The sequence below is a fragment of the Collinsella intestinalis genome (genome assembly GCF_902501455.1).
GTDB classification, from domain to species: Bacteria; Actinomycetota; Coriobacteriia; order Coriobacteriales; family Coriobacteriaceae; genus Collinsella; species Collinsella intestinalis.
On sequence record NZ_CABWIC010000030.1, the window covers coordinates 1 to 57,671 of the forward strand.

Annotated in this window: 48 protein-coding genes and 1 tRNA gene (1 of these 49 running past the window's edge); 21 read left to right on the top strand and 28 right to left on the bottom strand. The window is 62.1% G+C overall.

The window, feature by feature from the left end; all coding sequences use genetic code 11:
- Window positions 1-546 precede the first annotated feature (546 nt).
- From rplT to recJ, 8 genes are all read right to left on the bottom strand, one after another.
- Window positions 547-906 (bottom strand): 50S ribosomal protein L20, encoded by a 360-nt coding sequence (gene rplT, locus AOBCEHNH_RS07085; protein WP_006720998.1) that lies wholly within the window; start codon window positions 904-906, stop codon window positions 547-549.
- A 42-nt stretch (window positions 907-948) separates the two neighbouring features.
- A complete protein-coding gene (gene rpmI / locus AOBCEHNH_RS07090; protein ID WP_006723875.1) occupies window positions 949-1,146 on the bottom strand; it encodes a 50S ribosomal protein L35 in 198 nt (65 codons plus the stop codon).
- Between the two features lie 30 nt (window positions 1,147-1,176).
- Entirely contained in the window at window positions 1,177-1,764 is a 588-nt protein-coding gene (gene infC, locus AOBCEHNH_RS07095; RefSeq protein WP_006723876.1) for a translation initiation factor IF-3, read from the bottom strand.
- Between the two features lie 256 nt (window positions 1,765-2,020).
- Window positions 2,021-2,106, bottom strand: a tRNA-Leu gene (locus AOBCEHNH_RS07100).
- Window positions 2,107-2,171: 65 nt separating this feature from the next.
- Complete coding sequence (fba, locus tag AOBCEHNH_RS07105; protein WP_039910719.1) at window positions 2,172-3,038, bottom strand: class II fructose-1,6-bisphosphate aldolase; 867 nt, start codon at window positions 3,036-3,038, stop codon at window positions 2,172-2,174.
- A 115-nt stretch (window positions 3,039-3,153) separates the two neighbouring features.
- On the bottom strand, window positions 3,154-3,852 hold the full coding sequence (locus tag AOBCEHNH_RS07110) for an MBL fold metallo-hydrolase (RefSeq protein ID WP_152063723.1): 699 nt from the start codon (window positions 3,850-3,852) through the stop codon (window positions 3,154-3,156).
- A 268-nt stretch (window positions 3,853-4,120) separates the two neighbouring features.
- Complete coding sequence (locus AOBCEHNH_RS07115; protein ID WP_152063845.1) at window positions 4,121-6,472, bottom strand: RelA/SpoT family protein; 2,352 nt, start codon at window positions 6,470-6,472, stop codon at window positions 4,121-4,123.
- A gap of 34 nt (window positions 6,473-6,506) precedes the next feature.
- On the bottom strand, window positions 6,507-9,851 hold the full coding sequence (gene recJ / locus AOBCEHNH_RS07120; protein WP_152063724.1) for a single-stranded-DNA-specific exonuclease RecJ: 3,345 nt from the start codon (window positions 9,849-9,851) through the stop codon (window positions 6,507-6,509).
- A 188-nt stretch (window positions 9,852-10,039) separates the two neighbouring features.
- Between recJ and AOBCEHNH_RS07125 the strand changes: the two genes are divergently transcribed.
- Window positions 10,040-11,032, top strand: coding sequence for a bile acid:sodium symporter family protein (locus AOBCEHNH_RS07125; protein ID WP_226803346.1), 993 nt, complete (start codon window positions 10,040-10,042; stop codon window positions 11,030-11,032).
- Here AOBCEHNH_RS07125 and AOBCEHNH_RS07130 read toward each other — a convergent pair.
- From AOBCEHNH_RS07130 to AOBCEHNH_RS07155, 6 genes are all read right to left on the bottom strand, one after another.
- The gene (locus AOBCEHNH_RS07130; RefSeq protein ID WP_118271943.1) at window positions 11,029-11,706 is read right to left on the bottom strand and encodes a copper homeostasis protein CutC; all 678 of its coding nucleotides are present in this window, start codon (window positions 11,704-11,706) and stop codon (window positions 11,029-11,031) included. The genes AOBCEHNH_RS07125 and AOBCEHNH_RS07130 overlap by 4 nt on opposite strands.
- Before the next feature lie 234 nt (window positions 11,707-11,940).
- Window positions 11,941-12,654, bottom strand: coding sequence for an ABC transporter ATP-binding protein (locus tag AOBCEHNH_RS07135; protein WP_193221221.1), 714 nt, complete (start codon window positions 12,652-12,654; stop codon window positions 11,941-11,943).
- Window positions 12,655-12,659: 5 nt separating this feature from the next.
- A complete protein-coding gene (locus AOBCEHNH_RS07140) occupies window positions 12,660-13,511 on the bottom strand; it encodes an ABC transporter ATP-binding protein (RefSeq protein WP_152063726.1) in 852 nt (283 codons plus the stop codon).
- On the bottom strand, window positions 13,504-14,586 hold the full coding sequence (locus AOBCEHNH_RS07145) for a branched-chain amino acid ABC transporter permease (RefSeq protein ID WP_193221231.1): 1,083 nt from the start codon (window positions 14,584-14,586) through the stop codon (window positions 13,504-13,506). The genes AOBCEHNH_RS07140 and AOBCEHNH_RS07145 overlap by 8 nt, the downstream gene beginning before the upstream one ends.
- A 9-nt stretch (window positions 14,587-14,595) precedes the next feature.
- Window positions 14,596-15,477, bottom strand: a complete 882-nt coding sequence (locus AOBCEHNH_RS07150; protein WP_118271942.1) for a branched-chain amino acid ABC transporter permease — start codon at window positions 15,475-15,477, stop codon at window positions 14,596-14,598.
- 126 nt (window positions 15,478-15,603) lie between these two features.
- Window positions 15,604-16,788: an ABC transporter substrate-binding protein gene (locus AOBCEHNH_RS07155; RefSeq protein ID WP_152063727.1), complete on the bottom strand. Its 1,185-nt coding sequence runs from the start codon at window positions 16,786-16,788 to the stop codon at window positions 15,604-15,606.
- A 326-nt stretch (window positions 16,789-17,114) separates the two neighbouring features.
- Here AOBCEHNH_RS07155 and AOBCEHNH_RS07160 point away from each other — a divergent pair, with 326 nt between their 5' ends.
- From AOBCEHNH_RS07160 to AOBCEHNH_RS07170, 3 genes are all read left to right on the top strand, one after another.
- Complete coding sequence (locus AOBCEHNH_RS07160) at window positions 17,115-18,437, top strand: homoserine dehydrogenase (protein ID WP_152063728.1); 1,323 nt, start codon at window positions 17,115-17,117, stop codon at window positions 18,435-18,437.
- A 285-nt stretch (window positions 18,438-18,722) separates the two neighbouring features.
- Window positions 18,723-19,715, top strand: a complete 993-nt coding sequence (locus AOBCEHNH_RS07165; protein WP_152063729.1) for a calcium/sodium antiporter — start codon at window positions 18,723-18,725, stop codon at window positions 19,713-19,715.
- 207 nt (window positions 19,716-19,922) lie between these two features.
- On the top strand, window positions 19,923-22,439 hold the full coding sequence (locus AOBCEHNH_RS07170) for a DEAD/DEAH box helicase (RefSeq protein WP_152063730.1): 2,517 nt from the start codon (window positions 19,923-19,925) through the stop codon (window positions 22,437-22,439).
- Window positions 22,440-22,497: 58 nt separating this feature from the next.
- On the opposite strand, the gene AOBCEHNH_RS07175 is transcribed toward AOBCEHNH_RS07170, so the two are convergent.
- Genes AOBCEHNH_RS07175 through AOBCEHNH_RS07185 form a run of 3 tightly spaced genes read right to left on the bottom strand, consistent with a single transcriptional unit; the run spans window position 22,498 to window position 26,682 of the window.
- On the bottom strand, window positions 22,498-23,874 hold the full coding sequence (locus AOBCEHNH_RS07175) for a CapA family protein (protein ID WP_193221222.1): 1,377 nt from the start codon (window positions 23,872-23,874) through the stop codon (window positions 22,498-22,500).
- Window positions 23,867-24,757, bottom strand: coding sequence for a spermidine synthase (locus AOBCEHNH_RS07180; protein WP_152063732.1), 891 nt, complete (start codon window positions 24,755-24,757; stop codon window positions 23,867-23,869). Before AOBCEHNH_RS07180 ends, AOBCEHNH_RS07175 begins: the two co-directional genes overlap by 8 nt.
- Window positions 24,754-26,682 carry a tRNA uridine(34) 5-carboxymethylaminomethyl modification radical SAM/GNAT enzyme Elp3 gene (locus AOBCEHNH_RS07185; RefSeq protein ID WP_152063733.1) on the bottom strand — a complete coding sequence of 643 codons (1,929 nt, stop codon included), beginning with the start codon at window positions 26,680-26,682 and terminating at the stop codon, window positions 24,754-24,756. Before AOBCEHNH_RS07185 ends, AOBCEHNH_RS07180 begins: the two co-directional genes overlap by 4 nt.
- A 123-nt stretch (window positions 26,683-26,805) precedes the next feature.
- Between AOBCEHNH_RS07185 and AOBCEHNH_RS07190 the strand changes: the two genes are divergently transcribed.
- From AOBCEHNH_RS07190 to AOBCEHNH_RS07205, 4 genes are all read left to right on the top strand, one after another.
- Complete coding sequence (locus AOBCEHNH_RS07190) at window positions 26,806-27,639, top strand: class I SAM-dependent methyltransferase (RefSeq protein WP_152063734.1); 834 nt, start codon at window positions 26,806-26,808, stop codon at window positions 27,637-27,639.
- Between the two features lie 46 nt (window positions 27,640-27,685).
- Window positions 27,686-28,522 carry a tRNA (guanosine(46)-N7)-methyltransferase TrmB gene (trmB, locus tag AOBCEHNH_RS07195; RefSeq protein ID WP_226803347.1) on the top strand — a complete coding sequence of 279 codons (837 nt, stop codon included), beginning with the start codon at window positions 27,686-27,688 and terminating at the stop codon, window positions 28,520-28,522.
- Window positions 28,523-28,964: 442 nt separating this feature from the next.
- The gene (locus tag AOBCEHNH_RS07200) at window positions 28,965-31,748 is read left to right on the top strand and encodes a DEAD/DEAH box helicase (protein WP_152063736.1); all 2,784 of its coding nucleotides are present in this window, start codon (window positions 28,965-28,967) and stop codon (window positions 31,746-31,748) included.
- A gap of 391 nt (window positions 31,749-32,139) precedes the next feature.
- On the top strand, window positions 32,140-32,778 hold the full coding sequence (locus AOBCEHNH_RS07205) for a C39 family peptidase (protein WP_226803348.1): 639 nt from the start codon (window positions 32,140-32,142) through the stop codon (window positions 32,776-32,778).
- Here the strand turns inward: AOBCEHNH_RS07205 and AOBCEHNH_RS07210 are convergent.
- The 3 genes from AOBCEHNH_RS07210 to AOBCEHNH_RS07220 all read right to left on the bottom strand — a co-directional run bounded on the left by AOBCEHNH_RS07210 (window position 32,775) and on the right by AOBCEHNH_RS07220 (window position 35,640).
- Window positions 32,775-34,199, bottom strand: coding sequence for a serine/threonine protein kinase (locus AOBCEHNH_RS07210; protein WP_193221223.1), 1,425 nt, complete (start codon window positions 34,197-34,199; stop codon window positions 32,775-32,777). The two genes, AOBCEHNH_RS07205 and AOBCEHNH_RS07210, sit on opposite strands and share 4 nt — an antisense overlap.
- A 93-nt stretch (window positions 34,200-34,292) precedes the next feature.
- Window positions 34,293-34,712: a helix-turn-helix domain-containing protein gene (locus AOBCEHNH_RS07215; RefSeq protein WP_152063738.1), complete on the bottom strand. Its 420-nt coding sequence runs from the start codon at window positions 34,710-34,712 to the stop codon at window positions 34,293-34,295.
- Window positions 34,713-34,902: 190 nt separating this feature from the next.
- Entirely contained in the window at window positions 34,903-35,640 is a 738-nt protein-coding gene (locus tag AOBCEHNH_RS07220; RefSeq protein WP_226803349.1) for a DUF4190 domain-containing protein, read from the bottom strand.
- Window positions 35,641-35,832: 192 nt separating this feature from the next.
- Between AOBCEHNH_RS07220 and AOBCEHNH_RS07225 the strand changes: the two genes are divergently transcribed.
- Together AOBCEHNH_RS07225 and AOBCEHNH_RS07230 are read left to right on the top strand one after the other, a co-directional pair.
- Entirely contained in the window at window positions 35,833-36,195 is a 363-nt protein-coding gene (locus tag AOBCEHNH_RS07225; RefSeq protein WP_152063739.1) for a NifB/NifX family molybdenum-iron cluster-binding protein, read from the top strand.
- 73 nt (window positions 36,196-36,268) lie between these two features.
- The gene (locus tag AOBCEHNH_RS07230; RefSeq protein ID WP_152063740.1) at window positions 36,269-36,562 is read left to right on the top strand and encodes a hypothetical protein; all 294 of its coding nucleotides are present in this window, start codon (window positions 36,269-36,271) and stop codon (window positions 36,560-36,562) included.
- Between the two features lie 73 nt (window positions 36,563-36,635).
- Here the strand turns inward: AOBCEHNH_RS07230 and AOBCEHNH_RS07235 are convergent, their stop codons facing one another.
- Window positions 36,636-37,199 carry a DUF5714 domain-containing protein gene (locus tag AOBCEHNH_RS07235; protein ID WP_152063741.1) on the bottom strand — a complete coding sequence of 188 codons (564 nt, stop codon included), beginning with the start codon at window positions 37,197-37,199 and terminating at the stop codon, window positions 36,636-36,638.
- A 103-nt stretch (window positions 37,200-37,302) separates the two neighbouring features.
- Between AOBCEHNH_RS07235 and AOBCEHNH_RS07240 the strand changes: the two genes are divergently transcribed.
- From AOBCEHNH_RS07240 to AOBCEHNH_RS07255, 4 genes are all read left to right on the top strand, one after another.
- Window positions 37,303-38,001, top strand: a complete 699-nt coding sequence (locus AOBCEHNH_RS07240; protein WP_152063742.1) for a metalloregulator ArsR/SmtB family transcription factor — start codon at window positions 37,303-37,305, stop codon at window positions 37,999-38,001.
- A gap of 253 nt (window positions 38,002-38,254) precedes the next feature.
- Entirely contained in the window at window positions 38,255-39,775 is a 1,521-nt protein-coding gene (locus AOBCEHNH_RS07245; RefSeq protein ID WP_152063743.1) for an ATP-binding cassette domain-containing protein, read from the top strand.
- Between the two features lie 180 nt (window positions 39,776-39,955).
- Window positions 39,956-40,309 carry a type II toxin-antitoxin system RelE/ParE family toxin gene (locus AOBCEHNH_RS07250; RefSeq protein ID WP_152063744.1) on the top strand — a complete coding sequence of 118 codons (354 nt, stop codon included), beginning with the start codon at window positions 39,956-39,958 and terminating at the stop codon, window positions 40,307-40,309.
- Between the two features lie 76 nt (window positions 40,310-40,385).
- Window positions 40,386-40,568 (top strand): helix-turn-helix domain-containing protein, encoded by a 183-nt coding sequence (locus AOBCEHNH_RS07255; RefSeq protein ID WP_226803350.1) that lies wholly within the window; start codon window positions 40,386-40,388, stop codon window positions 40,566-40,568.
- 392 nt (window positions 40,569-40,960) lie between these two features.
- Here AOBCEHNH_RS07255 and guaA read toward each other — a convergent pair whose 3' ends face one another.
- Window positions 40,961-41,944 carry a glutamine-hydrolyzing GMP synthase gene (gene guaA / locus AOBCEHNH_RS07260; protein ID WP_152063745.1) on the bottom strand — a complete coding sequence of 328 codons (984 nt, stop codon included), beginning with the start codon at window positions 41,942-41,944 and terminating at the stop codon, window positions 40,961-40,963.
- 160 nt (window positions 41,945-42,104) lie between these two features.
- Between guaA and modD the strand changes: the two genes are divergently transcribed.
- On the top strand, window positions 42,105-43,004 hold the full coding sequence (gene modD, locus AOBCEHNH_RS07265; protein WP_152063746.1) for a ModD protein: 900 nt from the start codon (window positions 42,105-42,107) through the stop codon (window positions 43,002-43,004).
- A gap of 6 nt (window positions 43,005-43,010) precedes the next feature.
- Window positions 43,011-44,399: an APC family permease gene (locus AOBCEHNH_RS07270; RefSeq protein WP_152063747.1), complete on the top strand. Its 1,389-nt coding sequence runs from the start codon at window positions 43,011-43,013 to the stop codon at window positions 44,397-44,399.
- Between the two features lie 146 nt (window positions 44,400-44,545).
- Here AOBCEHNH_RS07270 and AOBCEHNH_RS07275 read toward each other — a convergent pair whose 3' ends face one another.
- The 4 genes from AOBCEHNH_RS07275 to AOBCEHNH_RS07290 all read right to left on the bottom strand — a co-directional run bounded on the left by AOBCEHNH_RS07275 (window position 44,546) and on the right by AOBCEHNH_RS07290 (window position 49,693).
- Window positions 44,546-45,001 (bottom strand): nitrous oxide-stimulated promoter family protein, encoded by a 456-nt coding sequence (locus tag AOBCEHNH_RS07275; protein WP_152063748.1) that lies wholly within the window; start codon window positions 44,999-45,001, stop codon window positions 44,546-44,548.
- Between the two features lie 6 nt (window positions 45,002-45,007).
- On the bottom strand, window positions 45,008-46,690 hold the full coding sequence (locus AOBCEHNH_RS07280; RefSeq protein ID WP_152063749.1) for a DUF2130 domain-containing protein: 1,683 nt from the start codon (window positions 46,688-46,690) through the stop codon (window positions 45,008-45,010).
- A 224-nt stretch (window positions 46,691-46,914) separates the two neighbouring features.
- Window positions 46,915-49,038 carry a dipeptidase gene (locus tag AOBCEHNH_RS07285; protein ID WP_152063750.1) on the bottom strand — a complete coding sequence of 708 codons (2,124 nt, stop codon included), beginning with the start codon at window positions 49,036-49,038 and terminating at the stop codon, window positions 46,915-46,917.
- Between the two features lie 328 nt (window positions 49,039-49,366).
- On the bottom strand, window positions 49,367-49,693 hold the full coding sequence (locus AOBCEHNH_RS07290; RefSeq protein ID WP_152063751.1) for an HIRAN domain-containing protein: 327 nt from the start codon (window positions 49,691-49,693) through the stop codon (window positions 49,367-49,369).
- 129 nt (window positions 49,694-49,822) lie between these two features.
- Between AOBCEHNH_RS07290 and AOBCEHNH_RS07295 the strand changes: the two genes are divergently transcribed.
- Window positions 49,823-50,245 carry a (deoxy)nucleoside triphosphate pyrophosphohydrolase gene (locus AOBCEHNH_RS07295; RefSeq protein ID WP_226803351.1) on the top strand — a complete coding sequence of 141 codons (423 nt, stop codon included), beginning with the start codon at window positions 49,823-49,825 and terminating at the stop codon, window positions 50,243-50,245.
- An 11-nt stretch (window positions 50,246-50,256) separates the two neighbouring features.
- Here the strand turns inward: AOBCEHNH_RS07295 and AOBCEHNH_RS07300 are convergent, their stop codons facing one another.
- A complete protein-coding gene (locus AOBCEHNH_RS07300; protein ID WP_152063752.1) occupies window positions 50,257-53,211 on the bottom strand; it encodes a DEAD/DEAH box helicase in 2,955 nt (984 codons plus the stop codon).
- Window positions 53,212-53,329: 118 nt separating this feature from the next.
- Here AOBCEHNH_RS07300 and AOBCEHNH_RS07305 point away from each other — a divergent pair, with 118 nt between their 5' ends.
- Window positions 53,330-53,860 carry a cysteine hydrolase family protein gene (locus tag AOBCEHNH_RS07305; protein ID WP_152063753.1) on the top strand — a complete coding sequence of 177 codons (531 nt, stop codon included), beginning with the start codon at window positions 53,330-53,332 and terminating at the stop codon, window positions 53,858-53,860.
- A 137-nt stretch (window positions 53,861-53,997) separates the two neighbouring features.
- Here the strand turns inward: AOBCEHNH_RS07305 and AOBCEHNH_RS07310 are convergent, their stop codons facing one another.
- Complete coding sequence (locus AOBCEHNH_RS07310; protein ID WP_226803352.1) at window positions 53,998-55,083, bottom strand: putative endonuclease domain-containing protein; 1,086 nt, start codon at window positions 55,081-55,083, stop codon at window positions 53,998-54,000.
- Between the two features lie 523 nt (window positions 55,084-55,606).
- Between AOBCEHNH_RS07310 and AOBCEHNH_RS07315 the strand changes: the two genes are divergently transcribed.
- The 3 genes from AOBCEHNH_RS07315 to AOBCEHNH_RS07325 form a co-directional block, all read left to right on the top strand.
- Entirely contained in the window at window positions 55,607-56,167 is a 561-nt protein-coding gene (locus AOBCEHNH_RS07315) for a ferritin family protein (RefSeq protein WP_039910730.1), read from the top strand.
- Between the two features lie 225 nt (window positions 56,168-56,392).
- Complete coding sequence (locus tag AOBCEHNH_RS07320; RefSeq protein ID WP_152063754.1) at window positions 56,393-56,965, top strand: HD domain-containing protein; 573 nt, start codon at window positions 56,393-56,395, stop codon at window positions 56,963-56,965.
- Window positions 56,965-57,671, top strand: the 5' portion of a protein-coding gene (locus tag AOBCEHNH_RS07325) for a putative ABC transporter permease (protein WP_226803353.1). 280 nt of this gene lie beyond the right edge of the window; 707 of the gene's 987 nt are visible here — the first part of the coding sequence; the start codon lies at window positions 56,965-56,967; its stop codon lies off the right edge, out of view. The genes AOBCEHNH_RS07320 and AOBCEHNH_RS07325 overlap by 1 nt, the downstream gene beginning before the upstream one ends.

Genomic DNA, 57,671 nt, shown 5'->3' on the forward strand with positions numbered 1-57,671 from the left:
GGCCTGACTAAGTCAGACCTTACACAACTGTTCTTGAAAAGTACATCACTGCTGACACCTTCTAAATGGTGTCTCCACTTGTTCCGTCTCTTCGCGGTATCCGGTTCTCAAGGTACCCGCCGCGGGTTCCCGGCCTCGTCTTCACTCGGCCACCCGCGCGGCGAAGAGATATATTGCCAGAGTCCAAGACGCTGTGCAGTGAGAATCAGCACTTCACATTTCCTCCATAGATGGCATATTCGACCCTTTATGCAAAGGAAGGCGCTTCAGGCGATCTCTCACCTCATATGGATGACGACCATTCGGTTCTCGTACATATGTGCGGCGGTCATCTGTATGGAACACACACCCTGTTCCGGCCGGGCAACGCCGCGCCCCCGCCTCCCCACGCCGATCCGCCTGGACGCTCGGCAACTTCGCACGAACCCAAGGGAAGAAGGGGCCCGAACTCGGCCTTTCCGGAGGGCTCCGAACCGGCCCGGGGATCGCGAGCGCATATAGGAAAACGGGACGCCCCCCTGCAGGGGCATCCCGTTTGAAGGCGCATTAGGCCTCGAGGGCCTTCTTGGCGATGGCGGCGAGCTCGTTGAAGGACTCGATGTCCTCATAAGCCATCTGAGCGAGGACCTTGCGGTCGAGCTCGATGCCGGCGAGCTTCAGGCCGTGCATGAACTGGGAGTAGGAAATGTCGTTCATGCGAGCAGCAGCGTTGATACGAGTGATCCACAGGGAGCGAATCTCACGCTTCTTGTTGCGACGATCGCGGTACTGGTACTGGAGGGAGTGCTGCACCTGCTCCTTGGCGTACTTATAGGAACGAGATGCCTGACCGTAATAACCCTTTGCACGGTTAAGGACGGTACGACGCTTCTTCTTGGCGTTCACAGCGCGCTTCACACGAGCCATATCTAATCAACTCCTAAATGAGATTACAGCGGTAAATACGGATTAACGGCCGGCGAGGCGGGCGTTGATGACCTTGGCGTCAGCGGCGGCCAGCTCGGCCTCCTGGCGGAAGCCACGCTTGCGCTTGGTGGACTTCTTGGTCAGGATGTGGCTCTTGTAAGCCTTGGCACGCATGATCTTGCCAGTGCCGCTGCGGCGGAAACGCTTCTTGCTGCCGCTGTGGGTCTTCATCTTAGGCATGGAAAACTCCTTCTAATACCTGGTGGTTAACTACTTATCGCTCGGCTCGGCGTCGCCCTCGTTGTCGAAGGCTCCCTTGATCGGGGCGAGCAGCATGAGCATGTTACGGCCTTCCAGCTTGGGCTGGGACTCGACCGTAGCGAACGGTTTGAGGTCCTCTGCGAGGCGCTCGAGCACGTTCAGACCCTGCTCCGGGTGGGCCATCTCGCGGCCGCGGAACATGATGGTGATCTTGACGCGCGCGCCCTTCTTGAGGAAGCGCAGGACGTGACCCTTCTTGGTCTCGTAATCGCCCACATCGATCTTCGGTCGGAACTTCATTTCCTTGACCTCGACCTTGGACTGGTTCTTACGAGCCTGCTTGGCCTTCATGGCCTGCTGGTACTTGAACTTGCCGTAGTCCATGACCTTGCACACGGGAGGCTCGGCGTTGGGCGCGATCTCCACCAAGTCAAGGTTCTGGTCGTCGGCGATGCGCTGCGCATCACGAGTGTCGAACAGACCCAGCTGCGATCCATCGACGCCGATGAGACGGACACGCGGGGCGCGGATCTCATCGTTGATGCGGGTGTCATCAGACTTAGCTATCTCAATACCTCCTTCTTGCAACTCGAACAAAAAACCCGGCCACCTCAACGGTATCCGGGTCTACAGATCTTGGGAGATGTACGCACCGAGGTGCGGACATACATCTTGATTTGTACGACCAGACAGCTACCGATATGGCGCCGAAAGGTGGGGACCCGCAGGTCCCTCTTTCCTGCTGGAAAACCAGCGACTTGTGAATGATAGCACGGAGGTCATTTGCTCCATGGTTTCATCACGAGAATACCGCCTCCCTCGATCTTGCATCAAAGGGATGCGAACGCGCATATGGTGCCCGAGGTGAGAGTCGAACTCACACGCCCTCGCGGGCGGAGGATTTTGAGTCCCCTGCGTCTGCCATTCCGCCACTCGGGCATAAAAAAATGCGCTGGGCTATGGTACCACAGCCCAGCGCGCGCATCAAAGCTGAAATGAATCAGTTACGCCTTGTTGACGGAGCCGAACTCCTCCATGAGCTCCTTGGTGCGAGCCACGATGGCCTCGCGACCGGGCTTGAGCACCTTGCGGGGGTCGAAGCCCTTGCCCTCGAGGTCCTTGCCGGCCTCGATGTACTCACGGGTAGCAGCAGCGAAGACGAGCTGCAGGTCGGTGTTCACGTTGATCTTGGAAACGCCGAGGGAGATGGCCTTCTGAATCTGGTCCACCGGGATGCCAGTGCCGCCGTGGAGAACCAGCGGCAGGTCGCCCACGGCCTCCTTGATGGCAGCAAGAGCGTCGAAGGACAGACCGGCCCAATCCTCGGGGTACACGCCGTGGATGTTGCCGATGCCGCAGGCGAGGAAGTCGACACCGAGAGCGGCGATCTGCTTGCACTGATCGGGGTCGGCGATCTCGCCCTGACCCACGATGCCGTCCTCGACGCCACCGATGCCGCCGACCTCGGCCTCGACGGAGATGCCCTTCTCGTGGGCGATCTTCACGATCTCAGCGGTGCGGTCGAGGTTGATCTGGAAGGTCTCCTCGTGGGAGCCGTCGTACATGACGGAGGTGAAGCCGGCCTCGATGCACTCAAGGCAGTTCTCGTAGGTGCCGTGATCGAGGTGCAGGGCGACCGGGACGGTCACGCCGGTGGCCTCGACGGCGGCCTTCACCATGTCGGCGCAGACCTTGAAGCCGCCCATCCACTTGGCGGCGCCGGCGGAGCACTGGATAATCAGCGGGGACTTGGCCTCCTCGGCGGCCTGGAGGATGGCGAGCGTCCACTCCAGGTTGTTGGTGTTAAACGCGCCGAGGGCGTAGTGACCGGCCTCGGCATCCTTCAGCATCTGAGCTGCATTGACGAGCATATTGGACCTCCCATTGTCCATACTCTGAACGGTAAACGTTTGCATTTTACCACGCGAACGGAGGCGCGGCGTGTTCAAACGAGGTGTAAACCCACCTAAACCGCGGAGATGAGCGCTATCGGTAATGACGCAGACCGCGACGCATGAAGAGATTGCTCTCGAGCTCGCGCTCGATGGTGGTCGTGTCATTGTGGCCGATCAGGCACAGGGTATCCGCGGGCAGGAGCGCTCCGATCTTGCCGAGTGAATCGATAATCTGCTTCTCCGAACCGCCCTCCAGGTCGGTGCGGCCGTGCGCACCGGGGAACAGCGTATCCCCCACAAAGGCAACATTGCCGGTGGCGGCGGCGCAGAAAAGCACAATGCCGCCCGGCGTGTGCCCCGGCGTTGCCACGACCTGCAACTCCACATCGCCAAAGGCAACGACATCTCCCTCGCTAAGCAGGCGATCGGGCACGGGCGGCAGCTCGTGGTCGAAGCCCCACATCTCGCGCATGTCCTCGATGGCACGCCCCATGATCTCCGAATCGGCTTCGGAGATGAGGAACGGGACGTCGCTGCCGAGTGCGCGACGCATGCCGGCGACGCCACCGATATGGTCAGCGTGCCCGTGTGTACAGATAATGGCAGCGACCCGCTTGCCGGGACAGCGATCGGCCAGCACCTCAGCGAGCCTCTCCCCCTCCCAGGCGGGGTCGATGACGACGACCTCATCGTCGCTCACGGCAAAATACGTATTGGTTTGGATGGGACCGTTCGTCACGCAATGGATGGCGAGGCTCCCCTTCCTGTTCATATCAAGCGTCATGTCCATACCGCGCTCTCGTTCACGTCTAATACTCAACAGGGCTCAATTTTACCCATGGCAACTCCGATATTACCTATGGTCACTCGGAGATCGCTTATGGTTTTCCACCATTTGAACCGCTCAAACGGCGAAAACCCATAGGCAATTCATCGCTTCGCATGGCGTTCGGCTGAGGCCGGCGTGACTCAATTTATACCTGACTCAATTTGTACCTGGCCCCATTTGAGACGTGGAGACGGCGCTTCTTTGAGGCACCTGACCCCATTTGAGTCGGTTAGCGGCGGCGCTTCATCGTCTTGCTGCCCTCGCCCGGCATGAGGCGGCGAGCATCGTAGACGCTCTCGACGGCGCCAATTGCGCCGAGGAGCGGGTCGAGGCGGCTCGCGTCGGAGATCTCGATGAGGAAGCGCAGAGTCGCGATTCCCTCGCGATTGGTGGACGTGGCGGCGGAAAGAATGTTGCCGCCGGCGTCGCCGATCGCGATGGTGACGTCCTTGAGCAGGCCCATGCGGTCGATGCACTCGACAACTATCTCGACCTGGAAGAGGGCGTCGGCGCCGTTATCCCAGCTCACGCCAATCATCCGCTCGGGATGCTCCATGAGCCCCTTGACGTTGGGGCAGGTGGCGCGATGGACGGAGACGCCGCGGCCGCGGGTGATGAATCCCACGATGTCATCGCCCGTCACGGGGTTGCAGCAATGCGCGAGGCGCACGAGCATGCTATCGCCCTCCGCCCCCTCGACGAGCACGCCGCTGTTGCCCTTGGAACGCTTGCCCTTGCCGCTACCGCCCGTGCGCGGCGGCTGATGCACCACGCTCGCGATGGCCTCCGCCTTGGCATCGGCGGCGCTCTGGGGCCTGGGGTCGAGAATCGCCTGGACCTTGTTTCCCACGGCTCGCGGCTGGACCTTGCCGGCACCCACCGCTGCAAACAGATCCTCGAGGGACTTGTAATTCATATCGGTGGCGACCGCGTTCAGCGCGCGGGTGGAGCGGGGAGTGGAGATGCCGTAGCCGCGCTTACGCAAATCGCGGGAGAGCATCTCTCGACCAGCCGCGGCATCCTCGTCCTTGGTAGCCGCCGCGAAATACCGACGGATCTTGGACTTGGCGCTCGGCGTCTTGACGATGTTCAGCCAGTCGCGCGAGGGCTTGGCATTCTTGTTGGTGAGGATTTCAACACGGTCGCCCATCGACAGCTCGTGGGTGAGCGGGGCCACGGCGCCGTTGATGATCGCGCCCACGCAATGGTTGCCAACCTCGGTATGGACCGCATAGGCGAAATCGAGCGGAGTGGACCCCACGCGGAGGTTGAGTACCTCGCCCTTGGGGGTGAAGACGTAGATCTCCTGGTCGTACAGCTCGACCTTGAGAGAATGCAGAAACTCCTTCGGATCCTCGATCTCGTCGCTCGCGGCCCAATCGAGACTGCGCTTGAAGGCGTTGATCTGGTCATCCAAGCTCTGGGCGCCGGCGTCCTTGCGAGCGCTCGAACCGCCCGAACGCTTGTAGAGCCAATGCGCGGCGATGCCATATTCGGCCTGCTCGTGCATCTCGTACGTGCGAATCTGAATCTCGAGCGGACGGGCCGTGGGACCGATGACCGTGGTGTGCAGGCTCTGGTAGTTGTTGGCCTTGGGCATGTTGATGTAATCCTTGAAGCGCCCGGGCACGGGCGTCCACAGGGAGTGCGCGGCGCCGAGCGTGGAATAGCAATCGACGACGCTCTTGGTGATCACGCGCAGAGCGACCAGGTCGTAGATCTCGGAGAACTCCTTGCCTTTGCGCTTCATCTTCTGATAGATCGACCAATAGTGCTTGGAGCGGCCCGTGATCTGATAGCCCTCGATACCGGCGCGCTTCAGCTCATCGTCGAGCGCCTTGATGGTCTCGGCCAAGAAGCGCTCGCGGGCCTCACGACTCTCGCTCACCATACGGGCGATGCGCTGGTACGCCTCGGGCTCGAGGTAGAAGAAAGACAGGTCCTCGAGCTCCCACTTGATGGAGCTCATGCCCAAGCGGTCGGCGAGCGGCGCGTAAACGTCCATGGTCTCGCGCGCCTTGAACAAGCGGCGATCGGCGGGCAGCGCCGCCAGGGTACGCATGTTGTGCAGTCGGTCGGCGAGCTTGACGATAACCACGCGGATGTCGCGGCTCATCGCGAGGAACATCTTGCGCAGGTTGAGCGCCTGCTTGCCGTCCATGGTATCGACATCGATGTTGGTGAGCTTGGTCACGCCGTCCACAAGATCGGCGACAGTCGCGCCGAAGAACGCCGTGACGTCCGCGAGCGAGGTGGTGGTGTCCTCGACCGTGTCGTGCAGCAGTGCCGCGCAAGCTACGTCGCAGTCCATCTTGAGCTCGGACAAGATGATGGCCACCTCTACCGGATGGTTGATGTAGGCCTCGCCGCTACGGCGCTTCTGCGCGCAATGCTTCTCGGCGGCGAAACAGTACGCCTGCTCGACGAGGGCGCAATCCTGCTCCCCCATGTACTTGCGCACCAATGAGGCCAGTCGATCGTAGTTGTCCGCCTGGAACTCGGTGGGCAGGTCGTCTGCATGCGCGTAGTGCACCATCTCGGCGCTCGGGCGCAGAGATTCGGCACCCGCCTTGTACTCCATGGCCTTGTCCGGATGGGTCCCTGTGGCCGTCTGCTTATCCATTGACGGCACCCCCCTCGTGTACCTGCGGTGTTATGGGACGGTTGATGCGTGTCAGCATATCATGCGCGGACGCGGAAAGCGCCCAATCGCGGAAGGCGGAGAACTCTCGGCGGGCGTGAAGGCCCTCGAGATACAAAATCGATCGATTCAGGTCGACATGACCGGGGTTCTCGACCATCTCGATGGCCCAGGCATCGTCATCTCCGGTCACACGAGCGAAACCGAGCTCCTCGAAAATGGCCAGGCCGCTGGGCACCGCACGTTCGTCGACGGGCGTGCGGGCGTCGACTGCCAAGCACATCTGCGCGATGTCGAGATCGCTCGCGGGCAGCGGGCCCGTGGGCGCACCACCGCGATGGCGGCGCCACATGGTCTGCAGCGCGCGATACAGCGTCACCAACTCGCGACGATCGGGGGCCGCGGCGTCCAAAAGCCGCTCGTTGATGCGCGCGTCGCGGCCGGAATAGAGCAGGTGGATGCTAGCGGGCGCCCCATCGCGCCCCGCGCGGCCGCTCATCTGATTGAACTCGATATCGCCAAAGGGCATATGGTAGAGGACCACATGGCGGATGTCGGGGATGTTCACTCCCTCGCCAAAGGCGGAGGTGGATACGATGCATGCGAGTTCACCGTCGCGGAAAGCGGCCTCGACGGAGGCGCGCTCGGGCCGTGTGAGCCCCGCATGGTAAAACGCGATGCGAGCGCCCAGCTCGGGCACTCGCCGCCGCAACGTACGGCACAGCGCCTGGGCCTGATCGCGCGAGTTCACGTACACCACGCTCTTCTGCCCCGTGGCAACGATCGACACCAGCCTGTTCTCGCGGCTGGAAAGATCGCGACCATCGTCGAGCTCCAGATTCTCGCGCACGGCGGCGTCCACGACCTGGGCGTCGATGGGCAAAAGACGGCGGATCTCTGCCGCGACCTCGGCCGAGGCGGTCGCAGTCACCGCAAGCACAGTCGGCTCGAGCAGGTCGTGCAGGATCTGGGGCATGTCGAGGTAAGCCGTACGGTCGCCGCCCTTGGCGCCCGCCACATGATGGGCCTCGTCCACAACGACGAACCCGATGCGACGTAACGCGGCGAAGCGCGCGCGATGGATGGAAAGGAACTCGGGCGTGGTGAGGACGATGTCAAGCTTCCCGGCCCCCAATAGGGAGAACGCACGGTCGCGCGCAGCCGTGGGCGTGTCACCCGTGAGGACGCCCACGCGGATTCCGAGGGAGGCGAGCGTCTCCTGCAGGTGATAGGCCTGATCGGTCACAAGCGCGCGGAGCGGGTAGACGAATATGCTCGCGGAGCCGTTGAGTATCGCCTCTCGAACCGCATGGACGTGGAAGATGAGGGACTTACCGCGGCCCGTGCCCATCACGGCGAGCACACCGCGACGCTCTTTGAGAGCGTCGAGCGCGTCCATCTGCGCGCGATGGGGCTCGGCCGGGCCGATGAACGTATGAATGAGGCTGCGCGTGAGCTGCTCGTAGGGAAGACGCGCCAACGCGACGCGGCGATCGACGTCGACCGAAGTCGCGCACGGGCAGGCGCACGCGGGCTTCGAAGCGCGATCCCCCTCCCCCGCCCGCTCTCCGACTCGGACAAGGGCCTCGTCCGCCGAGACGGGCTCCTCACACGAGCGGCACAGGATGTCCTTGACCATGAGCTTGGGCTTCACGCGCCCTTGCCAGCACTCGGCGACCGCCTCGAACACAAGGTCAACCACCGTATCGCAATTCACCAACTGCTCGACCTCGGGCGCCCGGAACATGATCGCCGGCACGCTCGCAGCTCCATCCGTGGCGATGAAGCGCATATGGTCGCCGGTCTTGCCCACGGCAGCGCGGTCGCACATCGTCACACCGCGGGCGGCCAGCAGAGGAACGCGATTTCCCTGGCCGAATGGCTCGAGCATCCCGATCTGGCGGATGGTCTCGATGTCGAGCTCGTCGAGCCCCACCGTGGCGGCAATCTCGCCCCGGTCCTCGAAATCCTCAGCTGGAAGATCGGCCAGCACCGCGTTCAAGCGGTCGCGCAGGGCGTCGAGGTTCTCGACCGCGCAGGTGACGCCCACGGCGCCGGCATGGCCCCCGAAGCGAATGAGCAGGTCGGAGCACTTCTCCACCGCCTCGAACAGGTTGACGCTACCCACCGAGCGGCCCGATCCGCGGGCAACGCCGTCCTCGATGGAGAACAGCAGCGCCGGCACGTGATAACGGTTGACCAGACGGCTCGCGACGATGCCCTTCACACCTTCGTGCCAGCCCTCCCCGCCCACAACGATGGCGCGGCCACCGTCGTACGTGCGCTCGGCGAGCTCCTCGGCCTGGCCGGTGAGCTCGGCCTCGATTGCACGGCGTTGCTGGTTTATCTCCTCGAGCGCAGCGGCGAGGCGGCCGGCCTCCACGGCGTCGCGGGCGAGCAGCAAGTCGAGGGCGAGCGTCGGGTCCGCCATGCGACCGGCTGCATTCAAGCGCGGGATGAGGGAGAAGGACAGCGCATCGGCCGTGATGGTGGACAGGTCGGTCCTGGTGACCGCCGCCAGGGCGATGTAACCGGGACGGGCGGTCGCGCGCATATGCGCGATACCGTCGGCCACGAGGGCGCGATTCTCGGGCGTGAGGCACATCATGTCGCTTACCGTGCCGAGCGCGGCGACCTCCGTATAGGAACGCCAGAGCTGCGGCTGCCCCAGTCGCTCGCCCAGGATCTGGACGAGCTTGAGGGCCACTCCGGCGCCCGCGAGCTCGCGGCTGGGGCTCTCGTCGACCATCTTGGGGTCGGTCACCGGAATGCCCACGGGAACAAGATCGGACGGCTCGTGATGGTCGGTCACCACGATGTCGATCCCGCGGCCGGCAAGCGCCACCACCTCATCACGTGCGGCGATTCCATTGTCCACCGTGATGACGAGGGAAGGCTCACACGCCTCGACCACGCGGTCGAGCGCCTGGGCCGTGAGGCCGTACCCTTCCTCGAAGCGGTGGGGAATGAAGGGGTGCACACATGCGCCGAGCTGGCGCAGGGCCTCGGTCAGCAGGCAAGTCGAGGTGATGCCGTCCACGTCGAAATCGCCGAACACCGCAATGGCCTCGCCGTCGCGCACGGCGCGCTCCACACGGGCGGCCACCTCTGCCATACCGGGGATGATGAGCGGATCGGCCCAATCACGTTCGAGGGAAGGGGTGAGGAAGAGCCTGCCCTCCTCGACGCCGCCGATCCCATGCGCGACCATGATGCGCGCGACCAAAGGCGCGACGCCGAGAGCGGAGGCGAGCCGCTCCTCGAGTTCGGGGTTGTTAGGGGCAATGCACCAGCGGTGCGTGGTGGAAAGCGAAGCCATGCGATCAAATCCTTTGTCGCCCGCTACGGCGGGCATGCACGTTGAACGAATCAAAGTATACACGTGCGTTCCGACAAGAATCTCACCCGCTCGGCGAACGCGCCGCAGCGGCCGGCGCGGAACCCGTAACGAAACGGCAATGCGCGCGGGGTATGCTGGGTGCCCAAAGACCAAATGAGGAGGTCGGCATGGAAGCATGGAAGCAGCTTGGAGGATTCATCGGGGCGAACATGCCCGTCATCGTCGTGGGATGCGTCGCCACGGGCGTGCTGTTCCCACGCGAGCTTGCCTGGCTCAAACCGCTCGTCCCGGCTCTCTTCGCCTTCATGACGTTTCAAGGATCCCTCGGCAACACCTTGGGTCAACTCGGCGAGGTACTCCGCCATCCGGCGCCACTGCTCGCCATCCTCGGCGTGTCCCTCGTCGCCATGCCCGCCCTCGCGTTCCTCCTGTCGAGCGCGATCTTCGCCGGCAACACCAACATCGTCACCGGGATTTTGATCGAGTACAGCGTTCCCATAGGAATCGTCAGCTTCATGTGGGTGGGCATGTTCTCGGGCAACACCGCCCTCGCTCTGACGGCGATCCTCGTCTCCACCCTGGTGTCGCCAATCACCATCCCGCTCACGCTTAAGCTGCTCATGGGAGCAAGCATCGATGTCGATGCGCCGGCCATGATGTTCGACATGACGCTCATGATCGCGGCGCCGGCGCTCGTCGGCATGATCGTGAACGACCTCACGAGAGGCTGGGGACGCGACGTGCTCTCGCCCGCCGCCGCCCCGCTCTCCAAAATATTCCTCGTGCTCATCATCACGTCGAACTCGACGGCCATGAGCGAGTACGTTTTGCACATGACCTGGACGCGACTGGGCGTCGCGCTGTTCATCCTGTTGTTCGCGCTGAGCGGCTTTGGCTGGGGCGCGCTCGTAGCCCGGGTCCTGCGCGTGAACGCGCCCACGGCCGTGACAATGAGCTTCGATTGCGGCCTGCGCAACATCTCGTCGGGCGCCGTGATCGCCACGCGTTATTTCCCGGGGGAGGTCGTGTTCCCCGTCATGTGCGGGACTTTGTTCCAGCAGCTGCTGGCGTCGTTGGTGGGACGCGCCATGACTCGCGCGGTCGGGCGGAGGGACGCACCGCAGGGACAAAAGGGCCGATGCGACGAGGGACGCGGCTAGAGGACGACGATCTTGGTGCCGTGCAGCTCATCGACGCCCAGGGCACACGCGACCTGCTCCGCGTTCTTTGCGGTAATACCGCCGCCGGGCAGGATCGTGAGTCGATCGCCCGCATGGGCGATCAGGGCGCGGAGGTGCTCGTAGTTGTCCTCGATGGGCGTGTTGGCCGGACCGCCATGCGTGAGGATGTGGTCGACCCCGAGCTCCGCCAGCGCATCGATCGCGGTGAGCTGCTCGGCCTCATCGAGCGCATCGAACGCCATGTGGAACGTGATACCGAGTTCGCGGCCGCGCATCTCGCCCACACCCTGAGTGACCTTGACGAGGCGGCCGGTGGCATCGAGGTCGAGTTCGAAGCCCTTGCCCTTGGAGCGGCGCTTGAGGCAACCGAGGACGACGCCGTCGACGCCGTTGGCACCCGCGTAGCGGATGTCGGTCTCCATCGCCCTCATCTCCGCCTTGGAATAATCGAAGTTGCCGCGACGGGGACGGATGATCACACGGAGCTCGGCCCCCTCGTGCTCACGCACGATGCGCACGGCCTGCTCGATCACGCCGGCGGACGGTGTGGTGCCGCCCTGGGCGAGGTTGTCGCACAGCTCGATGCGATCGGCACCGGCGCGCAGGGCCGCCTCGATATTGGTGAAGTTCTCGGCGCAATATTCGAACAGCATAAGGTCTCCCCAAAGTAGAAACGTTTGCCCCCAGGATAGCGCACGCCCCCGCGTCGCGATCGGGAACAGGCGCAAATTGCGACATTGGACGTACTCCGATTCGCGCTGATTCCCAAATAACGCGCGCTCCCGTGCGGCGGCGACGCATGAAAATGCGCGCCTCCCGCCGGATGGCATTGCGGGAGGCGCGCTGAGGCAAGGACGCTCGTCTCGGATACGGATCCGAGGCAAACGTCAGCCACCGAGATAAGCGCGACGGACGTCGTCGTTGTGCAAGAGCTCCTCGCCCGTGCCGGAGAGCGTGACCTTGCCCGTCTCCATCACATAGGCGCGGGTGGCGATCGAAAGCGCCATCTGGGCATTCTGCTCGACGAGCAGAATCGTCGTACCCGCCTCGTGCAACTCCTTCACGATCTGGAAGATCTGCTCGATGAGAATGGGTGCCAGGCCCATGGAGGGCTCGTCGAGCATGAGCAGATGGGGGCTGCTCATAAGGGCGCGACCCATGGCGAGCATCTGCTGCTCGCCGCCGGACAGCGTACCGGCCACCTGCTTACGACGCTCCTTCAGGCGTGGGAAATGCGCGTAAACGCGCTCCAGGCCGGGGGCGATCTCGGCGTTGGGGCGCGTATAGGCGCCCATTTCGAGATTCTCCTCGACGGTCATCTGGGCGAAGACACGGCGCCCCTCCGGGACGTGCGCCAAGCCGCGAGACACGAGCTTGTCGGCGGGGGTGCGCATGATATCCTCGCCCATGAATTCAATAGAACCGGTGTTGGAGCGCAAAAGGCCGGAGACGGTCTTCAGCGTAGTGGACTTGCCGGCGCCGTTCGCGCCGATGAGCGCCACGATCTCACCGTCGAACACCCGGAAAGAAACGTCCTTGATGGCATGGATCGCGCCGTAATATACGTTGATGTCCTCGACGTTCAGAATGCAATCGGCCATGGCCCTTACGCCTCCTTCCGCTTGCCGAGATACGCCTCGATGACGGTCTCGTTGTTCTGGATCTCCTCGGCGGTGCCCTTAGCGATCACCTTGCCGAAATTGAGCACGCAGATGCCCTCGCAGATATTCATGACGAGGTTCATGTCGTGCTCGATGAGCATGATCGCGATGTTGAAGGTGTCGCGGATCTTGACGATGTTCTCCATGAGCTCGACTGTCTCGGACGGGTTCATGCCGGCGGCGGGCTCATCGAGCAACAACAGACTCGGGTTGGTCGCAAGTGCGCGAACGATCTCCAAGCGGCGCTGAGCACCGTAGGGCAGGCTACCGGCTTGATGGTCGGCGAGGTCCTGCATGTCGAAGATCGACAGCAGCTCCAGCGCACGCTCGTGCGCCTCGCGCTCGCGCCTCCAATACGCAGGCGCGCGCAGGATGCCCGAGAGCGTGGAGTACGCCTCGGTGTTGTGCAAACCGACCTTTACATTTTCCTCCACCGTCATGGTGTCGAACAGGCGGATATTCTGAAACGTACGGGCGATGCCCATGCGGTTGACCTGGTGGACCGTCTTGCCGCTCGTGTCGTTACCGTTGAGCAGAATCGTCCCGCGCGTGGGCGCATACACTTTGGTGAGCAGGTTGAACACCGTGGTCTTGCCTGCGCCGTTGGGTCCGATAAGGCCAGCGATCTCGGTCTTGCCGATGGTGAGGTTGAAGTCGTCGACCGCCTTCAGACCGCCGAAGTCGATACCGAGATGCAGGGCCTCCAGGACGGGGGTGGAGTCGACGTCGCGCTCGGGCACGATGGAATGGCTCGGCACCGGCACCATCTTGCCACGTTCAAACTCGAATTTAGACATCGGCGCCCACCTCCTTCTCACGCGATGTGAGCCGCGCCTTGAGGCGCCCCACGGCCCCCTTGATCGCATCGTTGTTCGACACGATCATGACCAGGATGAGCACGACCGCGTAGACGAGCATGCGGTAATCGGAGAACTGGCGCAGGGCCTCGGGCAGGATGGTGAGCGCCACGGCGGCCACGATCGACCCGCGCATGTTTCCCAAGCCGCCCAGGACCACGAACACCAGGATCAGAATCGAGGTGTTGAAATCGAACTTAGTGGCAGACAGCTGTGAAAAGCCGTTGCCGAACAGGGCGCCGGCGGCTCCCGCGAGCGCGGCGGACACCACAAAGGCGATCATGCGGTACTTGGTAGTCGAGATGCCCACGCTCTCGGCGGCGATGCGGTTATCGCGCACGGCCATGATGGCGCGGCCGGTACGGCTGCGTACCAGGTTGAGCACAACGACGAGGGCGACCATGACGAGCAGGAAACCGGCGATGAACGTGGAGATAGTCTCCACACCCGAGGCACCCTGGGCGCCCTTGATGATCGCGGTGCCTCCCTCGGAGAGGTTGAGATCGCTCACCGAGAGGCTGCCCGTGAGATTGAACAGCACGTGCAAACCGCGCTCGTCCACACCCACGATCAGGCACGTGACGATCTCCTTGATGATCTCACCGAACGCAAGCGTCACGATGGCGAGGTAGTCGCCCGACAGACGCAAGACGGGAATCCCGATGACGAACCCCGCCAGCGCAGCCGACGCGGCACCGACGATCATGGCGATGACCAGACGCAGGCCATCATCGGGGACGGCCTCCGTCAGGCTCATGGCCGCGACGATGCCGGTGTACGCACCGACGCTCATAAAGCCCGCATGCCCGAGCGACAGGTCGCCGGCAACGCCGACCACCAGATTGAGCGAGAGCGCCATGACGACATAGGAGCAGATCGGCACGAGCTGGCCCACGATCATGCGGGGGATCATGCGGTTCGCCTGCAGGAAGTAAACGGCGACGAAAGCGACGATCACGAGCGTGTACGTGATGAGGTCCCGGCGGGTCCTCTTGTTTTGCAAGCACTTCATCATGGTCATCGCCTACACCTTCTCCGGGACGTACTTACCGAACAGACCCGCGGGTTTGACCAGCAGTACGACGATGAGCACGCCGAACACAATGGAATTCGCAAGGCTCGTGGAGATGTACGCCTGCGCCATGGCCTCGATGATACCGAGCAGGATACCGCCGACGAAGGCGCCGGGGATCGAACCGATGCCGCCGAACACGGCGGCCGTGAATGCCTTGATGCCGGGCATGGAGCCCGTGGTGGGCTGCAAGACTGGCGAATAGGAGCACAGCAGCACACCGGCGATGGCGGCGAGCGCGGAGCCAATGGCGAAGGTCATGGAAATGGTGCGGTTGACATTGATGCCCATGAGCTGCGCGGCGGCCTTATCCTCAGAGCAGGCGCGCATGGCCTTGCCCATCTTGGTCTTGCCGGTGAACCACATGAGGCCCGCCATGATCACCAAGCACGCCACGACGGTCACGATACCGACCGCGGAGACGTTGTAGGCGCGCAGGGCCTCGGGCACCTGGAAGCTCACGATGGACGTGAAGTTCTTGGGCGTGGCGCCCCAGATGAGCTGAGCGGCGTTCTGCAGGAAATACGAGACGCCGATGGCGGTGATGAGGACGGCAAGCGGGCCGGCCTGACGCAGGGGCTTGTAGGCCAGACCTTCGATGAGAATTCCGAGCGCCGTACACACCGCGGCGGCGGCGAGCACCGAGACGATAGCGGGCAGACCCATGTAGGAGGTCACCACAAACGAGATATACGCGCCGATCATGATGACGTCACCGTGGGCGAAGTTCAGCATCTTTGCGATGCCGTAGACCATGGTGTAACCGAGTGCGATGATCGCGTACACGCTGCCCATGGTGAGGCCATTGGCGAGGTATTGCAAAAAGACCGTCATGCGCGAATCCCCCTTTCTTCGCGTGAAGGGAACCGGAGTTCCCGCAACCAAAAGCAGGGACAAAGCGTCCAAGCCCTGCCCCTGCGTCGGGTTCGACGTGTGTTTACGGACGTTATCGGGAGCACCTTACGCCAGGACGTACTTGCCGTCCTTGATGACGTACACGGTGGTCTCCTTCTCGACCTCGCCCTTGTCGTTCCAGGTGAGCGTGCCGGTAAGGCCCTCGACGGTGATCTTGGTCATAGCCTCGGGGAGCGCATCGGCGACCTCCGCCGGATCGGTGTCGGCGCCGAGACCGATTTCTGCGAGCGCCAACGCCACGGCATGCACCGAATCGTAGGCGTCGGCAGCGAACTGATCGGGAACCTCGCCGTAAGCCTCCTTGTAGGCAGCCACGAAATCGGCGTTCTCGGGATCGTCCGCGGAAAACGGCGTCATGAGGTACAGCCCCTCGGCGAGCGCGGCGTCAAAACCCTCGACGCCCAAGATGCCGTCCATACCGTCGCAGCCCATGACCTTCACGTCGTAGCCCATTTCGGAGGCATTGGTGAGCATGACCGAGGCAGGGGTGTAGTAGATCGGGGCGTAAATCAGCGTGGCGCCGGCGTTTTTGGCCTTCGTGAGCTGATTGGTGAAACTCGTGGCGGAATCGTCCTTGAAGGTTTCCTTGTCCACGATATCGAGCTTGAGCTCCTCTGCCTTCTCGAGGAAGGCGTCGTGAACGCCCGCGGAATACGTGTCGCCGGCGTTATGGAAGGTCGCGATCTTCTCATTCGGGAAGTTCTGCGCGAGCCATTCGGCGGAGTGGACGCCAATCGCAGGGTCGCTGTAGCACGCACGGAACACGACGGTCTTGCCGTCCGTGACATCCGGGGCCGTGGCGGAAGGCGTGAGCATGAACAGATGGGCGTTCTCGGCCTCCTGGGCGACCGCCAGCGAACATCCGGTCGTGGTGGGACCCACGAGAACCTGCATGCCCCAGTCCGCCAGGCTGTTGAAGGCGTTGACGGCCTTCTCGCCATCGGCGACGTCGTCCTCAGCCTTGAAGACGAGCGGCAGCTCGTCGGTGGAGAAGTCCTTGCAGCCCAGCTCTGCACCGCCGGTGACAGAGGTGCCATAAGAAGCGGCAGGGCCGGTCAGCGGACCCATGGAGCCGATCTTGAACCCGGCGGAATCGGAGCCGCCGTCTGCGGCCGAGCCGCCATCGGAGCAGCCGCTAATAATGGAACACGCCCCCAGACCTGCTACGCCTGCGATAACGCTCCTGCGATTCATAACAGGATTGAATGACTTACCGGTGAGGCTCGACATGCGGCTCTCCTTTCAAATGCGGCCCGTCATGGTGCACGGGCGATGTAGCTGCCCTCATGGCGATTTGCCAGCAAGGTTGCTTCAGCTTACACGCTTTACCAAAGAAAAGCGCCGTAGGGGCCACTCGAAATCTCGGCGAAACAATTCATGCCTTCTGCCCGCGAGCACTCGCCACTTGCATGACCCACGCCCCACGTACCCGCTTTTGTGCTAGACGCCACCCGCCTCGCGCTTGACCGTTCGCGTCTCAAAGCGAGTAGAATGCTGGGAACACAAGCACACCCAGCCCCACAAGGCGGCACGCCCGGGGAGAACAGGAGCCTTCCATGCAGCCGAGCACCCGCACCGTCAACGTCGGCATCATCGGATTGGGCACCGTGGGCGGGGGCGTCTATCGTCTCATCACGACTCACGCCGAGCGTTATCGTAAGAACCTCGGCATCGACTTGCGTATCGCACGCGTGTGCAACCGCAGCGAGAAGCGTGCCCACGAGCTCGGCATCGATCCCGAGCAGTTCACCTCGGACTGGCACGACGTCGTGTCCGACCCGTCCATCGATATCGTGGTCGAGGTCATCGGCGGAGAGCATCCCGCGACCGAGATTTTCGAACAGTCCTTCGCTGCCGGCAAACACGTGGTGACGGCCAACAAGGCCCTGCTCGGCCGCCATATGGAAAAGCTCTCCGCCGCTGCTCGCGCGGCCGGCGTCCAACTTCGCTGCGAGGCGTCTTGCGGCGGTGGCATCCCCATCGTGAACACGCTCGAACGCGACCTCTCCGGCAACGAGGTCATCACCGTCGCCGGCATCGTGAATGGCACCACCAACTACATCCTGTCGCGCATGGCCGAGGAGGGCCTGGGTTACGAGGAGGTCTTGGCCGACGCCCAGCGCTTGGGCTACGCCGAAGCCGACCCCACCGCCGACGTCGACGGCCTTGACGCCGCCAGCAAGATCGCCATCCTCTCCTCTATCGGGTTCGCCACTCGCATCACCACCGATGACGTGCATGCACAGGGAATCCGCGCAATCTCCGCCCAGGACATCGAGGTCGCTCGCAAACTCGGCTACGCCATCAAGATGCTCGCCATCGGCCACCGTACGGGCTCGGGCATCGATGTGCGCGTGCACCCCGCCATGATCCCCGCATCGCACCCACTCGCCGGCGTTTCGGGCGCGATGAACGCCGTGTACGTCGTGGGCGACGCCGTGGGCGAGACCATGTTCTACGGCGCTGGCGCGGGCGCCTTCCCCACCGCGAGCGCCGTGGTGGGTGACGTCCTAGCACTCGCAGAGCCCCTTTCGGTCGGTACGAGCCCGCTTCCCGAGCCCGAACCTTTCAAGCGCGAGCTTGCGATCCGCGATATCCGAGACCTCTCGACCCGGTATTACGTGCGCATCGTCCCCGGTGACACGGGCGATGCCCAAGCGCGCGCCGAAGAGGTCCTTACGGAGCACGGTATCGCGACCGAGCAGGTCATGGAGCTCGAAGACGGGTCATTCGCGCTCGTCACGGGAGCTGTCTGCGAGGGAGCCATGACGAATGCGCTCGCAGAGATGGCTCACGGCGAAGGAGCCGTGCGCGAGGTGGCCAATGCCATCCGCATCGAGGACATGGCCGCCTGGACGGAAGGCGTCGAGGCGAATTAAGACGCACGTGGCACGAACCGCGAATCGCATCCGTCGCGAGCCAGGAACATGTTCGCCGCAGTGAAGCCTTTACTTTGCGCACGGTCTCTTGACCCGATTTTTCTTGCCAAGGGGTTATTTTTCACGGTAATCTAAATCATCGCGCCTGTTAATCGATGGTATAGACGCACATTTTCCGCTCTTGGACCCAAGTGTGGCGATTGCCGGCGCCCGTCGCAGACCAGCGACGGGCGCCGGCCGTTTAAACGGGCGCACCGTAGTATCACGCGATCAAGAAAGACCGACATGCTTTTGCAACTCTTCCTCATCATCGTAGGATTCGCGCTCCTCGTCTGGGGCGCCGACCTGCTCGTCAACGGCTCCAGTCAAATCGCCGCGCGCGTGGGCCTGCCCGACCGCGTTATCGGCCTCACGGTCGTCGCCGTGGGCACCGCCATGCCCGAACTCGTGGTGAGCGTAGTCTCGGCGATCGACGGGCATGCCGATATGGCGTTCGGCAACGTCGCCGGCAGCTGCCTGGCGAACCTCCTGCTCATCCTGGGTATGAGCGCCGTCATCACGCGACTGCCCCTCGCACGTCACACCCAGCGCTTCGAAATCCCCGTGAGCGTCGCCTCCGTGCTGCTGCTCATGCTGCTCGCCAACACGGGCGGAGAGCTCACCGCCCTCGAGGGCATCATCCTGCTCGTCGTCTTTGCCGCCTTCATGTCCTACACCGTATTCTTGGGTCTGCGCGAGGGCGATAGCGGCCACGACGACCTCGACCCCGAGACGCAACTCGAGCCCCACGAGCTCGAAGATGACGACGCCGACGCCGATGAGCCCCGAGGCATGCTCGTGTCCATCGCGCTCGTGCTGTTCGGCATTGCGCTGCTCAAGTTCGGCGCCGACTACGTGGTCAACAACTCCGTGACCGTCGCCACTGCCTTGGGCATCAGCGAGCGCGTCATCGGCATCACCATCATCGCGCTGGGCACGTGCCTGCCCGAGCTCGTCACCTCCGTCGTCGCTGCGTTCAAGGGCAACACCGATATCGCCGTCGGCAATGTCGTGGGCTCCAACATCACCAACGTCCTGCTGGTCATGGGTGTGCCGGCGCTGTTCTCCCCCGTTGCCTACGCCACTGGGTACAACCTCGATTTCGCCCTGCTCGCCATCTTCTCCATCATGCTCGTGGGCTTTGCCTTTGTGGGCACCAAACACACCATGACCCGCCGCGAGGGTGTCATCTTCGTGTTCCTCTACGTCATCTACATCGTGGCCTCCACCGTGCTGTAGGACGCCGACTCGCACCGATTGAGTGCGCGGGCGTCCCGCATGCATCGCCCGGCAGACCGGACACTTCTCGCAGACCAGACCCGTGAACCCCAAGTTCGCGGGTCTTTTCATGGCACTCGATGCACCCCTTGCGCTCTATATTCTAGAACATATGTTCTGTTTTGTGCTATACTCTTTTTCCCAAGATTTGGACGGGAGGGGGCCAACGTGAACGCATTCAACCGCTATGCGCCTTTTATCCAAGACTTCATCTATGCCCATGACTGGGAGAACTTGCGCTCCATCCAGGTTGCCGCAGCGGACGCGATCTTCAATACCGAAGACAACGTCCTGCTCACCGCATCGACGGCGTCGGGCAAAACCGAGGCGGCCTTCTTCCCCATCCTCACCGAGTTTTGGGAAAACCCACCGGCAACCGTCGGAGCCCTATATATCGGCCCGCTCAAGGCCCTCATCAACGATCAGTTCCAGCGACTCGACGCCCTTTGCGAGGAAGCGGACATCCCGGTCTGGCGATGGCACGGAGACGTCTCCTCTTCCCACAAGGCGAAGCTTCTCAAAAAGCCGAGCGGTATCCTGCAAATCACACCGGAATCGCTTGAGGCGCTACTGCTCCACCGTCACGCGGCGGTCGGGCGTCTGTTTGGCGACCTGCGCTACGTCGTTATCGACGAAGTTCACTCCCTGCTGCGGGGAGATCGCGGTGGACAGGCCCTCTGCCTCATAGAGCGCCTATCTCGCATGGCGGGAGTCAATCCTCGGCGTATCGGGCTATCGGCAACCATCGGCGACCCCGAGCGCACGGGAGCCTTCCTCTCATCTGGCACGGGAAGGGGCTGTGTCATCCCGCGCTTCGAGGAACCACGCCGCACATGGCGTCTATCCATGGAGCACTTCTATATGGCCGGGCCACAGGCGCCGGAGCGAGCCGTCGAGGCCCTTGGAGCGCTCGAAGCCGATGTGGTGCATGGCGGTAACCCGCATGAGCCCTACGCGGATGACGAGGTGCGCATCGATGCGCTTCCCAGCGGAGAAATCATGGCCCGAACTGACATCGCGCCACAGGAAGCCGATCCGGGCCTCGGCTACATCTTCGAGCACACGCGCGGGCGCAAATGCCTCGTCTTCGTCAATTCCCGCGAGGAAGCCGAGGCCGTCTGCTCGTGCCTGCGCTCGTATTGCGAAGCCCAACACGAGCCCGACCGCTTCCTCATCCACCACGGCAACCTCTCTGCTTCATATAGGGAGAGCGCCGAAGAGCTCATGCGCGATGACGAGCAACGCCAAACAACCGTCACCACCGCGACCCTGGAACTCGGCATCGATATCGGTCGGCTCGAGCGGGCCTTCCAGATCGACGCGCCATTCACCGTGTCGAGCTTCTTACAGCGGATGGGGCGCACAGGCCGGCGCGACCTGCCGCCTGAGATGCACTTCGTTATGCGAGAAGAGCAACCTGAGCCGCGAGCGATGCTGCCCGAGACCATTCCCTGGAAGCTGATCCAGGGAATCGCCTTGGTCCAGCTTTACCGCGAAGAGCATTGGGTCGAACCCCCGGCGCTCGACCGCTTGCCCTACAGCCTGCTGTATCACCAGGTCATGAGCACACTCTCGAGCTGCGGCGAACTCACGCCAGCAGAACTCGCGAACCGCGTGCTCACCCTCTCGTACTTCCATCGCATCAGCGCCGACGACCTGCGCTGCCTGCTGCACCACCTCATCGAAACAGAGCACATCGAGGTCACCGAGGGAGGGGGCCTCATCGTCGGGCTATCCGGGGAGCGAATCACAAACTCCTTCAAGTTCTATGCGGTGTTCCAAGAAAACGAGGAATTCACCGTACGATGCGAATCCGCGGAACTCGGAACGATTGTGAACCCGCCGCCTGCAGGGGAACGCATCGCTATTGCAGGCCACTGCTGGCTTGTCGAAGAGGTTGATTGGAAGCGGCATCTCGTTTACTGCACCCAGGTGAAGGGTCGCGTTCCCGCCTATTTCGGAGACTGCGCGGGCGACATCGACACCCATGTGCTCGAGCGCATGCGGCGCGTACTCGAGGAGAACGATGTCTATCCATATCTGATGGGCAACGCCCGCGCACGCCTCGCGCAGGCGCGCCACGTCGCAGCCAACGCGGGGATAACCGGCAGGAACCACGGTTCAATCGCCGTATGTGCCAAAAACCACATCGATGATGCCGAGGATATCTGGGAGGCCGATGAGCACGGCGCGATTCATTGCGTCGGCTCCGCGGTCGCATCAGTTGACACACGGACCCCAGACGAGGCGCGTATAGCAAACGAGACCGAGACCGTCCCGTCAATGGGAGCAGGACCCCTCATCAACCTGGGCGGAGACACATGGGCGCTCTTCCCATGGCTGGGTAGCTACGCATTTCTCGCACTCGAACGGCTGCTCAAAATCAAATGCGCAGCCGAACTGGGAATCAAGGGGCTCGATCCGTCCCGCCCCTATTTCATGCAGTTTCGCATGAAAGCGGATGCGCGCACGTTCTTCGAGGTGGTGGCAGCCGAAGCCGAAATGGACTTCGACCCAATCGAGCTCCTATATCCCGGCGAGGTCCCCTATTTCGACAAATACGACGAGTTTTTGCCCGCCGAGTTGGTCCGCAAGGGCTTTGCCGAAGGCGTGCTCGACATAGATGGCATGCGTCGAAGGGTCGTCGGCTGGCGCGATGCGATGATGCGAGGAAGGGAGTTGTAGTACCGAGAGAGCGCGAAGCAAGATGCGGAGAGGCGGAAGCAAAGATCAATCGATGGGGCTACAGCGGATTGACCTCAAGCAGCAGAGACGATGACGCACGGTCATATGACGCGCCGAGGACTTTCGACGCAAAGTCATGGCAACCGGCCACCGCGAACGAGGGGAAATCCTCAGTTGTCTCCACGTTGTTCCCGCCCGCGAGCTCGTCACTGTAGTCGGCGAGACGATAGACTCGCATCCCCGTATCCGATCGAGATGTCTTGTGCATCACGGTCGGCTGGATGGAACACGAGGTGATCGCGCATACATTGCCGATCTTCTCCACCGTGAGACCAGCGAGACCGCCAACGGTCCGAGGCGCCTCCATCTGACGTGAGATGAGATTGCCAAGCGACCAGAAGACTGGCACACGCCGTCCATCCGGTCGATGCATCAATTCAACGGGCTGCAAAACATGCGGATGCGTTCCGATGATCGCGTCCACCCCCGCCTCAATCAGACGAGAGGCGAGACGTCGTTGCGCCGCATTCGGCTCGTAGACATACTCAGTCCCCCAGTGAGGACAAGCGATGACGATGTCGGCACCCGCCTCGCGAGCACGGGAGACATCCGCCGCGAAATTCGACCTGTATAAGCTTTTGACGCAATACGGATGCTCAGCCGGCATGGGGATGCCATTGGTGGTCTCTGTGTAGTTGAGAATCGCAACCGCAATGCGACCGCGTGTGACGATATACGGTCTATCTGCCGCTTCATTCGAATCGGCAATGCCCGGCACGAACATCTCAGGATGCCTTTCGCGCCAAAAACGCAGGGTCGCTTCAATCCCCTCGAAGCCCTTGTCGAGCGCATGGTTAGTCGCAGCGAGAGCGACATCGATGCCGGCGGCCGCTTCGGCATCGCCAAGCTCCTGGGGGCTGTTAAAGGTCGGGAAGCCAGATAGGCCCATCTCCACCCCGCCCAGCACCGTCTCCTGGTTGACTATCGCTATGTCGGCAGATTTGAACGTAGGCGCGATCGCGCTGAAAAGATGGTCGTAATTGCGCGTGCCGTCGGCGCGCTCGCCGCTCATCCAAATGCCACGATGCGCCAAGACGTCTCCGCCCATGACGATTGAGATACGATGCGCGCCTCGTTCGCTGTCCTGAATCGTCGCAAGCGAGGCGTGGCCCGCAGCGCCGAAGTCGCGCGACCCCGCCTCACCGGGGAGCCCCGAACAACCCGTCGCACATGCTGCCACAACCATACCGAATCCCGCTACGGCGGTTGCCAGGAAGCGGCGACGGGTCATGCCGGCGGCAAGTGCAGACCCGGGCCGTTCGTCCATCGCAGAGTGAGTGGATGACGCACACGCAGGACCGTCCTCACGGCCAAATCGGGCATCGGGGCGGCAGGGACCGAAATGGGACCCAAAAAGGGCCTCGTTCTTAAACATCGCGCATGACCTCGCCGTACAAGGCTTCATCGAGAGGCAGTTCGCCATGGAAGGAATACGCGCCGTCGGTTGCGATGAGCAGGTAGTTGTCCTCGGCGCCAAACGCGACATCCTCGCAAGGGACCACATGGACATGCGAGAATACCGCTGCAGCGGTCGCCACGGCGTCGCGGAGAAAATCGATGTTCTCCCCACCCGCGGAACTAACGACATTCGCCAGGTACAAACCTCCGGGATTCAGGCAGACCTTGACCTGGCACAGGGCTTCCACCGTGGCGAGAGCGCGAACGGGCTCGCAGCCCGCAAAGCAATCATTCACAACCGCATCGTAGCGTGTCCCCTCGGCAAGGGCCTGGGAGATGAACGTGCGTGCGTCCGCCGTGATCAGACGCAGCCGATCGGCAGCGATGCGCTCGAGCTCATCGAGGAAAAACCACCGGCGAGCCAGCCTCGTAATGGAGGGGTCGATTTCAACAACATCCATATCGAGGGCCGGATGCGCAGTGAGCGCGTGCTTGGGATACGCGTATCCGCCACCGCCCATCACGAGCACGCGATCGATGCCGCCACCCGTTGCCGCGCGCTTGGACGCCTCGGCATCGAACATGCGGTCGAACGCCCGGTAGTACGCAAACACCGGCTCAAAGCGCCGCTCATCCAAATACGTGGCGCTCTGATACACGCCGCCCTGCTGGAGAACGCGAACCTGGTTGCCCGCCTCATCTCGAACCTTCTTCACCCGCGCCATGCCCGACTTGGTGCGCACGAGCTGCAGGCATTGAGACCCTACAAAAATCGCCGCCGCGCCCACGGCGACGGCGCCGAGGGCCACCCCCGCCGCGATTCCGGCGCCCGCAGAAGCGTTCGAGGGCTTTTGAGTCATGAGAGCTCCTTTTGCTGATACAGGCCATGGTCGATGAAGCCGAGATGACGATAGTATTCACGTGTGCCCACCGCGCTGATCACATTGAGACGGCTGTAGCCCGCCTCGCGAGCGATCTCGGAGGCCCGCTCGATGAGTCGGCGGCCCAAGCCCAGATGCTGGGCAGATGTTCCACCCGCACCGAGCTGCGTGGCCATGCCGTACACATGGACCTCGCGAATCATCGCCTCACCGGGCACGACGGGCAGGCGCCGGCCTCCAAAGCAGGCCGCCTCGGATTCAAGGCCCACCTCGCAGGGAGCGGAAAACAAGCGCACATACTCCTCGTCCGGCAGAGACAGGCGTAGGAAACCCGCGATACGGTTTTCGGGCGTCACCCACTGCAGGAAGTGCTCGCACGTGTTCGATGTCCCATACGAGACGTCCTCCATGCGCAGCGCATCGACAGGAACTTCGCCCGTAGCGACCTCGCGAAAACGAATCTCCTGGATGCCGCGCACATCCCCCTGAGAACGCAGGCGGTTCTCGACGAGCTGACGAAGGTTCGGCTTCTTGTTCCCCGCCACGATGTCGTGCGATGAAAAGTCACGGATCATGCGGGAGATCCGGCAAAACGGAGGGGTTGCGGCGACGTCGCTTACCAGAATGTCGAGCAACTCCGCCTCGGAATAGGGCGCCCATTCCCCCGCCTCGAAGCGCTCCTGCAGTCGGGCGCCCTCGATAAGCGCGCACGGGTAGAGCTTGATCTCGTCGGGCTGGAACGGCAAGCCTCGCACGAGGCGCAGATAGTCGTCCTTATCCCGTTCCGGCGTAGAACCCAGCAGGTTGACCATCGCGTGCGCGTGGATTTTGAACCCGAACACGCGCAGCAGCTCGAACGCCCGCTCGATCTGGGAGACCTCGATACCGCGATCGTTCGCATCCAAAACCGCCTGGCCAAGGGACTGAATGCCCATCTGCACCTTCGTGCATCCAAGGCGGCGGATCATCGTCAGCGAATCGGGGGTGATGGCGTCCGGCCGCGTTTCCACCACAAGACCAACCACGCGGCAACGGGCGGTTTCGTTCTCGCGCTGCAACCGCTCGAGCTCATCGAATGTGGCGACTTGCTCGGCTGCGACGGCGCGCCAAGGAGAACCGGCTCCGTAGTGCTCGGAAAATGCCTGGTTGTAAGAGCATGCATGCTCGTCCAGCCGGCGCTGGATATCTTCCGCCGCTCGACCGAACTGCGAGCCGTCTTGGGGGAATCCGAGCGTTCGGTATAGCTCTCCCCGTTCCTCGGCACTCGAACGGGTGAGGACGCAGGGCCGCTCATCATCTGACGAGCGCGCGGTGGAAGCGCACGCCCCGTCCACAGCGGGCACAAACTCGTTCAGCGCGCGGAACATCTCCGCGATGAACCACACCTGATAGCCCCGCGGATAGTCGCTCCACGTTCCGCCGAGCACGATGAGCTCGATCTTGTCGATGGCGTGACCCATCTGGCTGAGCGCGGTCAGGCGCGAGGTGACCTGCAGATACGGATCGAACCAGTTTTGCTCGGCACGCTCGCACGCAGGCTCGTTATGCAGATAGCTCTTAGGCATGCGGATATCGTTCGGGCAAAACAGGCAATCACCGCCGCACGGCCAGGGCTTGGTGATGACCGTGATGGTCGCCACGCCCGAGGCGCTGCGTCGCGGCTTCATGCGCAAGACGGAAAGGAGCTGCTTTTCAAGCTCGGGGGTCACGCCCCACGACTCCCAGCGAGCACGGTCATCGCTCTTCACCTGCTGGTAAAACGGCAGCAAACGTCGCTTGGCGAACGCGCGCTTGTCTGAGCCGGAACGACGCGCCGCCGCGTGCCCCATCTTGAGCAAGGTGCGATCGTCGACGTTCCGGCCGGCACGCAGCTCTTCGAGTATGTCGAGAATAATCTGTTCCATGGGCCCATTGTATATGAGCCCCGCGCCGCCGCCCCAACGGATGCAAGCCGAGCCACATTGTCGTCCCTGTGTTCCGCTTTACAATAGCCGTACCGATATGATCGCATTTTTGCCGGGAGCCCCATGGACCTCACCACTGCGCACGAACTCATCGAGCTCAACAACCGCTTTTACGCCGAGCACGCCGCATCATTCTCCGCAACGCGCAGCGCGCCGTGGGAGGGTTGGAATCGCGCGGCCGAGCTCTTGACGCAGCTCCGTTGGCCTCGAGCGCACAACGGCGGCGCCGGCTGCCATTCGCCGCTCGTCCTCGATCTCGCCTGCGGCAACCTACGCTTCGAACGGTTCCTCCTCAACGCCTTTCCCGACGTCGATCTCCGATTCCACGCGGTCGATGCCTGTGCCGACCTCGCGAAAGACGCCTCCCAGATCCCCGGCGCGGACTTTTACGAGATGGATGTTCTCGGAAGCTTTCTAGATGACTGGGCACGGCTCGGCGACCTTGGACACACCGTCCCGAATCGCCGACTCGCCGACGCCGGCATCCCCGAGTGCGATTTGGCCGTTTGCTTTGGTTTCATGCATCATGTCCCGGGGTTTGACATGAGGGCGTCCGTGCTCGACGCAATCGTTGAGCGCACCGCGCTCGGCGGGGTTGCGATTGTTTCATTTTGGCAGTTCATGCGCGATGAGAGACTGGCGCGCAAGGCCCTCGCGGCCGATTCCGCCGCCCGCGAGTCCGCGTCAAGCGGCACGTTCCCGCTCGACGAAAACGACCACTTCCTCGGCTGGCAATCCGACCCCTCCCCCTTGCGCTACTGCCATCATTTTGACGAATCGGAAATCGACGAGCTTGTAGCATCTGTGGGAACATGCGCCCGCGAGGTCGCGCGCTACTCCGCGGACGGGGGCTCTGGTACCCTCAATCGGTACCTCATGCTCGAGCGATTCGCATAATTAACCCGCTCCGACCAGAAGCTCCAATCCCATCCGAGAGGCCCCCATGCACGCACGTATGCCCAAGAACTTCGTCCTCGACCAGCGCATCGAGCGCGCGTCCGACGCCATCGAGACCGGCGCTGCGGCGTACCGGGGCCGTTGGGCCGAAGCATGCTGCCCGCTCATTCCGGGCGGTGTCGAGCGCTTCGATCATGTGCATCTCGATTTGGGCTGCGGCAAGGGCGCTTATATCGCCGCCATGGCGCAGCGCCACCCCGACACCCTGTTCATCGGCATGGACAGCGAGCCCGTGTGCGTTGTGCACGCAGCCCAGCTCGTTCTCGACCTGGGCCTTAAAAACGCGCTGGTCATTCCCGGCGATGCCGCCAACCTCGCCGGAATCTTCGCACCCGGCGAGCTCTCGAGCATCTCCGTCAACTTCCCCACGCCCCATCCCAAGCGCCGCCATGCGCGACTTCGCGTAACCACGGCCGAACATCTCGACGGGTATCGGTCGCTCATCGCCGAGGGCGGCATGCTCACGCTTCGCACCGACAGTCTGCCGCTGTATGAGTATTCGTTGCCGCAGTTCAAAGCCATTGGATGGGAAGTGGCGTGCGCCACGCATGACGATCGCACCGCCCATCCCGAGCAGCCCATCACCGAGTACGAGCAGCGCCTCACCGAACAGGGTGCGACTGTGCACGCGGTCTATGCGAGGCCCGCGAGCAAGCCGGCCACCCCCGAGCAGCTCCAATCCGCTCTCGATATGCCCCAGAGCCTCATCGACTATCTGCCTGAGGACCTTTTCGCCGAGGGCTATATCCCGTACGGCATGAGCTACGCCGTCGACAACCTTCGAAATCGTCGCCAACATCTCGCAGCGCGACAAAATGTATAAATCCATTACCTATTAAGCTTCCGCTGCATATCTTTTTCTCGTTTGCCGCGTAATGGGCGTACGTTTTCCCGATGATGGTCAAAATACCCTGATTGTGCGGCGAAGCTGCGCACGCCGCGCAACAAATGCCCAGGATTCGATCGGGCGACCGCGTTGGCAACGACCGCGCTGAAACGGACTGCCCGTCAGGCGATATCAAAACCCCAGGATTTTTCTAGCGGTAGGGATATACATGCCTCCCGACGGGGCTCGCTCAGCGCACAATCAGGGTATTTTGGCCACTTCAGTGATTTCGTATATTTAGCGACCCCCTATCGAGGCCTGAACGGCTCGCTTTTACACTCCGAACCACCAACAACCTGCACCCAGCACTCCAAGCGCACGTCCAACACGCCGCGTTCGGTCATAATAGGCACAGCAGCATCGACGAAACGGAACGCATATGCCTGACACGACCAACTCCACCGACCCCTTTGCCCACGGCTCCCTGGGCTCGCTCGCACCTAGCTGGTGGGAGCCGGAATCCGATGAAGCCGAACAGGCCTTGGAGCCCGAACCCTGGCTGACACCTGAAGAGGCATACGAGCGATTCATGGAATGGGTCTCCTCTCGCGGCATCGAGCCCTGGGGACACCAGGAAGATGCATTGTTCTCTCTGGCCGCGGGCAGCAACGTAATCCTGGGCACACCCACGGGCTCGGGCAAGTCGCTGGTCGCGCTCGGCATGATGTTCATGGCCATGGCCAGCGGACAGCGCGCATACTACACGGCGCCCATCAAAGCTCTCGTTTCCGAGAAATTCTTTTACCTGGTCGACATCCTCGGCCGCGACAACGTGGGCATGATCACCGGCGACTCGCACATCAACACCGGCGCCCCCGTCATCTGCTGCACCGCTGAGATCCTTGCCAACCAAGCGCTGCGCGAGGGCGAAGACGCCGATGTGGGCTGCGTCGCCATGGACGAATTCCATTTCTTCTCCGACCCCGACCGCGGTTGGGCCTGGCAGGTCCCGCTGCTCACGCTGCCCCACACGCAGTTCCTGCTCATGAGCGCCACCCTGGGCGACATGACCGCCATCGGCGATACCCTCACCCGCACCACCGGCCGCGACCTGGAGCTCATCGCCGACGCTCCGCGCCCGGTGCCCCTCTCCTACGAATACGTAAAAACCGCCCTGGAAGGGACGGTTGAACTCGCGCTTCGCCAAGGCGACTCACCGCTTTATATCGTGCACTTCTCCCAGGACGCGGCCCTGCAATCCGCCCGCGCACTGGCGAGCTACGGCGTTGCCAGTAAAGAGCAGCGCGAGGCGATCAAGGAGGCGATCAAGGGAGGGCGCTTCACCACGGCGTTCGGCAAAACACTCAAGCATCTCATCTCGAGCGGCGTGGGCCTACACCACGCCGGCATGCTACCCCGCTACCGCCTGCTCGTCGAGAAGCTCGCCCAGCAGGGCCTTCTTCCTGTGATCTGCGGCACCGACACACTCGGCGTGGGCATCAACGTGCCCATCCACACCGTCCTGCTCACCGGTCTTACGAAATTCGACGGCTACAAGCAGCGCCGTCTGCGCTCGCGCGAGTTCCACCAGATCGCCGGGCGCGCGGGCCGCTCGGGCTTTGACACCGAGGGCGTGGTCATCGCCGAGGCGCCGGAGTTCGAGATCGAGAACCATAAGGCCGAGCTCAAGGCCATGGGTGACCCCAAGAAGATGAAGAAGCTCAAGAAAAAGCGCCCGCCGGAGGGCTTTGTCACCTGGAACGAAGACACCTTCACCCGTCTGATCGAGAGCGAGCCCGAGACCCTCAAGCCCCGTCTGCGCATCACGCACTCCATGGTGCTCGCGGAGGTCGAGCAGGGCGGCGACGCATGGGAGCGTGTGCTGACGCTCATCGACGCATCGCTTCAAACCCCTGAGGAAAAGGCCAAGCTGAAGGGCCGTGCCGCCGAGATCTTCGCCACGCTCATCGACGCTGGTGTCGTGGTCCGAGAGGCTTGCGGGGCGGACGCGGATGCCGATAACGGCAACGTCGATTCGATTCCTGCGGTCTCGCTCACCGAGGCACCCGAGAACCTGGAGGAGCTCAGGGCACTCGACGCCGAGCGCGATGAGGAGGACGGCGCGAATGACGAGGTCAGCCGCGTGATCGTCGAGGAGGGCACCGCGACGGGCCACCCCCTCGACGGGGCGGCGAACTACTTCCTCACGGTCGACCTGCCTGAGGACTTCGCCCTCGACCAGCCGCTCTCGCCGTTTTTGCTCGCGGCGCTCGAGCTGCTGGATCCGGAGAGCCCCACGTACACCCTCGACCTCATTTCCATGGTTGAGGCGACGCTCGAGGACCCCAAGCAGATCCTGCGAGCGCAGGAACGTCGCGCCCGCGATGCGGCGATGAACGCCATGAAGGCGGAGGGCGTCGACTTTGAGGAGCGCCTCGACCGCCTGCAGGACGTCACCTACCCCAAGCCGCTCGAGGAGATGCTCGACGTTGCGTTCGCCACGTACTGCGCGCAGGTCCCGTGGGCAAACGATTACGAGCTCAGCCCCAAGTCGGTCCTGCGCGACATGCTCGAGACCGGTTGCGACTTTAAGAGCTACATCGCGCAGTACAAGATCGCGCGCTGCGAGGGCATCCTGCTGCGCTACCTCACCGAGGCATATCGCTCGCTCGACCGCACCGTCCCGGTGGAGCGCCGCACCGAGGAGCTCGACGACATCGTGTCCTGGCTGGGACTTGTGGTGCGCTCGGTCGACTCGAGCCTTGTGGACGAATGGGCCAACGCGGGCATGAAGCCGGGTGCGGCACCCATCAAGCACGGTGACGAGGTGGTTGCCGATCGTCGCGGCATGACGCTCATGGTTCGCAACACCCTGTTCCAGCGCGTGCGACTGGCCGCCCTCGACCGTGCCGACGCCCTCGGCGACCTCGACGTCGACTGGGGCTTCGGCGAGAGCCGTTGGGCACGCGTGCTCGATGCATTCTACGAAGCACACGAGGACCTGCTCATCGACGCCGATGCGCGATCCGCCGCGTTCCTCGAAATCGACGAATCGGACGAGCAGACCGATCACGTCTGGCACGTGCACCAGGTATTCCACGACTCGGACGGCGATCACGACTTTGGCATCATGGCCGACGTCGACCTGGACGCCACGCAAGACGGCGACGGCATCGTCTTCAAGAACTACCGGGCCGGCGTGATCGAGGACCTCGTTCGCTAACCCCTGTTCCTTCCATCGATTCTCCTGTGCATCGCCGGCCCGCTCTCATTGGGCCGGCGATGCGCCGTATTAAGTCATTTTTAACCTCCCGTTAAGCACCGTGACCAACCTGTCACGCAGGCGTCACGGGAACGCATGGGGCTCTCTTCATCATGGTTGGCATAGCAAGCATCCAAGGAGTTGAGCCATGGGTATCTATGGGAGAAATGACGACCGGCGCCCTCTTAGGGAATTTGACGGACCCCTTGAGGGAGGCAGATTCCGAGCCGATCACGGGACACGGCAACGACGTGCCGCTGCACCGCAGAGAACCGGCGCACCTCAGCGAAAGCTCGCCGCGGCCAATCGAAGGCCCGGTACGGCGCCGAGAGCACGGAGACCCAAATCGCGCATGGGAAATATGGCGATCATCGGCCTCGGCATCGTAATCGCCTTTGTTCTCGCAGCCCAATCGCTCACGCAGCAGAATGTTGGAACGGGCCGAAGGAACGCATCACCTCAAGAGGAAACCGCCCACTCGACGCCGACGCACGCCTGGCGCAAGGGAGAGGTCCCGTTCCTGTACCAAATCGACCCCCAATGGTCCGACGAACCCTATGCGGGAGGAAACATCCACGAGAACGGATGCGGCCCGACCTGCCTTTCCATGGTCTACATATCGCTCACGGGAAAGACCGACCTCGACCCCGCGGCAATGGCGCGCTTCAGCGAACAAAACGGCTTCACCGTCGACGGCATGACGGCATGGGTGCTTATGACGGACGGCGCGACGATGCTCGGCCTTCGCGGTACTGAACTCTCTGCAAGCGCCGACGTCGTCCGTGTCGAGCTCGAGGCGGGGCGGCCGATCATATGCAGCGTGCGACCCGGCGACTTTACCAGCACGGGGCATTTCATCGTGCTCGCAGGCCTAACCGACGATGGGCAGGTCATGGTGCGCGACCCGAACAGCGCGAAAAACGGCGATCATCCCTGGGACCTCGACCGGATCCTTGGCCAGTGTGCGAACCTGTGGGCGTTCAGCTCCTAGATGAGCCCCGCAACCATGCCGAACACCATGGGCACCAAGATTCCCACCAGGAATGCCGCGGCGGCGCACATCGCCTCCTTGCGACGATCGATGCCGGCGAGGCCCGGTATGTGCGCCCGTAAAAATCGCTTGTCGCTCAGCAGATAGGCCAATGCCCCAGGGGACACCATCCCCACGCCTACATATTCAAGGACCCTGAACCATAGGGGAAGTTGGGCATCATGGGCATTGGGAGAGACGATGGCCATCACGGACCCAATAGCCAGCAAGGCGCACCCCGTTGCCAACAGCGCATTCCACACCGCCAAAGGCATTCGCATCAGACGCCGATGTTTCGTGGAGAGGGACTCGAGCATCGCCCACCCCTTGGACGCAATCGACCTTGAAGCGCGTTCCGTGCGCGACGAGGGAATCGCAGACGAATCTGACCGGGCGTCAACGCGGCCCATCTCCGCATGAGCCGCGAGATGTTGGGCATCGGCGTTCCGGACGCGCTCGGGACCGACCGAGAAAGAGCCCCCACCGCCACGGAAGACCGCCTGCCCACAGATCTCGGCACACAGCAGGGCGCCCTCCACGGCATCACCCAGCGCACGGGCGCTCTCATAACGGCCATCCGGATCAAAGGCGCAGGCACGACATATCACCTCGCCAAGACCACGAGATATCCCCGCGGCCTCGCAAGCCCTCGCATCGCACACATTGGGAGGATTCTCGCCGACGAGGCAGAAATACAGCACCTTACCCAACGCATACACGTCTGTTCGCTCATCGGTCTGGCCGAAGCCGAACTGCTCCGGCGGGGCATAGCAGCGTGTGAGAAAATGCGTGGTGTCGCAACTCGCGCCATCACGCCACTGACGGGCGGCCCCAAAGTCGATTATGACCGGTTTCCCCTCTCTCATGATCACGTTGCTCGGCTTGAGATCGCGGTGGATCAACGGAGGCTCAAACGCCCGATGCAGCAGTTCCACAGCGTCGCAGAGCCCGGGCATGATCAAGGTGGCAGTCGCCAGGCCAGCTCCGAGCGAGGCGACGAGCTCCATGATCGTGCTGCCCGCGACGTACTCCATGACCACAGTCAGCTCATCGCCTTGAACACCCAGCTCAATCAGCCGGGGAACGCAAGCGGGACATTTCCCTGTGCGCTGCGCATCCCATAGCGCGTGATACACGGCGCCCGCACCGACGACCATGTCGATGCGCTTCCGAATGTAGCGGCCAGGAGCACTCCCCCTGGGTTCGCCCTCGACCAGCTCGGTCGTCTCGAAATCCGATTGCTTGAGCAGTCGCTCCACGCGCCACGTGGTGGCCTGAGCTGAACGCGCGACAAACGCGTCAAGCTCGCGCTGAAAAACGTCGTCAGACAAAACGCCCGCCTCGCTGGAGCCGCTCATCGCCGCACGCGCCCCTTCGGCCACCGACCCTCCATCGCCAGAAGCAAAGGGCGCCCGGCGCTCCGATATGTCACCCATGTGTTTCATGAGCAGCATCATAGCAGCCCGTACGGACGGTTAGCAGACGGTGTTCTCGCCCAAGCGGTACAGCTCCTCGTTGACCTTTTGCAGCGAACAGCCCTGATCGATGCAGAAGATGATGATCGCATCGCGGCGGCACTTAGGGTCGAGCGAGCTCGCGCCCGCCGCCTTAAGCGCCCGATTCGTTTCGCGCAACGACAGCGCCATGGCGAACGCGATCTGCAGCACCTTGTCGCGCGACGGGTTGCGCGCGCCCGTGAATATCTGGTATCCGAAGGTCTCGTTGAGGTCCGCCATACGCACCACGCGCGAACGCTTGAGCCCCTTCTTTTGAAGCATGTGCTCGAGAAAATCCGGGAGCGTGGCAGCTGGAAAATCGTGCGATCCGATAAAGCCGTCGAGGCTCGGCGCCTCGAGCAGCTCCTGCAGCACTTCCTCGGTCAATCGCTCCGTCATGCGTTCCTCCACCACATTTTCCCGTCCTCATTGTAAATGCATTGCGGGCAAAGGGCGCACCCTTCGATTCGCCCCTTGCCCGGCACGTCAAACCATCGGGGCGGTCCGGCAAGCGGACCCCCGCCGGGAATCAGCGCACTCGGGCTGTCCGCCCCTCGACATGGACCCGAGCGCTGCCCGCGCAACCTGCCTACGCGATGCCCCATGTCGCCGCGGGCCCATCCGCAAACGGCGACGAGAAGTACAAGACATTCGCGAGGTCCCCCTCGAAGTACACATAACCGCTCACCGTTCCGCCCGCGGACAGGTCACCGTAAGAGAGCTCTTCGGCCGCCTCGGAATAATACGTCGCATCGCTCTGAACGCCGCTCGCGCTCTCCCCCTTCCAGTCATACGAGTTGAACGAGAGCGCTTCGTCGCTATTGTTCGAATACGTGACGCGAACGCCGGTCACGGTCGTGCCATCGTAGTTGGCCAGACCCGGCACGATCTCGTCAACAGAGATCGTCATGCCGTTCGAGAGCTCGACGGACGCGCCAACCGACAGCTTCTTCTCACTGACAGGCTCGTCGGCCCTGGACTCCCCGGCATCATCGTCCAACGCATCTTCGGCCTGCGATTCCCGCACCGCCTGCGGGCCGTTCATGGCATCGTCAATCGCCGCGCTGTACATACCTTGACTGGCGATAACCGCGACGACCGAGATGACGTTCACGGCGATCGCAGCGATTGCAAGGCCCTTCCCCGCGCGTTTGCCGCGCGTGCAGGCAACCAGGCCCACGATGGCGAGAACCGCCCCGACAAGCGCGGCGAAAAACGACATGTTGTTGATGATCGGCATCAAAGATGTCACGAGTGCGATGATTCCGAGCACCAGGCCGGCGATGGCAAGCCCCGATCGAGGCTGTTTCGGCTGTTCAATTTCCACGTTTTCCCTCCCATTGCAGCGGTTTTTCCTTCAAACCACTTCGGCGACGCCCATTATCTCCACCCCTGCGCGCCATTTCATTAGCTGCGAGCTAAGGGGCGAGGTGAGCCTCTACACGTAAACGAGCTACCATGAGACGAGTCAACACTTTTGCGCGCCGCACGCGCGCTCTCTCGAAAGGCGGTTATTCCTATGAAGCTCGCAGTTCCCTCCGTCGGCGAAGGCGGCCTGGACGCCCAGCGCTCGGCCCACTTCGGCCACGCCGATTGCTTCACGATCCTGAACATCGAGAACGGCGCCGTCGCGCTCGACGGCACCATCGCCAATCCCCCGCATGAGGAGGGAGGCTGCATGCGACCCGTGAGAATCCTCGCCGACGCGGGCATCGACGCCATCGTTGCCGTGGGCATGGGCATGCGCCCCATGCAGGGCTTCGCCGCCGCCGGCATCACTGTCTTGCACGACGCCGAATCCCCCACCGTGGGCGCCGCCGCTGAGCGCGTTGCCGCCGGGCAGCTCGAGGCCATGGGGCCGGAGCACGCCTGCCACCATTAGATGGGCCATCTCGACTGTCTCGGGCCGAGCGCACATTCGCGCTCGGCCCTGTTTTCGATGAACGGAGGGCTCTGTGGCAAGCAACAAAAGATCGGCGCGCGTCAAGCAGCGCGCGGCATTTGAGGCCGGGTTCGACGGAAACGCCATGGGCGACCTGTTCACACGCGAGCGGGAACGCGAAGATCGTCTCGATGCCGAACACGAGGCCGCGCTCCGACGCAAAGCCTGCGAGTCCAAGAACCGCTACTCGAGCAAAGCGGAAGCGGAGAACGCTATAGCCGCATGCGCCGAGCACGGGCGCCGGGGCCTTTCAGTCTACCGCTGCCCCTACTGCAATGGATGGCACCTCACAAGCCATCCGAGGTAGAAGCGCGCGACCATCGCTCGGACGAGAGCCGCAAGCCACCGGCACTCAGACGCCGCCCAAGGCCCTCTTGAACTTAAGCGTGGTAAGGGCATTCGCTTCCGAGGCACGCCTTGTTCAACGACGCCACGGCGCACTCCGGCACCTGCTCACCGACCTTGAGACGCAACCCAAAATAGTCGTTAAACCATGGGACGGCCGTGCGAACGGCGATGCGCGAATCGCGTTTGCAGCAACGAGGCGACCCCGACCGGGCGATGGCGGACAGGACCTCCGAGACCATGAGCTGCCCCTCGCTCCACCCCTCGGAGCGCAAGGGTGCGTTGCCGGCCAGAACGGCAAACGCCATGCCGCAAGAGGCCGCGGCGCCGCACATGCCCCACTTGGCGCATGTAGCTCCCGGTACGCAAACCGCACGGGAGTCGAGTTCGGTCAACGCCTCGGAAAGGCCGACGCCGTCATGGTGGACGGTCTGCCATGCGCAGGCGAGGAGCGAGGCGCCGACCAGGAAATGATGCACGGGCCCAAACGCCGCACAGCGCTCATCGGACATAAGCGCCTCCAACAGCGCCGCGGGATCTTCGCCCCGCCACGCCAGACACGTCTCGTGGATCCAGACCTTGTCTTCCGTGGTCGCCATGTCCCCACCTTCCCATTTTCGCATAGACATCTGTCGATATGTTATCATATAGACATATGTCGATATGTTATTACGGCAGGTAGATGATGGGAGATTCGGGGATATGGGCAAGCCGGTCGTGGCATTCGTCTGCACGCACAACGCCTGTCGGAGCCAGATCGCAGAGGCGATGGCGCGCCGATTCGCAGATGACGTCATGCTCGCCCGCTCCGCGGGAACGCACCCGGCGAAGATCGTCAATCCCGATGCCGCGCGTCTATTGGCAAGCGAATACGAATTCGACGTTGCCTCCCTCGAGCCCAAATCCCTGACCTGCCTGCCCGATATCGACATCCTCATCACCATGGGGTGCGGCGTTGAATGCCCCTCCCTACCGGCGATGTACCGTGAGGATTGGGGGCTGGAAGATCCAACCGGCAAGGGCGACGATGCGTTCCTCCGCACGATGCGCGCCATCCAGCAACGCGTCATCGGACTCCGAGCCCGCATCGTGGCCGGCGAGTTCGACCGCGAGCGGCTCGCATCGAACCTCAAGGCACTGGGCGACCCCAACCGGCTCCGCATCGTCGAGCTGCTATGGGACGGCGAGGAGCAGTGCGCCTGCAACCTCCTCTCGAAGCTCGAGATCTCGCAGCCCACGCTCTCCCATCACATGGCGGCGCTCCGAGATGCGGGGATCGTCCGTGCCCGCAAGGACGGCCGTTGGATGCACTACCGGCTCGACCACGATGTCCTCGATGCAATCGCCGCGCTGCTCGGACAGAGCATCGCCTACCGCGCATGGGAGGATCCAGAGGAGTAGGCAGCGCGTTCAGACATCAGCCAATCGAACGGTAGGCGCTTGCCGGGCGGGCGTCGGGCACCCAACCATCTCGCGCCCGTCGGCCAGGCGATGGACCGTCGGCTTCGGCCGTGCTACACTCACCCTCGCCCGCCCGATGGATTCGGGCCCCATGCGAGGGCACCACCGCGAAGAGACAAGGCGACCATGCGCTTTTAGACATCTACCTCAACGATTCTGTTGACCTCCGATCGAACAAGGAGGGGATGTCTTTATGCAGCTCGCACTCTCGCGTGTGACCTACACGCACCCCGCAGCGCAAGACCCCATTTTGAATAACGTGACCATCGCCTTCCCGCAAGGCTGGACCGGGCTTTTGGGCGACAACGGCTGTGGCAAGTCCACGCTCGCCCGCCTCGCCTGCGGCTTGATCGTGCCCGACTCCGGCACCGTATCGAACGGGCTTTTCGCCGTCTATTGTCCGCAAGAAGCTGATGAGGCACCTCATGCGCTCGCGGACTTCGCGCTCGACTTTGGCCGCGAGGCCCGCAGCCTCCGCAAACGCCTGAGTCTCACCGATGACATGCCCTGGCGCTGGGACGAGCTCAGCTTCGGTGAGCGCAAGAAACTGCAGATCGCCTGCTCGCTCTGGCAGCGACCCGATGTGCTCGCAGTGGATGAGCCGACCAATCACCTCGATCGCGAGGCCCGTGCCCAACTGACAGGACTGCTGGCCAGCTTCACCGGCGTCGGCATCCTCGTGAGTCACGACCGCGAACTGCTGGATGCGCTCGCATCGCGCTGCGCGTCGTTCGAGGCAAGTGGGCCCCGCGGGGAGACTCACATCGTCATCCGCCCCGGCGGATACTCGCAAGCAAGCAGCCAGGCGGAACGCGAGCGAATGACCGCGATAGACGAACGAAAGAGGGCGAAGGATCATCTCGCGCGCCTTTCCGCTGAGCGCGAGCAGCGTGCCCAGGAGGCTGCGCGGGCGGATGCCAGGCGCTCGAAACGAGGACTCGACCCCAAGGATAAAAGCGCCCGCGCCAAGATCGATCTCGCAATCGTCTCGGGCCAGGACGGGGCCCGAGGCAAGCTACTGCGACAGATGGACGGGCGCATGGCAAGCGCCCAGGCCAGAGTCCATGCGGCATATGCGCCCAAACGCTATGACGGCAACCTGTTCCTGGATGCCGAGCCCAGCGCTCGCAAAACCGTGCTTCACATACCCGCGGGCAGTATCCCATGCGGGGCGGGAACCCTCGAGCTACCTGAGATCTTTGTGGGAAACACCGAGCACATCGGCATCATAGGACACAACGGCGCAGGCAAAACCACACTTCTCGACCACATACGCGAGCTGCTCGCGTGCGATGGCGCCAAAGGAGGCCGACGGCTTTCGGTCCTCGACATCCCCCAGGAACCGAGCCCCGAGCAGCGCGAGCGCGTCCTGGGGAACATCCGCCGCCTCTCCCCCATCGACCGCGGACGCGTTCTCAGCTGCGTGGCGCAACTGAACTCCGATCCCGACCGAATCCTGGAAGGCGCTGCCACCAGCCCTGGCGAGCTGCGAAAACTGATGATTGCCCGCGGTTTGCTGAACGCCCCCTCCCTCATCATCATGGACGAGCCCACCAACCACCTCGACCTGCACTCGGTCGAGGCGCTCGAACGGGCGCTCGCACAGTTCAATGGTGCGCTGCTGTTGGTGAGCCACGACCGCGCGTTCCTGCGCGCGTGCACAAGCATCACCTGGGAGATTAAAGGCAGGACCCTAAAGACACGCCAAAGGTGAACAATATGCTGCAATGTCTATTCGATCTCACCTCATTGTTCCAGACTCCCTCTCACTGGAAATCACAATTTGATTGCCTACTTGTATACGAACATATGTTCTTATAGAATTAGAACAGGTGTTCGTCTCAAATAGTATGTTTTGCCAATTATTATCATATGTGATAAGTTTAGGAGTAAGATGGCAATGGAGGTCCAGTATTTCGAAGACGATCAAGGACGGCAACCTGCAAGGGAGTTCATCGATGGACTCGACCCAAAGATGAGAGCCAAAGTTTTCGGGAGGCTGCTCCTTTTGGAAGAATATGGCGAACGGCTACCGATGCCATTTGCCCGGCATCTCGAGGATGGCATCTTCGAGCTGAGAACACCCCAAGGCTCGAACATCACCCGCCTCCTCTATTTCTTCTTTGTTGGCAATCGCGCTATCGTCACCAACGGTTTCGTGAAAAAGACTCAGCGAACGCCAAGAAAAGAAATAGAGCGTGCAAAGAAGTTCAGGGAGATCTGGAGGTCGCACAATGACTGGCTTTAGGGAACATCTTGATGAGTCTCTCAAAGACCCCGCCTTCCGTCATGAATGGAGTGCTCAGGAAACCGAACGTGAAGTCATGAAAAGCATCGTGAAGGCGCGCATCGCCGCGGGGCTGACCCAAAAGGAACTGGCCGACCGCTGCGGCATGAAGGCGGCCAATCTCTGTAGGCTGGAAAATGGCAATGGCAATCCTTCGGTGGCGACGCTTTCCAAAATAGCCCACGGTCTCGGCAAAAAGCTGCAGATCAGCTTTGTGTAGCACAATCACCAGTCGAGTAAACAGGGCCGATCCCATATGGGACCGGCCCTGTCGCGTCATCATCGCCACGGAAGGGCCCTCGAATTGAGAGGAATTGATTTTTCACAAGCGCAAAAGAGACCCATTCGAAGGTCTGCCGCGGTTTTCGAGCACCTCGTGAGCAACGACGATTGCACCCCGCCAAAGTCCCAGGTAGAACGCTTGGCGGTTTTTCGTCTACGTTCAAGGTCGCCGAAAACTGCGGCAGAACTACCCTTCGGAAGCGAACAGGGGTTCCGCTCATCGCAAGCGGAACCCCCTGCATCAACAACAGCCGGATTCGGGGAGGGCTCGAGCTTGAATTATCGTCAATCCTCATGGGGATCAACTTGCGCCCGTCCCCAATTACCCGATTACTCGAATTCGATCGTACCGCAAGGCTTCGGGGTGAGGTCGTACAGGACGCGGCAGATGCCGTCGACCTCGGAGGCAATGCGGTCGCCGATCTTCTTGAGGAGTGCCCAGTCGAGCTCGGGCACCTCGGCGGTCATAGCGTCGACCGTGTTGACGGCGCGGATGAACGCCGGCCACTCGTAGAGGCGCTTGTCGTCCTTCACGCCGGTAACGCGGAAGTCGGGCACGGACACGAAGTACTGCCAAACCTTGCCCTCGAGGCCGGCGGATGCGAACTCCTCGCGCAGGATCGCGTCGGCCTCACGCAGGGCCTCCAGGCGATCGCGGGTGATGGCGCCGAGGCAGCGCACGCCCAGGCCGGGACCCGGGAAAGGCTGGCGCTCGACCATGCTCTCGGGCAGGCCGAGCTCGCGACCAACCACGCGGACCTCGTCCTTGTACAGCAGGCGGACGGGCTCGCAGAGCTCGAACTGCAGGTCATCGGGCAGACCGCCCACGTTGTGGTGGGCCTTCACGCCGTCGGACTCGAGGATGTCGGGGTAGATGGTGCCCTGAGCGAGGAAGGAAACCTCGTCGCCGACCTTGCGGGCCTCCTCCTCGAACACGCGGATGAACTCGGCGCCGATGATCTTGCGCTTGGCCTCGGGCTCGGCAACGCCGTCGAGCAGGGACAGGAAGCGGTCGGTGGCGTCGACGTAGACGAGGTTGGCGTCGAGCTGGTTGCGGAACACGTCGACGACCTGCTCGGACTCGCCCTTACGCATGAGGCCGTGGTTCACGTGCACGCAGATGAGCTGCTTGCCGATGGCCTTGATCAGCAGCGCGGCGACCACGGAGGAGTCGACACCGCCGGACAGGGCCAGAAGGGCCTTCTTATCACCGATCTGCTCGCGGCAGGCGGCGACCTGCTCGGCGATGAAGGCCTGAGCGAGCTCAGGGGTGGTGATGCGGACCATGTCGTCGGGGCGCTTGTTCAGATCCATGGGTCTCCTTTCAAGGGCACGCGCAGCGAGCGCGACGGGACGTCTTGTAGGCGGGACGTCATATATTACACAGCATTATGCCTTTTCCGCGTGATAGATGCAGGAGAATCGTGCGGTGATGATACGATTTCCACCGTAGAAATCTTCAAAAGGAGGGCCGATGGTCACCCTATCCGACGCGCGCATCGACGAGCTCATCGCCGAAGACGTGCCCTATATCGACCTGACCAGCCATATTCTGGGCGTCGGCACTCAAGCCGGCGCCATGGAATACTTCACCCGCGAGGCCTGCGTGCTCGCCGGAGGCGAGGTCGCGTCGCGCATCGCCACCAAACTCGGATGCGTCGTCACCAACATCCTGCCCGACGGCACGGCGCTCGAGGCCGGGCAGTCGTTCATGACGATCGGCGGGACCGCCGCCCAGCTCCATCAGGCCTGGAAGGTCTGCCTCAACGTCTTCGACCATCTTTCCGCCGTGGCCACCAAGACCCGTGCGATGGTCGACGCCGCGCATGCCGCCAACCCGTCCTGCGAGGTCCTCACCACGCGAAAGAGCATGCCGGGCGTGAAGGACCTCCTCGTTGAGGCCACCATCGCGGGCGGGGCGTTCCCCCACCGCCTGGGCCTGTCCGAGACCGTACTCGTATTCGACCATCACCTCTCTTTCATGGGAGGTATCGACGCGTTCATCGAACAGCTACCCCAAATCCGTTCACGCTGCATCGAGAAGAAGCTGTTCGTCGAGGTGAACGCCGAACAGGCGCTCGCCCTCGCATGGCACAACGCCGCCTGCACACGCGCCTGCGCCGCCTCGCGCGGGGCCGTTGCCTGGGCCGGCGTGGACGGCGTCCAGCTCGACAAGGTCGCGGTCGACGAGCTGACCGAACTGGTGGGCAACCTGCGCGCGCTCGACCCGCGCCTCACCATCATCGCCGCCGGGGGCGTCAACCCCGAAAACGCGGGGGAATATGCCGCCACCGGCGTGGACGGACTCGCCACCACCGCGCCCTTCACCGCCAAGCCCATCGACATGAGCGTCCGCATGCGACGCCTAGGATAGGAAACCATGACATCTTCCTCCAAGTCCGCCACCGAAGGCGGCGCTACCAACGCCGATGCCGCCCCGGTGAAGCGCTACTCGCTGTTCACCGCGATCTGTCTGATCGTGGGTATCTGCATCGGCTCCGGCATCTTCTTCAAGTCCGACAACATCCTCATCGCCACCGACGGCAACGTCGCGCTCGGCGTCGCCATGATGCTGCTCGCCGCCACGACCATCGTCTTCGGCGGCCTCACCCTGGCCCGCTTTGCCGCGCGCACCACCGGCCACGGAGGTCTGATCGCCTACGCGGAGGAATTCCTGGGCCCGCGCCGTGCCGCGTTCATCGGCTGGAACTTCACCTTTCTGTACATGCCCGTCGTCTGCTCCGTGCTCAGCTGGGTTGTGGGCGTGTACGCGTGCATGACCTTCAACCTGCCCGGGACGTTTGCCTGGCAGATGGGCATCGGCCTGGTCTTCCTGTTGGCTTGCACCGCGTGGAACATCCTGTGGCCCACCTTGAGCGGCTACTTCCAAAACCTCACCACACTGGCCAAGGCCCTACCGCTGGTGCTCGTAGGCGCGATCGGCCTCATGGTGAACGACCCGGTCGCTCAACTGAGTTCCGACATCGCCGCCGCCCCTGCCGCCGGCACCGTCTGGATCGCCGCCGCCGCGCCCATCGCCTTTGCCTTCGACGGCTGGAGCTCCGCGGTGAGCATCGCCCCCGAGCTCAAGGACGCACGGCGCAACCTGCCCCGCGCCCTCGTCGCCGCGCCCATCATCATCCTCGTGCTCTATCTGGGGTACTTCGTGGGCATCTCGTGCTTCCTCGGCCCGCAGACCGTCATCGAGGCGGGCGACGCCAGCCTCTCGCTCATGTTCGTCAAGCTCTTTGGCGAGCAAGCCGGTGCGCTGCCCAACGTCATCGCCTTCATCGCCGTACTCGGAGGTGCCAACGGCATGGTGCTCGCAACCTTGCGCATGCCCCAGTCCCTGGCGCTTCACCACATGATGCCGTTCGAGCACATCGTGAGCCGCATGAACCAGACCCTGCGCTTCCCGGTGGTGAGTGCCATGATCGCGCTCGTCACCACGTTGTTCTGGGTAGGGGTGCACACGGTGGTGAGCACTCTTGGGCTGCTCCCCAACGGCGACATCTCCGAGGTCGTGGTGGCAATGACCATGCTGATCCTGCCGCTGTACTACATCGAGGCCCTGCGTGGGGCGCTGCGCGAGGATGCCCCTGCGCTCAAGCGCGCCCGCCGTGCCGCAGCGCCGGCCATCGCGCTCGCCAGCTCGCTCGCCATCGGCCTGTCGAGCATCTCAGATCCCACGCGCTGGCCGTTCGTCGTCGCCTTCACGGCGTTGCTCCTCGTGATGACCTTTGCGCTTACGCCCAAGCGGGACGCGTAGAGGTCCGGGAGCGCACACTCCTCTCGGGCCACGGCAAACGCGGCCTTCATGGTGGGGTTATTCCGCGTGAGCTTGCGGATGCTGAGCCCCGGGCTTTGTCGTTCACCAGACGTAGGTTGCTCTCGCTCGAGACCAGATTGCTTCTTCTATCGCGATGAGCGGACGCGCCGTCGTTCGCGCTGCGACTCGATCATATGGCGTATCGCCATCACGGGGTGATGTAAGAGCATGCGTGGACCCGCATACCGCATCACCGTGCGGATGCGCTCGCGCATCTCGGGTCGGTAGCAATGCACCGTGCAATTCGAGCAGAACGTCTTCTCCTCCATGAACGGGCAGCGCTCGCTGCGCGCGTGGGCATACGCCTCGAGCTCGGCGCATTCGGGACAGAGGTCCCGCCGCTCCCCGGAGTCCCGCTCCCGAAGGGCCGCCCCCTCCCGCATCTGCCGTATCTCGCCGCCCCGCTCTCGCTGCGACGCCGAACCATGCGCGGAATGATTACCCTTGCAGTACAAGGCGATCATCTGGCTTACGATTTCCTGCTCGCGCTCGCGCTTGCGCTTCAGCGCATCGGCCGTCACACGCGGTTCACTCTTCCCCATCGCTCGTTACACCTCGCAACTATCCGCAAGATCGGGCTCGGCGCCCGGTGCCTCCTCGACGGTGACACCCTCGCGGGCAGCGCGCTCCGCCTCCTCGCGGGCCTCGTCGAACTTCGCCTTCATGGTTTTGTTACCCCAGGTAAGCTTGCGGATGCTGAGCCCCTGGGCCTTGTCGTTCGCCAGACGCAGGTTGTTCTCGCTCGAGATCAGGTTGTCCTTGACCTTCTGCAGGTGTTTGATGGTAGTGTCGATCTCGTCGATAGCCGTCTGGAACTTGCGGCTTGCCAGGTCGTAGTTGCGGTTGAAGCCCTCCTGGAATCCCAGCAGCTTTTCCTCAAACTCCGTGACATCGATGTTTTGCTGGCGTACGAGCTCGAGCTCCTGCTTGTAGGCAAGCGCGTTCATGGCAGCGTTGCGCAGCAGCGTGATCATGGGAATGAAGAACTGCGGGCGAATCACGTACATCTTCTCGTAGCGATAGCTCACGTCCACGATGCCCGTGCTGTACAGCTCGCTCTCCGGCTCAAGCAGAGTGACCAGCACCGCGTACTCGCAGCCCTTCTTCTTGCGGTCCGAATCGAGCTTCTTGAAGAAGTCCTCGTTCTTGTGCTTGGTGGCCGTGGTGTCGTTCTCGTTCTTCATCTCGAACATAATCGAGACGATCTCGTTACCGGCCTCATCGCACTCGCGGAAGATGAAGTCGCCCTTGGTGCCGTCGGAAGCGTCGTTGTCCTTCTCGAAGTAGGCATGCGGGAACGCCGTGGCGCGCAGCTGATTGAACTGAGTCTCGCAGTGCTGCTCGAGGGTCTCGCCCACCATCTTGGTGGAAAGGCGCGCCTTCATATCGCGCAGGCGCTCGATTTCCTCGTCCTTATAGCGGATGAGGTCCTGAGCGCTCTTGCGGGCCTGCTCGATCTCGAGCGCATGGGCGGTCTCGATCTGCTGCTTCTCGGCGGCGCGGACCTCCTGCTCATGGGAGAGCTCGAAGCGGGCGGCGTCCAGGTCGCGGGCGAGCTTGGCACGCTCCTCCTCAAATGTTGTACGTGCCTCGGTCACCGCCTGCGTCACCGCAAGATCGCGCTGAGTGGCGCCGGCATCCAACTGGGCCTTGAGCGAGGCAATCTGCGCATCGCGCGCGGCCAGCTGTTCGCGGAGCTCCTCCTTTTGATCGGCGGCGTCCTGCTGAGCGACCATGCGCTCGCGCTGGGCGGCGACCCTCACCGCCGACTCGCGCTCCTCAACGGCGGACTCGAGCTTGGCGGAAAGCTCGGCGATGCGGGCATCCGCCTCGGCGCGGACGCGCATGAGCTCGGCCGTACGCTCGCTCTGCTCCTTTGCGAGCTGAGCGGCGCCGGCAGACTGGGCCTGCTGCAGGGCCGCAGCGCTGGCGGCACGGGCCTCCTGCAACTCTGACGCACTGCGAGCCTTGACCTCCTGCAGCTCAGCCGAGCTACGGGCGAGTGCCTCCTGGAGCTCCGCCTTTTGGGCGGCCATCACGCGGTCGAGCTCGGCCTTGGCCTGAGAACGGGCAAGCTCGAGGGCTTGCTCGTGCTCGCGACGCAGCGAGGCGGCACGCTCCTCCACCTCATGGACAAACTGGTCGTCGCGCACTTGGCGAACGATACCCTCGTAATCGCTCTCATCTAGATTGATGACCGTCCCGCACTTGGGGCACGTGATCTGGTTCATATGCGCTCCTCGCTCCGCCGCAACGCCCGGGTGCGCCCTACACACGCCGCTGCATATTCCTTACCGTCAGACTATACCCGCCCGTGCGGACAAAAGGCCGGCCCTTCACCAGCGCGTCGCTGCAGACATCAAAACGGCCCTGCGGAGACATGTCTCCGCAGGGCCAGCAGACTAGCGCTGATCTTTGACCGCATCAGCAATATCTTCGATGAGAGTCGGCGATGCTACTCTTCACCATGAAGATTGCGGCGCTTCGAACGAACGCCGTAGCCAATCGCCCCCGCACCCGCGAGAGCGCATGCAGACACGGCAACAAGACTCAGCGGATCGCCCGTCTGGGGTAATCCGGAACCGGGCCTCTTCGAGGGCTTCGAGGTATCCGGCGTTGTGGCCGGGGGCTCCGGCTTAGGATCGGCCGGCGCGGCGGGGGCCTTGACGGTCACAACCGCCACATTGGAATCAACAGCGAGGCCCTGATCGTTGGCCACGCGACAGAGATATGCAAACTCACCAACCTTGGAAGTATCGACGGAGAAAATAGCGGTTTTTACACCAGTAGAGACCAGATCGTCGCCCACCTTGTTAAACCACTCATAAGAGAGCTCCCCCGCTCCACTTGCAGAAGCGGCGGCAACCGTGAGATCGACGGCCTTGGCGCCCTGCTCATACGTGGCACCGGCAGGCTGCTGGGTGATGGTCGGGGCGATGATGGCGTCGGCATACGCCAGGCGGTCCACCAGGCCGTTGCCCTCGGCGTTGAGGTCGGAGGGAGTGAAGGGCTTGGAGAAGTCACCGGCGTTGATGTAGGCGCGCATCTCGTCGAGAAGCTTGTCGCACTTGAGATAGGTCTGCTCGACCACGGCCATCTGGGCCTTGTTAGCAAGCGCCGTGCGGCCCTCGGCGGGCGTGTTCTTCATAACGCCGTCGACGGCGTCCTGCTGGGCGATGATCTGGGCCTGCAGGGCATCGAGGTAGGCACGGGTACCGGCAGCCATGGTGCTGCGATTGTTGTAGGCGAGCGTATTGATGTCCATGAGGACGAAGGACAGGGAGTTCTCAGGCTCTTCCTTCATGGCCCACTCGACGTTGTCCTTCTGGCCCGGGCCCTGATGGGACGCATCGCAGCTAAGGTCACTAAAGTACGGGCTCACCTCGGTGAGGAGGGCGGAGTACAGCGGCACGAAGACGGAGAACTCGGTGCGGGACAGCGCTTCCCACTGCACGGTGGCGATATCGGCGGTCAGGCCGTCACGGATCTGGAACATGTGGCTCTCGACCGTGCGGCTGTTGCCGATGGCGCCGAAAGCGGCGTCCTTGTTGGCGTCGACATCGGTGCCCTCGCCGCGCGTTGCAAGCGAGCGCAGGATCTCGTTAGTGGTCCAGCCGCCGCGACCGGGCGTGAAGAACTGGGTGGGTTCGGTGAGGTTGATCACGCCCTTGCCGGGCACCACGGTGTAGCGATCGGCAGCGAGCGGGGCATCGAAATAATGGCGACCCTGGACATAGCGGGTGGTGGTACCGCTGCTATGGTCCGCATCGGAGACGCCGTAGGTGGAGGCGATATCGGGGGTGCCGTCCTCAAAGGTCTTGAGCAGGCCGGCCTCCTCGGGCACCGAGAGGAGTCCCTTGGAGTGCAAGCAAGTCTTGGTATCGTCCAGGTCGATCTTAAAGCGCAGGTTGCCCATGTTGGGATTCACAGACACCTGGTCCTTCGGCATGATGTAGGCCACCCACTGATGACCGGACAGCGCGCAGAACAGCCAGGTCTCGTTTGGATCGGATATGGTGATCTGATCGCGACCGCTCGCACCCTGCTCGTCGATCAAACGGCCGAGCAGCTCCACGCCCTCACGTGCAGTCTTGGATTCGCCCAGGATCACGCCGGCGTAGGTGTACTCGCCAATACCCGTATCGGTGCTAGGGTCGACCTTCTTGATGCCGGCGTTGTAATTAGTGGTCAGCGTGGCAGAGCAGGAGACGCCGTGCTCGTTGATGCCGGCCTCAGAATACGCGTCGTAGCGGTCGTTCCAATCACTCGGATGATCGCGCACGTAGGTGTAACGATACGACGTCTTGTCGCTCGTCCAGTCAAAGCCGGACTCGTCGGACGTATAACGCGTGTTCTTCTGGGGTTCCTGAATACCGAAGATCTTCACGTGGCGAGACGCGTAATCCTCGGATCGGCCGACGTAGCGGTCGCCATTCGCCGTGAACTGATTTGGCACCCATACCTGCGTGCAGGCCAAGGCGTTCAGAGGTGCCGTGGTCAGGAGCGCGGCACCTACAGCGAATCCGCAAGCAGCACGCTTAAGCCACGACCCCCCCCCATTAGAAAATGGTGCGCGCATAGCGCCCTCCTTTCACGACTAGCAGCTCGCAGCAAAACGCTGCTCCATACTCCAAACCGCCAGTCACAACGCCCATTCTAACCACCGGCAACTGGGGTCCGCGCGGCCTTCCCGCAGGCGGCGAAAAGCGTCGATAAGCGGGCATTATCGTGTTTGATAACTCGTTTGACCACTACCCCGAGATACGACAAGGCAGCTCAGCTGCAACTCTCCATACGATACGAGATGCAATCCCGAGTGCGGCGAGGATCGCATTCGAGAAGCCGTCCCACGCCGTCAAAGCTGCCATCAACCCATTTACATGAAATGCAGCTCAAGAACGACCATTCTATCGTGCGTCGCGCACGAATACGGCGGCTCGAACCTGATGCCAGGGACTGCGCTCTGGGGCGACCTGGAGCACGCGGCACTCGAAGGCAGCACCATGCCCGTAAAAGAACAGGGTCGAAAGCGGACCCACCGAGTCCGCGGGAACGTAACCGAGCATGGTGCCATGGAATTTGACCGCAATGGCCTCCGCGTCATAAGGGTTGTCGCGCTCGGGCACGAGCTCCAGAGTGTCGCCGGCCTTGAGCTCGCCCAGGACCAGCGCACCGTCATGATGCTGGAACCCGGCGATATGGAACGAGAACAGATTGCGAGACGGCTCGTACATGATGGGACCCCCTTCAAGCCCTGCACCGCGCCTTGCGAGCACGGCCGTTTTCATGGCTTAAAGGTACGACCCCGTGCGGACAAAACTATATCGACCACACCTCAAGCAATCTAAGACGCCCTATAATCGGTGCGAAAAGATCTCGACCCCTGGAGCATCATCGTGAAGACCATCCATGTAGCAGCGGCAATCATTCTAGACGGCAATAAGATCCTCGCCTGCCAGCGCGGATATGGCGAGTTCAAGGGCGGCTGGGAGTTTCCCGGCGGCAAACTCGAACCCAATGAGACTGCTGAGCAGGCCTGCATCCGCGAGATCAAAGAAGAGCTGAGCGTCGATATCGAGGTCGCACGCCATCTCTACACCGCCGAGCACGACTACGACACCTTCCACCTTTCGATGGATTGCTTCGTCTGCTCGATTGTTTCCGGCACCATTGTCGATACCGAGCACGAAGACATGAAGTGGCTGCCCCTCGACAACCTCTGGTCGGTCGATTGGCTTCCGGCCGACATCAAGGTGGTAGGGGCGATCGAGGCAAGCCTGGCATAGAGCCCCCGACTTTATGCCTCGTCGCCCTCAACAAACACGCTCGTGATGTACTCATAGATATCGCGCCTGACGGGCGTTTCCAACTGATAGCCGATTTCGACGGCGTTCTCGTTCGCGATCGTCATCGTCTGCACGAAATGCCCCGTTGGGTGCATCTGGCCGAGGAAATAAAACTCCTTACTTCCTTTGTCGTTCGTGTTCTTGCGAACAAACAGATAGATTTTCATGCCGTTACCCGGCCATGCCATGAGCCGCTGAATATCCTTCGATGCAAGCGTTCGTCTCTTTTTCGAGATGCCGATGAGCTCGCAATCCGAGACAAAACGATCCTCGTATTTGATGGTGTCGCTGATGTCGGGCGCTTTATCGTAGTTGATGAACACCGGGAACGTATTCGTCTTCTCGTTGTACATATAACCGCCGATGTTTTGCGGCGTTTCGCTTCGATCCCATCCGAGCAGGCGACATACCTCCTCATAGGTATACTTCGCGTTCAACACGAAGCTCGTATCCCGATATGTCTGCGCGTAAAGTTCCTCATGGCGATGAATACCGAATTCGACGACCTCATTCAACTGTCGCCTGAACTCCGGATCCAGCAGACTTGCACGGGCCGCATCCGTCCAGCGAAGGACACCATCGGCCCCCTCCTCGACGAGAGAAACGAACCAATTCGGCGAAGAAAAGCCACCGTTAAGCACATTCGTTGCAGACTTCAGAGCTGCCGCTCTCGTGCCAACAGGGCTCTCCGTGCTCGACTGCTTACCGCCATCGACAACAGCAAAAGCCCCATCCCGTGCAAGAAGCGCACGCAACAGATACAGTTCATCGGCGCGCTTACCGTTCGCGAGCTTCTTTGAAACGAATTTGAGAATGTTCTCCTGCGCCTCGCTGAATGTGACGTCGTACGCCTTTTCATATCGAGACAGAAAACCGTGATAAGAGTCATATTTATTAAAGATGAGCAATGGGTCGATCGATCCGTTGCGATCGAAATCGAGCAACGAGGGAATCGCGCCGAGCATCTGGCGCAGCCCAAGGTACTCGTCCTTCAAAAACCGAGCAGCGGTAAAATCGCCCTGATCGATTGCCTGGTAAATTCGTCCCTCCGACACGCGGTCGAAGCTCACGGTAGAGGCGCCAGGAATAACCGTGCTCCCCTCTTTTACGATCGCGCGCAAACGATCCTTGTTGTAGGTCTTATCGCCCGACAAGGCCACGGGAATCAAGAAGTTCTGCTGGTAATTTCCAATGAAGTCGAGAACCAGCGTGCTTTCCTTGTTATCAGCCTTACGCAAGCCACGACCAAGCTGCTGCACGAACACGATGGAAGACTCCGTCCGGCGCAACATGATGATCTGGTTGACCGCAGGGATGTCGACGCCTTCGTTCAGAATGTTCACCGAAAAGATGTACTCAAGCTCGCCGCTTTCAAGCTTGCGGATCACCTCATCTCGTTCCGCATCGCTATCGCTGCCGTCAATCGCTTCCGATTTATATCCGCGCTGGGTGAACTGCTTCGCCAGCTCACGCGCCTCCTCCAGCCTGCTGCAGAACACCAGGCCCTTCCTGCCATCTTTCTTGACCGAGTACTCCTCGATCTTATCGATGATGTGGTTCACGCGAGCCTCGCTCGTGAGCTTGGAAAACAGCGTGAAGTCGCTCTGCTCTTCCTCGTCGATGGCAAGGTCGGCGATACCAAAGTAGTGAAACGGCGCGAGCATGTCCTCGCGCAAAGCGTCTTGCAAGGTGATCTGGTAGGCGATCACATGGTTGAACAGGGCGAAGACGTCATAGCCGTCGGTTCGATTGGGGGTCGCCGTCATGCCCAAGCAAAACTTTGGTTTAAAGTGCTCGAGAATGCGCTGGTAGCCCTTCGCACCTACGCGATGGACCTCGTCAATGACGATGTAGTCGAACAGCTCGGCGTCTATTTTGTCAAGATAGCCGCAGATGGTCGAACACATCGCAAAGGTGCAGGTAAACTCAGTTCCATCGCCACCGGCCCTATACAAGCCGTACGTGTAGTTATCCCCCAACAACTTTTTGTAGCTCGCCATTGATGCGGTGAGGATGCGCTTCCTGTGCGCCAGAAACAGGATACGGACCGGGGCCGCCGCCTTCACATCAAAGGCCGAGAGGTACGTCTTTCCGGTACCCGTTGCCGAAACGAGCAGGGCGCGAGGATCACGTCGCTCGTGCAGAGCAGCAAGGGCCTCAAGCGCCTTCTCCTGCATTTTATTCGGCTTGATCTTTTTGCTCGAAGCCTCGTTTTCTCCAAGAACAGCAATGGTGCTGCCGTCCGAAAAGGCGGCCTTGCCCTTAGAACGGGGTGCTGTTGCGGTCGAAATGTACTCGCGATAATGGCTGATCCACGTTTCGGTAAGGGGCGCCGTCTCCGAGCAATTCCAAAGCAGCTCGAACTCGCGCTTCAAATCTCCGACCGCACCATCCGCACTATAAGAACGGAAGAGGACATTCCACTCCTGATTGCAGGTCAGTGCTCGGTCCGTCAGGTTTGAGCTGCCCACGATCACGGTGTTCAGGCCAGACCTATTGAACATATAGCCCTTGGCATGCAGATTCTGCTGGTAAACGCGCGTCTCGATATTGTCGTACGTCAAGAGCTTTCGATACACATCGGGGCTGTTGAAGTTAAGGTACGTCGAGGTGAGCAGTCGTCCTTTGATGCCCCGGGCCTTCAACTCCGAGAGCATCTGCACCAGACACGTCAGGCCGCCCTCGGAAACGAATGCGACGCAGAAGTCGAATGTGTCGTTCTCCCCCAGATCCGCGAACTGACGACGCAACACCGACAGAAGGTTGTCGCCCGTTGTCTTCGAATTCGAAATGAAATGAGGACGACTATCGAACTCAACGCTCGCCCCGGCCGAAGCGCCAACCAGATCGAGCCGACTCAAGCCATTTTCAGCAGTTGCATTCACGTGTTCCTCGACGTTAGCCATGCTCACACCATTTCAAAATACAACAGGTCGTGGCCAGGATACCAAAGCGCCGCATATAATGGCAGGCAGCCGGCATTTCAGATGTGCCCCAGCTCAACTCACCAAAGGAGCCCTCGCCATGTCCAACTCCTACCTCATCGTCGTTGATATGCAAAATGACTTCATCGACGGCGCCCTGGGCACGCCTGAGGCGCAGGCCATCGTCGAGGCAGTCGCCCAGCGCGCCAGCAGCTTCGACGGTACGGTCGTTTTCACCAAAGACACCCACGGCAGCGACTACGCCGCCACGCAAGAGGGTCGCAACCTGCCCATTCCCCACTGCATCACCGGCACGACCGGCTGGGAACTCGCACCCACCCTCGAAACGATTCGCGCCCGCCGCAGCGCTCCCGTGTTCGAAAAGCCCTCGTTCGGATCGCTCGACCTCGCCCGCTGGCTTGTCGCACAAAACAACGCCGCTCCCATCGACTCCATCGAGCTCTGCGGTCTATGCACCGACATCTGCGTGGTCAGCAACGCCCTCACCATCAAGGCGCACCTGCCCGAGGTCCCGCTCGCGGTGAATCCCGCCCTGTGCGCCGGCGTCACCCCCGCCGCGCACGACGCCGCGATCGCCACTATGGCGAGTTGCCAGGTGCAAATCCTGTAACCCGGCTCGGGCCTCGTCTTGCGGCAGCTTTTCGCCCCGATGACCCGCCGGAGACAGGCCCCATGCCCACGCACGGGCCTCACCCCGCGCCGCCTCTCGCGACCTCGCGATTGGCGGCGTTCTTGTATTTTGGCCAACTACCGCGCCAACGCCGTAGCGTACTGTTTGAATGCGGGGATGAGCTGCATGCGCAGCACATTGCGACGAGCATCGAAACCGCCGCTGCGGATTCTCAGCCGAATGCCCATCGCGCGCGCAACGTCCGCGACGAGCTGATTATATAGATGCTCTTCGACAATGTCCTCGTACCAGACGTTCAATATGGTCCATCCCGAACCCACCAACTTGTTCTGCCTGCGGTCATCGCGGCCGGCCTGCTCGATTGCATGGAACTTGCGGCCCTTGTACTCGAGACCGACCTTATGGCCTGGGAATGCAACGTCCACATAGCGGTCCCCGTCGGCAGCTGAGACGCGGTGGTTAAGCGAGACGGGCCCGAGGGCATAACCACCGAGTCGCCGCGGCCAGGTAAGCAATGCGCACAGAACGGATTCCATGGGCGAGTTGGACCCGTCGCTGACCAGCTCAAGCGCCTCACGGGCCCGGACGATTCCCGGCGCTCCGGGCATCGCATCTAACACGCGTGCGATCTGCTCGACGGAAGTCAGGGGCTTCGCCGTGTTGGTAAGGCCATCCCACGAATCATCGAGGAGGTAGGTTCCACACAGCTCGAGGCCGATCAGCGCCAGCTCCTCGACGGTGCGCTGCCGCTTCTTGTGCAGGTCAACCGTTGCAAGATGCAGAAATGTCAGAGCCGGGCTCGTCACTAAGACATCCCTATTCACGTAAATAAGCGAACGAGGTGGCAACTCCGCCGCGCTGCGGTGGCACACGATGTCGTCCCGGCTGCGGGCGCCCGACTCTTTGGACACCAGGATATGCACGGGGCGCGTTTTCACACCCAAGCGCTCCATGTCGTCCGTAAACATCGCTTTTGGCGATACGCCGCAGCCATCCAGCTTTTGCGTGCGCGGCTTATCCAAAAACTCCGGCGCCAATCGCCCGCTCGATCGCATAAATTCGAGCGCTGACTCTCCAAAAATGCATACGCTCATGACCGTCACCCCCTCGGCCCGATACGTTTTGCTCAGTGTGGTCAAAATACCCCGATTGTGCGCCGAACAATCAGTGGCGCAGTCGCGTTTGCCCAGGATTGAGAACACCGATCCGACCAATCACGAGCCGTGGCAACCATTGCCTCCAGCCGCCATCGGCAAAACCCCAGGATTGCCCTGCGCGAGAAAATATGCACGAGCGTTTTGACCCCGCTTTCAGCGCACAATCAGGGCATTTTGACCAGTTTCTCGGAAACGCATATTTTGTGACCCCCTTTTTGAGGGCTTGAGCGCTTGTTCGCGCGCCACGTTGCCGCTGCAGAACCACCCCGCCGCCACCCCTCTCTGAGCGCCCAGACAAAAACAGGAGCACAATCAGCTCTTGGCCTGTTCAGACGAACACTTGGACGCTCCATCTGCCCCGTCAACACGCCGATCGCCATTCCGCGACCATCTCCCTAAAGCCTTGAACTGCACGTTCGTCCATTTGTGAACTATTTGAGAATGAATCCTAATATGTTTCCGTTTTAGGCTCATATGATTCTGAAACTGTGCCATAATGCAGATGTCAAAGCGCGACCGCGGGTTCGCCCCAAGGAGCGCATTCGCCTGTGTTCAAAGGAGAACAAACATGAAGTTCGTTTGCCCCGTTTGCGGTTTCGTTGAGGAGTTCGACGGCGAGGAGCTGCCCGCCGACTTCAAGTGCCCCCAGTGCGGCGTCTCCGGCGACCGCTTCACCAAGGTCGAGGAGGGCAAGATGACCTGGGCCGCCGAGCACATCGTGGGCGTTGCTCACGAGGAGGGCGTCACTGAGGACATCATCATGGACCTGCGCGCCAATTTCGAGGGCGAGTGCTCTGAGGTCGGTATGTACCTGGCCATGGCTCGCGTTGCTCACCGTGAGGGCTACCCCGAGATCGGCCTGTACTGGGAGAAGGCCGCCTACGAGGAGGCCGAGCACGCTTCCAAGTTCGCCGAGCTCCTGGGCGAGGTCGTGACCACCTCCACCAAGAAGAACCTCGAGATGCGTGTTGAGGCCGAGAACGGCGCCACCGCCGGCAAGTTCGACCTTGCCAAGCGCGCCAAGGCCGCTGGCCTGGACGCCATCCACGACACCGTGCACGAGATGGCTCGCGACGAGGCCCGTCACGGCAAGGCCTTCGCTGGTCTCCTGGCTCGTTACTTCGGCTAAACCGAGGCAACGCTTCGCAAAACGCTTTCCATAACGGATCGCAAAAGACCCTGGGGTTCGCCCCAGGGTCTTTTTCATATGCGGAAAGCAGGGCCCACGGCACTAGTTTTTATGAACGAACCCCCGCGTCTACAGAGCATTCGCATCCGAATGGTAACGTTGTATCTTTAACGCTGGGCAACCGTGTCGGTTTGCGCCCAAGGGACACTCGTGAGGAGCCACTCGATGACAAATGTGCTTGAGGATCGCACGATTTGCGAATCGCAAAAGGCCTGCGCGGAAGCCTGCCCCATGCGTTGCGCAACCAGCCCCATCGACGAGGTTGCCCACATCGCCCATGTCTTAGAAACGCAGGGCAGATTCGGCCTCACACGAGGCTTTATCCAGCACGGCACCATGAGCGTGCATGCACACGTGATCTCCGTTGCGCACGCCAGCCTCGCCATGGCCGGGCGACTCGAGCGCCTGGGGGTCCGTATCGATCGCGCTTCGCTCATCCGCGGTGCGCTCCTTCACGACTACTTCCTCTACGACTGGCACGACCCCGACCCATCGCATCGCCTACATGGGTTCACGCACCCATTCGCCGCGCTCGCCCGCGCGGAAGAGGACTTTGACGACCTGACCGAACGAGAGCGCAACATCATCTCCCGTCACATGTTCCCGCTGGTTCCCATCCCTCCCACCTGCCGCGAAGCATGGTTGGTGTGCCTGGCCGACAAGGCCTGTGCGCTCCATGAGACCATCGCGGGGCGGCTACCCAAGCGCTCCACAGGCCGCAAGGAGGTATCGCAATGATGACGGACTTGAGCGGGATCATCTCTGAACTGAACTCGACGGGCGCTCCCCTATCGGCGCTGTTTTTGTCGTTCATCGTCTTCTCATTCATTGGCTGGCTCTACGAATCCACCATCTGCGCCCTTGCGAACTACGGCCACTTTGCCAACAGCGGGTTCCTGCTTGGCCCATGCTGTCCCATCTACGGCGTGGGATCACTCGCATGCTGGTTCTTGCTGCGCGACATTCCGAACGTCGCTGTTCAGTTTGCAGCCGCCGCGCTCGTATGCAGCGCCATCGAATACGGCGTGGGAGCGGCGCTCGAACAAATCACCGGAGCGCGATTCTGGGATTACTCTAAGTTCCCCTTCAACATCAACGGCAGGGTCTGCCTATATGGCGCCGCGCTCTTTGGAGCGGGGGCGGTGCTCATTTGCCGTATCGCCGAGCCCGCCCTGCTGAACGCATTGGAACTCATGCCGCCGACCATCCTGGCAGCGGCAGCCTTTGCATGCGCAGCGCTCCTGGTCATCGACACCGCTTTCACGCTGGTCAGCTGGCGCCAGCTCTCGCAAAAGCTCGAGCTGCTCAGAATCGAGCTCGCTGACAAAGTCAACGAATCCCTCAAAGATGCTTCCGACTCCCTGCTCGACAGGGTGCCCGACGCGGCACTGGATTCTGCAGCGGAGATCAAGGCCCGAAGCGGAGAACTCAATTCATGGCTCGC

What these genes read in the sequence shown, in the direction of transcription:
- rplT (WP_006720998.1), bottom strand. Translation starts at nt 906, where the DNA reads ATGGCTCGTGTGAAGCGCGCTGTGAACGCCAAGAAGAAGCGTCGTACC.
- rpmI (WP_006723875.1), bottom strand. Translation starts at nt 1,146, where the DNA reads ATGCCTAAGATGAAGACCCACAGCGGCAGCAAGAAGCGTTTCCGCCGC.
- fba (WP_039910719.1), bottom strand. Translation starts at nt 3,038, where the DNA reads ATGCTCGTCAATGCAGCTCAGATGCTGAAGGATGCCGAGGCCGGTCAC.
- AOBCEHNH_RS07110 (WP_152063723.1), bottom strand. Translation starts at nt 3,852, where the DNA reads ATGGACATGACGCTTGATATGAACAGGAAGGGGAGCCTCGCCATCCAT.
- AOBCEHNH_RS07115 (WP_152063845.1), bottom strand. Translation starts at nt 6,472, where the DNA reads ATGGAGTACAAGGCGGGTGCCGAATCTCTGCGCCCGAGCGCCGAGATG.
- recJ (WP_152063724.1), bottom strand. Translation starts at nt 9,851, where the DNA reads ATGGCTTCGCTTTCCACCACGCACCGCTGGTGCATTGCCCCTAACAAC.
- AOBCEHNH_RS07125 (WP_226803346.1), top strand. Translation starts at nt 10,040, where the DNA reads ATGGAAGCATGGAAGCAGCTTGGAGGATTCATCGGGGCGAACATGCCC.
- AOBCEHNH_RS07130 (WP_118271943.1), bottom strand. Translation starts at nt 11,706, where the DNA reads ATGCTGTTCGAATATTGCGCCGAGAACTTCACCAATATCGAGGCGGCC.
- AOBCEHNH_RS07135 (WP_193221221.1), bottom strand. Translation starts at nt 12,654, where the DNA reads ATGGCCGATTGCATTCTGAACGTCGAGGACATCAACGTATATTACGGC.
- AOBCEHNH_RS07140 (WP_152063726.1), bottom strand. Translation starts at nt 13,511, where the DNA reads ATGTCTAAATTCGAGTTTGAACGTGGCAAGATGGTGCCGGTGCCGAGC.
- AOBCEHNH_RS07145 (WP_193221231.1), bottom strand. Translation starts at nt 14,586, where the DNA reads ATGATGAAGTGCTTGCAAAACAAGAGGACCCGCCGGGACCTCATCACG.
- AOBCEHNH_RS07150 (WP_118271942.1), bottom strand. Translation starts at nt 15,477, where the DNA reads ATGACGGTCTTTTTGCAATACCTCGCCAATGGCCTCACCATGGGCAGC.
- AOBCEHNH_RS07155 (WP_152063727.1), bottom strand. Translation starts at nt 16,788, where the DNA reads ATGTCGAGCCTCACCGGTAAGTCATTCAATCCTGTTATGAATCGCAGG.
- AOBCEHNH_RS07160 (WP_152063728.1), top strand. Translation starts at nt 17,115, where the DNA reads ATGCAGCCGAGCACCCGCACCGTCAACGTCGGCATCATCGGATTGGGC.
- AOBCEHNH_RS07165 (WP_152063729.1), top strand. Translation starts at nt 18,723, where the DNA reads ATGCTTTTGCAACTCTTCCTCATCATCGTAGGATTCGCGCTCCTCGTC.
- AOBCEHNH_RS07175 (WP_193221222.1), bottom strand. Translation starts at nt 23,874, where the DNA reads ATGTTTAAGAACGAGGCCCTTTTTGGGTCCCATTTCGGTCCCTGCCGC.
- AOBCEHNH_RS07180 (WP_152063732.1), bottom strand. Translation starts at nt 24,757, where the DNA reads ATGACTCAAAAGCCCTCGAACGCTTCTGCGGGCGCCGGAATCGCGGCG.
- AOBCEHNH_RS07185 (WP_152063733.1), bottom strand. Translation starts at nt 26,682, where the DNA reads ATGGAACAGATTATTCTCGACATACTCGAAGAGCTGCGTGCCGGCCGG.
- AOBCEHNH_RS07190 (WP_152063734.1), top strand. Translation starts at nt 26,806, where the DNA reads ATGGACCTCACCACTGCGCACGAACTCATCGAGCTCAACAACCGCTTT.
- trmB (WP_226803347.1), top strand. Translation starts at nt 27,686, where the DNA reads ATGCACGCACGTATGCCCAAGAACTTCGTCCTCGACCAGCGCATCGAG.
- AOBCEHNH_RS07200 (WP_152063736.1), top strand. Translation starts at nt 28,965, where the DNA reads ATGCCTGACACGACCAACTCCACCGACCCCTTTGCCCACGGCTCCCTG.
- AOBCEHNH_RS07205 (WP_226803348.1), top strand. Translation starts at nt 32,140, where the DNA reads ATGGGAAATATGGCGATCATCGGCCTCGGCATCGTAATCGCCTTTGTT.
- AOBCEHNH_RS07215 (WP_152063738.1), bottom strand. Translation starts at nt 34,712, where the DNA reads ATGACGGAGCGATTGACCGAGGAAGTGCTGCAGGAGCTGCTCGAGGCG.
- AOBCEHNH_RS07225 (WP_152063739.1), top strand. Translation starts at nt 35,833, where the DNA reads ATGAAGCTCGCAGTTCCCTCCGTCGGCGAAGGCGGCCTGGACGCCCAG.
- AOBCEHNH_RS07235 (WP_152063741.1), bottom strand. Translation starts at nt 37,199, where the DNA reads ATGGCGACCACGGAAGACAAGGTCTGGATCCACGAGACGTGTCTGGCG.
- AOBCEHNH_RS07240 (WP_152063742.1), top strand. Translation starts at nt 37,303, where the DNA reads ATGGGCAAGCCGGTCGTGGCATTCGTCTGCACGCACAACGCCTGTCGG.
- AOBCEHNH_RS07245 (WP_152063743.1), top strand. Translation starts at nt 38,255, where the DNA reads ATGCAGCTCGCACTCTCGCGTGTGACCTACACGCACCCCGCAGCGCAA.
- AOBCEHNH_RS07250 (WP_152063744.1), top strand. Translation starts at nt 39,956, where the DNA reads ATGGCAATGGAGGTCCAGTATTTCGAAGACGATCAAGGACGGCAACCT.
- AOBCEHNH_RS07255 (WP_226803350.1), top strand. Translation starts at nt 40,386, where the DNA reads ATGAAAAGCATCGTGAAGGCGCGCATCGCCGCGGGGCTGACCCAAAAG.
- guaA (WP_152063745.1), bottom strand. Translation starts at nt 41,944, where the DNA reads ATGGATCTGAACAAGCGCCCCGACGACATGGTCCGCATCACCACCCCT.
- modD (WP_152063746.1), top strand. Translation starts at nt 42,105, where the DNA reads ATGGTCACCCTATCCGACGCGCGCATCGACGAGCTCATCGCCGAAGAC.
- AOBCEHNH_RS07270 (WP_152063747.1), top strand. Translation starts at nt 43,011, where the DNA reads ATGACATCTTCCTCCAAGTCCGCCACCGAAGGCGGCGCTACCAACGCC.
- AOBCEHNH_RS07275 (WP_152063748.1), bottom strand. Translation starts at nt 45,001, where the DNA reads ATGGGGAAGAGTGAACCGCGTGTGACGGCCGATGCGCTGAAGCGCAAG.
- AOBCEHNH_RS07280 (WP_152063749.1), bottom strand. Translation starts at nt 46,690, where the DNA reads ATGAACCAGATCACGTGCCCCAAGTGCGGGACGGTCATCAATCTAGAT.
- AOBCEHNH_RS07285 (WP_152063750.1), bottom strand. Translation starts at nt 49,038, where the DNA reads ATGCGCGCACCATTTTCTAATGGGGGGGGGTCGTGGCTTAAGCGTGCT.
- AOBCEHNH_RS07290 (WP_152063751.1), bottom strand. Translation starts at nt 49,693, where the DNA reads ATGTACGAGCCGTCTCGCAATCTGTTCTCGTTCCATATCGCCGGGTTC.
- AOBCEHNH_RS07300 (WP_152063752.1), bottom strand. Translation starts at nt 53,211, where the DNA reads ATGGCTAACGTCGAGGAACACGTGAATGCAACTGCTGAAAATGGCTTG.
- AOBCEHNH_RS07305 (WP_152063753.1), top strand. Translation starts at nt 53,330, where the DNA reads ATGTCCAACTCCTACCTCATCGTCGTTGATATGCAAAATGACTTCATC.
- AOBCEHNH_RS07315 (WP_039910730.1), top strand. Translation starts at nt 55,607, where the DNA reads ATGAAGTTCGTTTGCCCCGTTTGCGGTTTCGTTGAGGAGTTCGACGGC.
- AOBCEHNH_RS07320 (WP_152063754.1), top strand. Translation starts at nt 56,393, where the DNA reads ATGACAAATGTGCTTGAGGATCGCACGATTTGCGAATCGCAAAAGGCC.